We start from the raw sequence: 56,583 nt of genomic DNA on the forward strand, positions 1-56,583 counted from the left end.
GAACTATGCCATCGCCACGGAAAAGACCGGTCTTCCCGGACTGCAGGCGTTTCTGGAAACGCTGGACGCGGCCACGCCGGAGATCAAGCGCGAGCTCGACCAGAGCCGGGATGAAGTGCGCATCATGACCGTGCATGCGGCCAAGGGGCTTGAAGCTGCGGTGGTATTCCTGGTTGATTCCGGCAGTTCCGCTTCATCGGGCGGGCGCACGCCCAATCTTCTGTCCTTCCCCATGAAGGAAGAGGAGGGGTGGCAGGGCAAGGGCTTCCTTTTCGTGCCGTCCAAATCCTATGCAACCGCCTTTACCGGTTCCATCGTCGACAGCCTGAAAGTGCGGTCGGAAGAGGAATATCGCCGCCTGCTCTATGTCGGCATGACCCGTGCGGAGGATCGCCTGATCGTGTGCGGCTACCGCGGCGCCCGCCAGTCGCCGGATACGTGGCACGGTCTTGTCGATGCGGCGCTCGCGGATGTGAGCGAACCGTTCGATCATCCGGTTGAGGGCATCGTGGCGAAACGTTACCGCGAGACTGCACGGAGCACTGGTCCGGTGCAGGAGCCGGAACTGATGCCGGCGGCATCGGTGATGCCTTTCCCGTCCCGGTATCGCGCGCCCATGGCAAGGGAGGCCGGGCTGCCGCGCCCGCTCGCGCCGTCCGGCGTGTCTCTTCTGATCGAGCCCGAGACGGAAGAGCCGCTGGTCACCGGCTCGCCGGTTCTCAGCGCGGAGGGCACCGATCCCTCCTTCGCGATCCGGCGCGGTACGGTCATCCATGCGCTGCTGCAGACATTGCCCAATCTGCCCGCCGATCAACGCCGCGCTGCCGCCGGCCGGTATCTCTCCCGCGCTGCCTTTGACTGGACGCCGGAAGAAATTGAAAGCGCCCTGCAATCGGCATTTGCCGTGATGGACGATCAGCGTTTCGCGCCGGTCTTCGCGCCCGGTTCCCTTGCGGAAATCGCTGTCATGGGCACGTTGCATCTGCGCGGCAAGGATCATGCCGTATCCGGTGTCATTGACCGGCTTGCGGTGAGCGAAAATCGCGTGCTAATCGTCGATTACAAGACCAACCGCCCGGCGCCACGCAGCGTGAAAGAGGTGCCCGACGCCTATGTGGCACAGCTGGCACTCTACCGGCAGCTGCTGGAGCCGCTTTATCCGGGAAAGAGCGTGGAAGCTGCTTTGCTGTTCACCGAGGGTCCCCATCTCATCGATATTCCGGTGAATGAGATGCAGGCCGCCCTTGCCCGTCTCACCGCATCGTGAGATGACCGAGCTTGACGCAGGTGGGTAGACTCACCACATGATGGGCAACATTCAATAACCGATAAGGAAAAGCCGATGGCTACCGTCAAGATCGACACCAGCAATTTCCAGTCCGATGTACTTCAGGCAGGTCAGCCTGTTGTTGTTGATTTCTGGGCCGAGTGGTGCGGCCCCTGCAAGATGATCGCTCCTGCCCTTGAAGAAATCGCTTCGGAAATGGCAGGCAAGGTGACGATTGCCAAAGTCAACATCGACGAGAATCCGGAACTTGCAGCCCAGTTCGGCGTGCGTTCCATTCCGACCTTGCTGATGTTCAAGGATGGCGAACTGGCTGCCAATCTGGTTGGCGCTGCTCCCAAGAGCAAGCTCAGCGACTGGATCCGCAATTCAGCCGCATAAGCCGAACGTCCTATCCATCCATCAAACCCGGCATTCGTGCCGGGTTTTTTATTGCGGCGGGGTGCCGTTTTCGGCCAGAACGTCGCCGGCGAGATACAGCGAGCCGCCGATGAGTATGCGGGGCGCCGGTTCGGATTTGTCCCAGCTGTCCCGCAATATTTTCAGCGCATTCTCGACGGAATGCACGGGCTCGGCGGAAAGGCCGGCATCGCCGGCGGCAATCGCCAGCTGTTCATGCGGAATGCCGGAATCGCTGGAGCGGATCGGCACCGTATAGACATGCCGCGCCATACCGGTGAAGGCTTCGAAATAGCCTATGGGGTCTTTCGTGTTGATCATTCCGGTGATGAGGAAAAGTGGGCGCGGGCTGCGGTCTTCCAGCGACGCGATCGCCTCGGCGATCACCAGGCCCGCTCCGGGGTTGTGCCCGCCATCGAGCCATATTTCCGAACCGGGCACTGCCAGCTCGACCAGCTTGCCCTTGATCAGGCGCTGCATGCGGGCGGGCCATTCGACCGTCGTCATGGCGGTTTCGATGGCATAATCCGGCAGCGTAAAGCCCGCCGTCTTCACCGCCTGAATGGCGGCAGCCGCATTGGACAATTGATGTCGCCCGAGCAAGGCCGGCAAGGGCAGGTCGAGCAGGCCCGTATTATCCTGATAGATCATCCGGCCGCGCTCTTCAAAGGCAAGGAAATCCTGGCCATAGACGGCAAACGGGCAATCCCGCCGCTCGGCCGTCTCGATCAGCACCAGGCGTGCCGCTTCTTCTTCCTGCGCACCGATGACAACCGGACAGCCCGGCTTGATGATCCCGGCCTTCTCCGCTGCAATCAGCTCGACCCGGTCGCCGAGATAGGGCTGGTGATCGAGTGAGATCGGCATGATGACGCTGACCGCAGGCTCCGCAATGACATTGGTCGCGTCGAAACGGCCGCCAAGCCCGACCTCCAGGATCACGGCATCGGCCGGGTGTTCGGCAAACAGCACGAAGGTGACGGCGGTCAGTATCTCGAAAACGGTGATGGCCTGACCGGCATTGGCTTCCTCGACCCGGGTGAGGGCGTCGGCAAAGGTTTCATCGTCGACCAGCTTGCCGCCGCCCGGCGCACCGAGCCTGTAACGCTCATACCAGTGAACGAGATGCGGCGAGGTATGCACGTGCACCGTATAACCGGCAGCTTCCAAAAGCGCCCTGGAGAAAGCAACGCAGGATCCCTTGCCATTGGTGCCCGCCACATGGATGACGGGCGGCATTTTCAGGTGCGGATTGCCCAAGGCATGGAGAAGACGCGTGATGCGCCCCAGCGACAGGTCGAAACCCTTTGGGTGAAGCCCGAGCAAACGCTCGATGATCGCCTCAGCCTTCGACGACACAGACAAAGCCAAGGGCAAAGGCCTCCAGAACCATCAATTGAATCAAGCTTCGGCTTCAATCGTTGCCGGCAGCGCCGCACCATTGGGCTTGGCAACGGGAACCTCGGTGGCCTTTTCGCCCATGAGCATCTTCAACAGACGCGCGATGGTGGCTTTGAGTTCGGTACGCGGCACGACCATGTCGACCATGCCATGGGCCTTCAGGTATTCGGCGGTCTGGAAGCCTTCCGGCAGCTTTTCGCGGATGGTCTGCTCGATGACACGTTGTCCGGCAAAGCCAATCAGCGCGCCCGGCTCGGCAATGTGGATATCGCCCAGCATGGCGTAGGAGGCGGTGACGCCGCCCGTGGTCGGGTTGGTGAGGACGACGATATAGGGCAGGCCCGCTTCCTTCAGCATTTCCACGGCAACCGTGGTGCGCGGCAGCTGCATCAGCGAAAGAATGCCTTCCTGCATGCGGGCGCCGCCGGACGCGGCAAACAGCACCAGCGGCCGCTTCTCGGCGATTGCCGTTTCAAACGCCTTGATGATGGCTTCGCCCGCCGCCATGCCCAGCGATCCGCCGATGAAGCTGAAATCCTGAACTGTTGCCACGATCGGCAGGCCTTCGATCGTGCCCAGTGCGTTGATGATCGTGTCTTCGACACCGGACTTGGCGCGATGTTCCTTGAGGCGGTCGATATAGCGCTTTTCATCGCGGAACTTCAGCGGATCGGTGACCACTTTCGGCTGTTCCAGCAATTCGTAGGCGCCATCGTCGAAAAAGTAGCGCAGGCGGTCCTTGGCACGAATGCGCATGTGGTGGCCGGACGACGGCACGACCCACTGGTTCTTTTCCAGATCCGTATGGAAGACCATTTCACCGGAAACCGGATCCTTGATCCAGAGGTTTTCGGGCATTTCGCGGCGACCAAGCATCGAATTGATCTTCGGCCGGACGTAATTTGTGATCCAGTTCATGATCGGTCCTGTTCCTTCGTCGGTATTGTGATTTAGGGCTTCTATTCCGCCGCTGCAAGGCGCACGGCGCGCACACCGGTGGAAAGTCCCTGCACCATCGTGGCGACGGCTTCAGCCGGATCGGCGACAAGCGAGCCGTCCGGGCGGATTGTATTGGCAACGGCATTGACGATCGCGGTGCCGACGACAACGCCATCGGCTGCGGTGCCGATGACCTTGGCCTGCTCGGCGGTCTTGACGCCGAACCCGACCACAACCGGCAGGTCCGTGTGTTCTTTGATGCGCTTGACTGCGTCCGCAACCTTGCTCGTATCGGGCAGGGCAGAACCGGTGATACCGTTCATCGAGACGTAGTAGACAAAGCCGGACGTGTTCTGCAGTACCTTGGGAAGGCGCTTCTCATCCGTCGTCGGCGTGGCCAGCCGGATGAAGTTGATCCCGGCCTTGATGGCGGGAATGCACAGTTCAGCATCCATTTCCGGCGGCAGGTCGACGATGATCAGGCCATCGATACCCGAGGCTACGGCGTCCTTGAGAAAGCGGTCGACGCCGTAGATATAGATCGGATTGTAGTATCCCATCAGAACGATCGGCGTGGTGTTGTCGCTCTCGCGGAAGCTCGCGGCAAGCGCGAGTGTCTTTGTCAGCGACATGCCCTTTTTCAGGGCACGCAGGCCAGCCGCCTGAATTGCCGGGCCATCGGCCATGGGATCGGAAAAGGGAACGCCGAGCTCGATGATATCAGAACCGGAACCGGGCAGCGCCTTCATGATCTTCAGCGAGGTCTCATAATCGGGATCGCCGCCCATGAAATAGGTCACCAGCGCCGGACGCCCCTCAGCCTTCAACGCGGCAAATTTTCTGTCGATGCGGGTCGCCATGCTTAAATCTCCATACCCATGAGTTTGCCGACCGTATGCACATCCTTGTCGCCGCGACCTGACAGATTGACGATCATGATCTTGTCCTGCGCCATTTCAGGCGCGATTTTCACGGCCTGGGCAATGGCATGGGCCGATTCGAGCGCGGGAATGATGCCTTCGACGCGCGTCGTCAGCTGGAATGCATCGAGCGCCTCGTCATCGAGGATCGGCACGTAGGAAACCCGGCCGGTATCGCGCAGCCAGGAATGCTCCGGTCCGACGCCCGGATAATCGAGACCGGCGGAAACCGAATGGCCATCGAGAATCTGGCCGTCCTTGTTCTGCAGGAGATAAGTGCGGTTGCCATGCAGCACGCCTGGGCTGCCGGCACTCATGGAGGCGCAATGCTCCTCGCCATCAAGGCCGCGCCCGCCGGCTTCAACGCCGATGATCTCGACGCTCTTGTCGTCAAGGAAGGGATGGAACAGGCCGATGGCGTTGGAACCGCCGCCGACGGCCGCAATGATCGTATCGGGCAGGCGGCCTTCACGCTCGAGAATCTGCGCACGCGCTTCCTCGCCGATCACCGACTGGAAATCGCGCACCAGCTCCGGATAGGGATGCGGGCCTGCAGCGGTACCGATGAGATAATAGGTGTCATCGACATTCGAGACCCAGTCGCGCAGCGCCTCGTTCATCGCATCCTTCAAGGTGCCATGACCGGAGGCGACGGGCTTCACTTCAGCCCCCAGCAGCTTCATACGGAAAACATTGGGCGCCTGCCGTTCAACGTCGGTTGCGCCCATATAGACGACGCAGGGCAGGCCGAACCGTGCCGAGACCGTTGCCGACGCAACGCCGTGCTGGCCGGCACCGGTTTCCGCGATGATGCGGGTCTTGCCCATGCGCTTGGCCAGCAGAATCTGCCCAAGGCAGTTGTTGATCTTGTGGCTGCCGGTATGGTTGAGGTCTTCGCGCTTGAAGTAGATTTTCGCGCCGCCATCAAGACCTCTGTCTTTCGCCAGCTGGCGGACATGCCTGGTCAAACCTTCGGCATAATACAGCTTTGACGGGCGCCCGGCATAGTTGGTGGACAATTCGCGCAGCTCGGCTTTGAAGGCCGGATCATTCTTGGCGTCGTCATAGGCCTGCTGCAATTCAAGGATCAGCGGCATCAGGGTCTCGGCAACGAAACGCCCGCCGAAAATGCCGAACATGCCCTCTTCGTCGGGGCCTGTCTTGAATGAATTGGGTTCTACCGCCTTGTCCACCGTTCCGCTCCGTTTGTTCAGGCCACGCCAGCGCTTTTGGCAGCGCGCGCAACCCGGAAAAATTCTCTGATCAGGCTAACATCTTTTACACCCGGCGCTGACTCGACGCCGGATGAAATATCGATGCCGCGCGCATTCGTCGCTTCCAGCGCCTCGGCAATGTTGCCGACATTGAGGCCTCCGGAAAGCATGTAATCGATGGAAGCGTCAAGGCCGCCGAGGATCTGCCAGTCGAAAGACACGCCATTTCCTCCTGGAAGGTCAGATCCCTTGGGGGGCTTGGCATCGAAGAGAAAGCCGTCTGCAATGCCGATATAGGGGGCAATCGCGTCAAGATCGCGGCGTTCGCGCAGCGCCAGGGCCTTGATGACGGGCAAGCCGTAGCGCTGTTTCACGGCGCTGATGCGGGCTGGACTTTCGTCGCCGTGCAGCTGCAGCATATCAGGTTGCATTCCGGCAACGATCGCATCCAGCGTTGCGTCATCCGCATTCACGCTGACCGCAACGGCCTTGGCGCGGCCTTTTACGGCGGCACGCAGGCGCCCCGCAGTCTGCGGATCGATATTGCGCGGGCTTTTGGGGAAAAAGATGAAGCCGATATGCGACGCGCCTTCATCCAGCGCTGCCGCCACGGCTTCGTCGGTCTTTAATCCGCATATTTTGATATCAAGGCTCATAACCGGTGCCAGTGCCATGAAAACGCGCAAGAGTCGAGGATTTTGCGCGGTTTATCCTTCGATACTAGAGGTGGTGGTCATAGCCTGCTTTGACAAGGAAATCGAACGCATCTGCGACATCCGGCGGAACCGGTTGCGCAATCTGAAAGCCTTTGGCCGGATAGTCGATCATGCGTTTGATGTCGCCGACCATTTCATGGATCAGCTTGGGAAGCGGATAGGCCGTCAGCGGTTGATCCTCAAAGCCGTGCAGCGGTGCCGTTACCATGGCGGTTACCTCCGGCCACTGCGCGCGCACCGTCGCGAAGGCGCGGCGCTGCGTCTGCGGTTTGGTGACGATGATGATGCGCTTGACGGCATCACCAGCCATGTCCCGCGCAAAGCGGATGTTCTCGCCGATATTGGTCGCGTTCGGTTCAATCAGAATTGCATCGGCGGGAACACCGACACCAATGGCGCGCGCGGCAAACGCTTCCGCCTCGGTCGTTGTGTAGAGATGGTTGGTCCAGTTGCCGGCCTTGCCGGTGAACAGGATTTTGGCGGCCAGCCCCTGATGCCACAGATCGGCACAGCGGCCGGCCACGCGCAGATCATAACTGCCGAGGCCGACAATCAGGCCGGCCGGACCCAGCGGATCATAAACGAGATGGAAATTCCACAGGATTCGGGCGGCCGCTTCTATGGCGGGCGTGATAGGTTCCGGCATCAGCTGAAATCGATGGCCTGCAAGGCGCTGCCATTGCGTTTCAACCAGGCCTTGCAGCGTTCCGTATCCGGGCAGAGCTCTCCGCAGAGTTTCCAGAATTTGGGCCCGTGGTTCATCTCTTTCAGATGGGCAACCTCATGCGCCACGAGATAGTCGATGATCGGCGGAGGCGCCATCATGATGCGCCAGGAAAAGGAAAGGGTGCCGTCCGAGGTGCAGGACCCCCAGCGGCTTTTGGTATCCTTGAGGCGGATGATCTTGGCCCGCCGCCCGACCGTTGCGGTATGCCGCGCCACCAGCATGTCCAGATCGTGCCGTGCCTCACGCTTGAGGAAGTCGCCGACCCGGCGCGCCAGATGTGGCCGGTCGCCATGGACGATCAGGCGCGGGCCCTCCGCGCCGTTTTCCTGCTGCACGGTTCCGCGCTTGCCCGGCTCGTGCACGATGAGATGCGGGACGCCGCGGATCGGGATTTTGACCCCCGGCCGCACTTTGGGCTGGTCCGGCATCCTGGCAATGCGGGTCTCGATCCAGCCCTCGTGGCGCGCCAGGAATTTATCGACTTCGCGCGCCGGCATGCCCGGCGGCACGGTGATCCGCAATCCCTTGCCGCCCGCATCGATGCGCAGGGTAAGACGTGTCGCACGCGGGTTTTCCATCACGCGCAACGGCAGGACGCGGCCCGCAACCTCGTAGTTCCGCTCGGCTTTCAGCGTCGCGGATTTTTTCGGCGGGCTTCGGAACAGCGATAGGATCATGGCCGGGACTTTAATTGATTCGGGTGAAAGCCGTGAGACAAAACAGAGGCGGCGCCGGATCGCTCCGGCGCCGCTTTGCTGGGGACGTGCGGACAGGACTGGAGGGAACTGTCCGCGGAATGGCGTTATTCCTCTCCGGCGTCGTTGGCGCCCGGCGACGGCTTCTTTGTCGCGGCATTGCGTTCAGCCATGAAGCGGTCAAACTCTTCCCGGTCCTTGGCCCGGCGCAGTTCATGCGCATAGTCCTCGAACGCGGCGCGCATCTCTTCGAGCTTGCGGCGTTCTTCGGCCAAGCGCTCGAGTTCCTTTTCGCGCCATTCGTCAAAGGCGACATTGCCTGTGCCGAACGAACCGCGTCCGAAAGACGGACCCTTGCCGCGGCGGAATGCGCCGCAGAAGCCATCGGTGGCGCGGCTGACGTCGCGCTTGAAACCATCCAGCCGGTTACCCCAAAGGATGTAAGCGAGCATGGCGAAACCAAGCGGCCAGAACAGCATGAAACCAATAACCATCAGGGCGATGGTGGCAGGGGTCCAGCCTGGCCGGATCAAAGCAGCATTGTTCATAAAAGCTCTTCCTTCTCACGAAAGCCCGACCCGCACATGACCCCAAAAACCGGAATGGTTTTTGGATAAGGATCATGTGCCAATCCAAAAGTTATACTGCGTCCTTTGTGCGCCCTGCAGGGCGCACGGCGCAGTATTGGTCGATTGTTTACGACATGGGAGGCGGATTGCGGCTTTTCAAGAAATGCCGGGCTCGAATGCGGTAAGGGTTTGGAATCAGATATGTTTCTTTGCGTGATCGAAGGCAACGACAAGCAGGCCCGCCACCAGCGCCCAGAAGGCAGCGCCGATTCCGGCAATGGAAATGCCCGATGCCGTCACGGCAAAGGTGACGACGGCGGCAAGCCGCTCCGTCTCGTTTTTCAGCGCGATCGTCAGCGCATTGGCAAAGGCGCCGATCAGGGCAAGGCCGGCGACGAGCGCGATCAGGGGGGCCGGCAGCACGGCAAACAGGGCCACCAGCGAAGCGCCGAAAATGGCCAGTATCAGATAGGACAGCGCATAGAACGGGCCGGTCAGCCAGCGCTGTGCCGGGTCCGGATGAGCATCCGGCCCGGTGCAGATGGCCGCTGAAATGGCGGCCATGTTGCTCGTATGTGCACCGAAGGGGGCCGTCAGCAGCGAAAGGAGCCCTGTTACCTGCAAAGCCGCCGCCGTCGGCGGCTCGTATCCGGCGGCGCGAAGCACGGCAAAGCCGGGCAGGTTCTGCGACGCCATGGTGACGAGATAAAGCGGCAGCGCGATGCCGATGATCGCCCGTGTGTCGAAGACCGGCATGATGAGGGTGAGCGTCGAGAGGCCGATATCCGGCACGCTGGCAACACGGCCGCTGAGGAAGGCGAAGAGAATGCCGCCGGACAGCACGGCGAGGACCGCCATGGCCGGATTGAACAGGCGGATGACGAAGAAGAGAAGCACCAATGGCAGGACGAAGAGCGGATCGACGGGAATTGTGCGGGCCGCACCGGTCAGGAAAGCGAACAGGACGCCCGCCAGCATGCCGGAGGCAATCGATGCCGGGATTTTGGAAACCAGGCCGGAAACCGGTTTGACCAGTCCCGTGATGATGATGGCGATGGCCGTGACAATGAAGGCGCCGACACCCTGCTGCATGGTAAAGCCGGTGCTGGCCCCGATCAGCGCCAGACCCGGTGTCGACCATGCGGTGATGATCGGCATCTTGTAACGCCAGCTGAGAAAGCCGGTGGAAATGAACATGGCGAGACAGAGCGCCGTGACCCAGCTTGCCGTCTGCGCCTGGGTTGCGCCAAGGGCCTGTGCCGCCGCGATGATCAGCGCGAGCGTGCCGCCAAATCCGACAATGGCGGCAACGACGGCAGAAGCAATCACGGAGGAGCGCATGGGATGAAACCTGTTGGGGGGAATTTACAGAATGGACGTGTGGCTTTTCGAGCGGTCCACCATCGAGGCCACGGTGCGGGTGAGAAGCTCCAGATCCTGCGGGCGTGACAGGCGATGGTCACCGTCGCGCACCAGCGTAATCGTCACGTCGTCAACCGGCAAGTGATCAACCAGCCGCAGGGCGTGGGTATAGGGAACATCTTTGTCTTCCATCCCCTGCAGGATGTGCACGGGGCAGCCGGTCCGTATCACCCCCTTCAGCACCTGATTGGCCCGGCCGTCGTCCAGAAGGGCCTTGGTGTAGATATAGGGCTCCGGGGCATATTCGGATGGTTCTTCCATATAGCCCCGCTCGGCAAGCTGGCGGCGCTGGTCCAGCGTCAATTGGGGTTCGACCAGTTCGCACGTGAAATCCGGTGCCGGTGCGATCAGGACCAGCCCGGCAACACAGCTGTGTTCACCGGCCTTTTGCAGCTCTTCGATCATGCGCAGGGCGATCCAGCCGCCCATGGATGAACCGACAAGGATTTGCGGTCCCGACGAAAATTTTTTGAAGACCGCAAGGCTCTGCTCGAGCCAGAGCGAAATCGTGCCGTCGCGAAACGCTCCACCCGACTCGCCATGGCCGGAGTAATCGTGGCGCAGGAATGCGTGGCCGTTGGTTTCGGCCCATTGATCCAGCCATTCCGCCTTGCTGCCGAGCATGTCCGAACGATAGCCGCCGAGCCAGACAATGCCGGGCTCAGCCCCTTCGCGGCGGCGCAGGGCGATTGCAATGTCATTGTGGGTGAGGAATACCGGCGGGTGAGCCGTCATATGTCAGTCTCCAGGATGTGCCGCTTGCTTTTGCCATGCAAAATTCGATGATGAAACCCATTCAACTGGCAGCCATGTTGTATAGAATGCGAATATTCCTATATCTGAACCAGATGATTTATCCGTGAAAAGATGTTATTGAGCTAACCGCCGCAGACAAAGCATTGCAGGCGGGGCCCGACGGTGCTATTTGCGGGACCGAAATAATTCAAGGAGACTACTGCCATTCGCCGACCCTTTAGAGCACAGGTGGTCCAGAAAGATGGACCGCGTTCCAACCGCGATATCCGGGTACCCCAGGTACAGCTCATTGATGCCGAAGGTGAAAACCACGGTATCGTTACGATTCAGGCCGCGCTGGCCATGGCCGATGAGGCTGGACTCGATCTCGTCGAGATCGTGCCGAATGCCGAGCCGCCGGTGTGCAAGATTGTTGACCTTGGGAAACTGAAGTACCAGGGACAGAAGAAGGCTGCCGAGGCGCGCAAGAAGCAGAAGACGGTCGAAATCAAAGAAATCAAGATGCGGCCGAACATCGACACACATGATTATGATGTGAAGATGAAGGCGATCAAGCGATTCTTCGACGAAGGCGACAAGGTCAAGGTGACCTTGCGTTTCCGTGGCCGCGAAATGGCGCACCAGGAACTCGGAATGCGGCTGCTCGACCGGGTCAAGGAAGATACGGTCGATATTTCCAAGGTAGAGGCCGAGCCAAGATTGGAAGGCCGCCAGATGATGATGGTTCTGGCGCCACGTTAAAGCTGAACGAGAGTTTAAGACAAAGGCCGCCTTCGGGCGGCTTTTGTCTTGATCGAACTGGATAAGGGCTGACATGGCGCTCACATCTCCGAAGGACATGGCCCGGTTTCAGCGGCGCCGGCGAATTGTGCTGGCAGTCATCATTTTTCTGATTCTCGGCGCCTTGTTGACGGTTCGCTCTGCCTGGGCCGACAATTGGACCCACGAATACATCGAGGACTTCGGCATTGGCGTGATTGTTCTGGCAATCCTGGGCCGCATGTGGTGCACGCTCTACATTGGCGGGCGCAAGAGCTCCGAAATCGTCCGCCTCGGTCCCTATTCGATGAGCCGCAACCCGCTTTATGTGTTCAGCACCGTGGGGGCTTTCGGTATTGGCATGATGACGGGCAGCCTGACCGTCGCCCTGATATTGGCTGTGCTTTGCTATATCGCCTTCCACTTTGTCATCGTCGCCGAGGAAGGTTATCTGGAAACCGTTTTTGGCGAGACCTACCTTGCCTATAAGCGCGAAGTGCCACGCTTCTTTCCCAATCTCCGGCTTTACCGGGAGTCAGACGTTTTAAGCGTAAAATCTTCAATGCTGTACAAGACACTGGCGGACGGGCTGGTCTTTTTCATTTCCTACCCCCTGCTCGAGTTCGCTGAATATCTGCAATCGGCCAATATTCTGCCCGTCCTCTTTCGGTTTTACTGATTTTTTGCAGATCCGGAGACGATTCAGCAGTTGCGCTTTTTCCGGCTTCTCGGTATAAGGCCGCGTTCAAACCGCCCGGCAGGGCATGCCGTGGCGGTTTTGCATGCTTTCAGACTTTGGTCGGTCTGAAGTGAAATCAGAAGGGTTCAGGCTCCATCGGAGCGGCGGGAACCCTAGAAATAGGAGTAGCAAAATGCCCAAAATGAAGACCAAATCGGCCGCCAAGAAACGGTTCAAAATCACTGGGACTGGCAAGATTAAAGCCGCCGCCGCTGGCAAACGCCATGGCATGATCAAACGTTCGAACAAATTCATTCGTGACGCACGTGGCACAATGGTTCTCGCCGATGCCGATGCGAAAATCGTGAAGAAGTTCTTGCCCAACGGCCTTTAAGCCGACAGCGACGTTTTAAGGAGATCATATCATGGCACGTGTCAAACGGGGCGTTACGTCCCACGCCAAGCATAAAAAAGTTCTGAAGCAGGCTGAGGGTTTCCGCGGCCGCCGCAAGAACACCATCAAGACTGCAAAGGCTGCCGTCGATCGTTCGAAGCAGTACGCCTACCGCGACCGCAAGAACAAGAAGCGCACGTTCCGCGCGCTCTGGACTCAGCGTATCAATGCTGCCGTGCGTGAGCATGGCCTGACATACAGCCGTTTCATCGACGGTCTGAGCAAGTCCGGTATCGAGGTTGACCGCAAGGTTCTGTCGGATCTGGCGATCCACGAGCCGGCAGCATTCGGTGCACTCGTGGCTTCCGCCAAGAAGGCACTGGAATACCTGAAGAACACCACACCGAATGCTTTTGAAGGCGCTGTTCACTAAGTCAGCCGCCGTTCCCAAAGCATATTCGGAAATAAGACTTGGGAAACCCGCGCTGGCTCGGCTGGCGCGGGTTTTTCAATTTTCTGCATTGAATTGATCGCATAATCGCTCAAGACGCGAAACAGGTGAGAAGCATGGACGATCTGGTACAACTGGAAAGCGCGCTGGTCGCGCAGATTGAGGCAGCGAATGACGAAGCGGCCATCGAGGCTGTCCGTGTTGCTGCGCTTGGCAAGAAGGGCTCGATTTCGGAAAAGCTGAAATCGCTGGGCTCGATGTCGCCGGAAGAACGGCAGACGCAAGGACCGGCCATCAACGGTTTGAAGAACCGCGTCACCGATGCGCTCGCCAGCCGCAAAAGCACGCTCAAGGATGCGGCGATTGCCGAGCGCCTCGAAAAGGAAAAGCTGGATGTTACTCTGCCCGTGCGCACCGCACCGGCCGAGCGCGGACGCATCCATCCGATCAGCCAGGTCGTTGATGAGATCACGGCGATCTTCGCCGATATGGGTTTTTCAATTGCCGAAGGCCCGGATGTCGAGACCGACTACTACAATTTCACGGCGTTGAATTTTCCCGAAGGCCATCCGGCGCGGGAGATGCACGACACGTTTTTCTTCAACCCGGATGAGAATGGCGAGCGCAAGCTTCTGCGCACCCATACGAGCCCGGTGCAGATCCGCACCATGGAAAAGCAGAAGCCGCCGATCCGCATCGTCATCCCCGGCAAGACCTACCGCATGGATTCCGATGCGACCCACTCGCCGATGTTCCATCAGGTGGAGGGGCTGGTCATCGACAAGACGGCCAATGTCGCCAACATGAAGTGGGTGCTGGAAGAGTTCTGCAAGGCGTTCTTCGAGGTTCCGTCCCTGCAGATGCGTTTCCGCCCGTCCTTCTTCCCGTTCACCGAGCCGTCGCTGGAAGTCGATATCCAGTGCGACCGGTCAGGCAATGAGGTTAAGTTCGGCCAGGGCACGGACTGGATGGAAATCCTTGGCTGCGGCATGGTTCATCCGAATGTCCTGCGCCATGGCGGGCTTGATCCGGACGAGTATCAGGGCTTTGCCTGGGGCATGGGCATCGATCGCATCGCCATGCTCAAATATGGCATGCCGGACCTGCGCGACTTCTTCGACGCCGATGTGCGCTGGTTACAGCATTACGGCTTCCGCCCGCTCGACATGCCGACCCTGTTCGGCGGCCTGAGCGCATGATCAGGCACGGCTTTTCACCTGACATGGAACTTTTATGCGAGCGGTTTTGCCTTGTCGAAACCCTCAAACGCTGAAATCGAGAAACGAGTGAAATCATGAAATTCACCCTCTCCTGGCTCAAAGATCATCTTGAAACCGAGGCTTCGCTCGGCGAGATCGTCGATACCTTGACCATGATCGGTCTTGAAGTGGAATCGCTGGACGACAAGGCGGCGTTGAAACCCTTTGTCATCGCCAGGGTGCTCACCGCTGCGCGTCATCCGGATGCGGACAAGTTGCAGGTGCTGACCGTGGATACCGGCGACGGCAAGCCGTTGCAGGTCGTTTGCGGTGCGCCCAATGCCCGCGCCGGCCTGATCGGTGCATTCGCAGCGCCGGGTGCCTACGTTCCTGGTATCGACGTTACCCTTTCGGTCGGCAAGATTCGCGGCGTCGAAAGCCATGGCATGATGTGCTCAGAGCGCGAGCTGCAGATGTCGGACGAGCACAACGGCATTATCGATCTGCCGGCCGACGCCCCTGTCGGCACCAGTTTTGCGACCTATGCCGGGCTGGATGATCCGGTCATCGAAATCAACCTGACACCGAACCGTCCCGACTGCACCAGCATTTACGGTGTTGCCCGGGATCTGGCCGCAGCCGGTCTGGGCACGCTGAAAAGCAATGCCGTCGAGCCGGTGAAAGGCGCGGGCAGCCCGTCCGTCAGCGTATCGCTGGATTTCGGCGACCGCGCACCGATGTGCGAAGGTTTCGCCCTGCGCACGGTCAAGGGCGTGAAGAATGGACCGAGCCCGAAATGGTTGCAGCAGCGGCTGATGGCCATCGGCCTGCGTCCGATCAATGCGCTGGTCGATATCACCAACTACATGACGTTCGATCGCGGCCGTCCGCTGCATGTGTTCGACGCCGACAAGGTGAAGGGCAATCTCACCGTGCGCTGGGCGCGGGAAGGCGAGACGATCCTGGGTCTCAACGGCAAGGAATACACGCTGAACCCGGAAATCGGCGTGATCGCCGATGCGGAAGGCGTCGAGTCGCTTGCCGGTGTCCTCGGCGGCGAACATTCCGGCTGCGATGAGAGCACGACGAATGTCGTGGTTGAGTCGGCCCTGTGGGATGCCATGACCATTGCCCGCACCGGCCGCAATCTCGGTGTTATCACCGATGCGCGCTACCGGTTCGAGCGCGGCGTCGATCCAGAATTCATGGTGCCGGGCCTCGAACTTGCCACGCATATGATCCTTGACCTGTGCGGCGGTACGCCTTCGCAAACCCAGGTCGTCGGCTATAAGGGCCACACACCGAAGTCGGTGACCTTCCCGGCAGCGGAGGTCAAGCGCCTCACCGGTATCGATGTGCCAGTCGAGACGAGCCTCGACATTCTCAGCCGTCTCGGCTTCCAGCCGCAAGGCACGGGCGAGGTGGTGGATGTTCTGGTTCCGTCCTGGCGTCCGGATGTGGACGGCAAGGCCGATCTGGTGGAGGAAGTCATGCGTATCCATGGCGTTAACCGCATCGATCCGCAGCCGCTGCAAAGCCACGCGGCGGTCAACGGCAAGATCCTGACCACCCTGCAGATCCGCACCCGCAATGCCAGGCGCGCACTCGCCTCGCGCGGAATGATGGAAGCGGTCACCTGGTCGTTCATTTCGGAAGAACAGGCAAAGCTTTTCGGCGGCGGCCAGCCATCGCTGAAACTCGCCAACCCCATTGCCGCCGATATGTCGGATATGCGCCCTTCGCTCTTGCCAAGTCTGCTGGCTGCTGCCCAGCGCAATGCCGATCGCGGCTTCAATGATCTTGCCCTGTTCGAGGTCTCCGGAACCTATGAGGGCAATACGCCGGAAACCCAGCGCCGCGTTGCTGCCGGCGTGCGCCGCGGCACGGCCAAGCTGGACGGTTCCGGCCGCCACTGGGCGGGAAACGCCGCGCCGGTCGGCGTGTTCGACGCCAAGGCCGATGCCCTTGCGGTGCTTGAAGCGTGCGGTGCGCCCGTCGACAAGCTGCAGATCGAGAGTGGCGGTCCAGCCTGGTATCATCCCGGCCGCTCCGGCACGATCAAGCTCGGCCCGAAGGTCATTCTCGGCACATTCGGCGAGTTTCACCCGAAGACGCTGGAAACGCTTGATGTATCGGGCGCTCTCTGCGGCTTCGAAGTCTACATCGATGCGATCCCCGAGCCGAAGCAGAAGGCGACCCGTACCAAACCGCCGCTGACGCTGTCGGATTTCCAGACGGTCCGCCGCGATTTTGCATTCGTCGTCGACAGGTCGGTGGATGCGGCCTCGATCGTGCGCGCGGCGCTCGCCGGCGACAAGAAGCTGATCACGGGTGTGCAGGTGTTCGATCTGTTCGAAGGCCCTTCGCTGGGTGCCGGCAAGAAATCCGTTGCCATCGAAGTTGCGATCCAGCCGCAGGAGCGTACGCTCAATGACGAAGATCTCGATGCGCTGACCAAGCGGATTGTCGAAAGCGTTGGCAAGCAGACCGGCGCTGTGCTGCGCGGGTAGGATTAAAGACTGCAGAGCCACGCACAATGGTCATGCGACCAAAAACCCACCAACAAAAAAGGGGCGCAATGCGCCCCTTTTCATTTGGTCCGGAACCGGAACCTATTTCTGGATGACTTTCCAGTTCTTGTAAAAGATCGAATTGCTGCCCTTGAGGATCAGGCCCATGAACGAGACGATGGCGGCATAGAGGCCGGGCAGATGGGACGGGCGGAGAATATCAACAAACAGGCAATAACGCGTCTGGTCGGTCTGGTTGACGGACTGGTGCATCAGCGTGTCGTCGAAAATGAACAGCTTGTCGTCCTTCCAGTAGCTCGTCGTGTCGCCGCACCAGATATAGGCCGTGCGGTCGTTCATGTCGTTGATGTTGTAGAGGACGCGGATGGTGGCGCGGATCGGGCCAAAATGTTTTGACGTCGAGTTCTTCTTGTTGAACACCGACACGCCGATGGTCTTCACGAAATTGTACTTCTCGTAGAAGGACGGCACGCTGACGAAGCTGGGCTGGTCTTTGCCATACCATTTGAAGAAGAACATGCTGCGGGCCTGCTGCTCGGCGCGGGACTGCAGTTTGCCGACCAGGTCTTCCTTCTGCGTCGCGGTGATGAGGCGCTTGACTTCCGCCTGATAGTCGGACGGCAGGTCTTCCAGCTTGTAGACGCCCTTGTTGACATAGGGCAGCGACAGGATGTCGAGAACGATGTTCAGCGGCGACAGGATCCAGGTGAACAGGCCGTTGCCCCAGAAATACTGTTCGACCATCTGCAGATCGATGTTCTTGTTGCGCGACAGGTCATAGATTCCGCAGATCAGGTAGAAGATCACGAGATAGGGAACGAAATAGGCAAGAATTGCCAGGAGAACCAAACCGACAGCCCAGCGTCTGATCGACTTTTTTGTTGCTTTTTCCATTGTATTCCAGCTTCAGAAGGCCTGACCATCGATGAACGAACAGGGGTGGTTTGGCGTGTTAGAACAAATAAATTGCATGCACATTGCAGGGCTGCCCTGGCGGTCTTCGGCCCCGGCAACGGCGTGAAATAGGCCTCACACCGTACCATCTGTCAAGCTGGCATCATCCATGGCGGATTTATAATGTGATTTTTCTATTCAACAAATATTGGCAATCTGTCCGGAAGGCAACAGTCGCGCCTGCTGCTCTATAAAGGCGAAACAGGCAGTGCGGGGCGCTGATTGCGCAGCGCCCCGTCGCCGGTATCAGCCGTTGACGAGCGCCAGTGCGGCATCCGTGTAGCGGTTGCCCGCCACCCGTGTGGGTGAAAGCGCATCGCCGATGGTTTTCAGGTCCGCGGAGGAGAGGGAGACATCGGCCGCCGCCGCATTTTCCTCCAGGTGCCTGATCTTGCGCGCACCGGGAATCGGCACGATGAAATCACCCTGATGCAGGACCCAGGCGAGAGCCAGCTGGGCCGCTGTAATGCCTTTGTCTGCCGCCATCCTCTTCAAGGTGGCGATCAGAGCCGCATTGGCATCCATATTGTCAGCTTGGAAACGTGGCAGGGTCTTGCGCCAGTCATCTGCACCCAGCTCGTCCGGTTTGCTGATCGTGCCGGTGAGGAGGCCGCGGCCGAGCGGGCTGTAGGGGACAAAGCCGATGCCAAGTTCGCGGCAGACGGCAAAGACCTCGTCTTCCGGCTCGCGGCTCCACAGCGAATATTCGCTCTGCACGGCGGTAATCGGATGTACCTTGTGGGCGCGGCGGATCGTGGCGGCACTGGCTTCGGACAGGCCAAGCGCCTTCACCTTGCCCTGCTGCACCAGCTCCGCCATGGCGCCAACCGTGTCCTCGATGGGAACATTCGGGTCAACCCGGTGCTGGTAGAACAGGTCGATCTGCTCGATGCCGAGCCGTCCGAGCGACGCTTCCGCAACGGCCTTCACATGTTCCGGATGGCTGTTGACGCCGATCATCCGCGATGGGCCCACGCCTTCGTCGGAAATCCTGAAGCCGAATTTTGTGGCAATGACAACCTTGTCGCGCCGGTCTTTGAGGGCCTTGCCGACGAGAATCTCATTGTCGAACGGGCCATAGACCTCCGCCGTATCGAAAAAGGTCACGCCGATATCCACGGCACGATGCAGCGTGCGGATCGCATCTGCCTCGTCCTGTCCGCCATAGGCAAAGGTCATGCCCATGCAGCCGAGACCCACGGCCGATACATCGAGTTCCCCGAGTTTGCGCTTTTCCATCACTGATCTCCTTTTGCTGTGATGGCGGCAAGGTAGAGTGCCGATCAGTGTTCGATAATTCCCATATTTTTTCACAGGTTGTTCTATATAATAGATCAATGGATCGATCATACCTGCCTCAACTCTCCGTTTTTGCCACCGTTGCGGCCTGTGGCGGCTTTCGGGATGCCGCCAGGGAACTGGGCATTGCGCCGTCAGCCGTCAGCCACGCCATTTCAACCCTGGAACAGAGCCTCGGCGTGCGCCTTCTCGCGCGCACCACGCGCAGCGTCGCGGTGACGGAGGAAGGCGCGGTGCTGCTCAAGCGGCTGCGTCCGGCGCTGGCGGAAATCGATCTGGCGCTCGATGCGGCCAAGGAAGCCAACAACCGCATTGCCGGAACCCTGCGGCTGAGCGTTCCACCCTTTGCCGCGCACTGGCTGCTGGCCCCGCGCATCGCCGCATTCGCCGCGGCCTATCCCGGGGTGACGCTTGAACTGCGTGTCGAAGAGCCGTTCAATGACATCGTTGCGGCTGGTGTTGATGCGGGTATGCGGCTCGGCGAGAGCCTGGAGCCGGACATGATTGCGGTGCGCATGAGCGATCAGATCCGGGCGAACATCGTTGCGGCACCGGATTATTTCGACAGATACCCGATACCGCTGCACCCGCATGATCTTGCCGGCCATCTGTGTATCCGCCGCCGTTTTGCCAGCGGCCGGGTCTATCGCTGGGAGTTCGAGAAGGACGGCGAGGAAATCGTCATGGATATGGACGGCCCGCTGATTCTCGGTGACGACCGGCTGGTTATCCAGGCCGCGCTGGACGGCGCTGGCGTGGCCTTCCTCTTGGAGCAGATGGCGCAGGAAGCCATTGCCGATGGGCGTTTGCTGCGTGTGCTCGATGATTGGTGTGCCCCGTTTCCCGGGGTCTATCTCTATTACCCGAGCCGCCGCCAGATGCGCCCGGCCCTGCGTGCCTTCATCGATTTTTTCAAAGTCTGAACCCGCGGCTTCTTCCCATTCAGCGCCGTCTTGTCTAGGTTGCACGCCGACAAAAAGGAGAAGTCATCATGTTCCGTTGGGGTGTTCTGTCGACAGCGAAAATCGGGGTCACGGCGGTCATCCCCGCCATATGCGATGCGGAGAACTCCATCCTGTCGGGCATCGCCAGCCGCGACCTCTTGAAAGCGCGGGCGGTGGCCGGACGATTCGGCGCGCCGCATGCCTTCGGCTCCTATGAGGCCATGCTGGCCTCGGCCGATATTGACGGCGTCTACATACCGCTTCCCACCTCCCAGCATGTGGAGTGGTCGTTGAAAGCCGCCGAAGCGGGCAAGCATGTGCTGTGCGAAAAGCCGATCTCGCTGCATGCCGGCGAAATAGCGGCCCTGCAGCGCGCCCGCGACACCCATGGCGTTCTGATCGCCGAGGCGTTCATGGTGACCTATCACCCGCAATGGCTGAAAGTGCGCGATCTGATCGCCGGCGGCGCCATCGGCCGGCTGCGCCACGTGCAGGGTGCCTTCACCTATTTCAACCGGGATGCAGGCAATATGCGCAACCAACTGTCGCTCGGCGGCGGCGCCCTGCCGGATATCGGTGTCTATCCAACGGTTGTCACCCGTTTCGTTACCGGTAAGGAGCCGGTCCGGGTTTCGGCCAATGTCGAGCGCGATGCGGATTTCGGCACCGACTGCTACGCCAGCGTGCGCGCTGATTTCAACGGTTTCGAACTGTCCTTCTATGTCGCCACCCAGCTGGCCGCGCGCCAGTCGATGGTTTTTCACGGCGATGAAGGGTTTATCGAGGTGCATGGGCCGTTCAACACCGGCAAGTATGACCATGCCCGCGTCACGCTGCATGACAAGACCCACACGGGTGCCACGGAATGGAGTTTCGGCGACGTGAACCATTATCGCCTGCAGATCGAAGCCTTTGCCCGCGCGGCGAAGGGCGAGGATGCAGCGGTGTTTTCCCTGGAAAGCTCGGTGCTCAACCAGAAGCTGATCGACGCGGTCTATCGCGCCGGGGACACCGGCAATTGGGAAGCAGTTTCCTAGGGTCCAGACCGTCGTTCACCAATACACGCCGCCGCGTGCCACATGCACGTGCGGATCGCCATCCGGGGTGTTGAGACTTCTCGGGCAGGCTTCGCATTCGGCCTCCGGGCCGGATACCACCGGCTTGCCGGACTGGGTGTTGAGCAGCGACAGGATTTCCAGATTGCTGGAATTCCAGCGCCCGTGCTGGCGGCCGATCTGCGGAACCGGTGAAGGACGGGTGCGGATCCGGTCCTGCGGCTTCACCATGAGCGTCGCGAGGATGTCGTCGGGCAGTGCTTCGCCGCGGGCCACCACACCCGATGCGTCTTTCAGGGCTTTCAGCCGCGCCACGCGGGTTTCCGTCAGCGGATGCGTGCGCAGGATCGACGGATCGGGAATGCGTCCGCCCGGCAGGATCAGATTTTCCCACAGCCTGCCCTGGGCTTTTTCCAGTTTTGTCAGGGCCTGGGCCAGTCCCTCCGGGTCGCCCGTCAGCAGGGATGCGCCAAGATCGGCATCGAACTCGCGGGTGCGCGACAGCGCCATCTGCAGAAGGCCGCCAATGGTCGGCGCAACCAGCAGCAACAGGACCCCCAGCCACGGCACCTGCGCGTGGGCGCCGCTGGCGAGGAATGTGATGTTGAAGAGCAGGGACACCATGCCGATAGTCGACATCAGCGAGGTAAAGCGCGACACCGTGTCGGCCAGCGCCATCACCTTCAGGTCCTCATTGCGGATATGGCTGATTTCATGCGCCAGCACGCCGGTGAGTTCGCGCGCCGTCAGCACCCGAATCAGCTGGTCTGTCACCGCGACCACGGAATTGTCTTTCCGGCCGACGGCGAAGGCATTCATCATGCGGGAGGGGATGACGTGAAGCTCGGGTGGCCGCGGCAGACCGGCCCGGCGGGATAATTCCTCGACGATGGCCAGCCCTTGCGGAAATTCAGCGCGGGTGACAGCCCTTGCCTTATACATTTTGAGCACCATCTGAGGACTAATGCGCCGGATGGCGACAAGGCTTATTGCGCCGAAAACAAAGGCGTAGATAATGCCGACGGGCCCCGCCAGCGTAAAAGCGCAGACGACGAGCAATGCCAGGCTTCCGGCAAGAAGCAGCCATGTATGCAGCGTATTGATCAGCTGGCTGCGCCGGTGTTCGGGAAGGTTTAAGTGGAGTGCATCATCGGTCATAGGCGATATATGGCGCTAAAAAGCCGGTTTGCCGAGTCTTTTAAGGCAATTAGGCGTGTAAATGCCGCAGCTTCTGACTTGCATGGTAATTTCAGCCTTCTTATATAGCCCACAACACGCAAGTTCGGCTCGCTGTGGTCGTCTTGTATTGTTTAACCCCCCTAGGGGCTGCTGAATGGAATGCTCGGCAGAGGTCCCGGCAGCCTGCTGAATGGAGAGAAGTATAATGGCTAAAGTTATCGGTATCGATTTGGGTACGACCAACTCCTGCGTCTCCGTCATGGACGGAAAGAACGCGAAGGTCATCGAAAATGCGGAAGGTGCGCGCACGACGCCTTCGATCATCGCTTTCACGGATAGCGATGAGCGCCTTGCTGGCCAGCCGGCCAAGCGCCAGGCTGTCACCAATCCGGAAGGCACGGTCTTTGCGGTCAAGCGTCTGATCGGACGCCGTTTTGACGACCCGACCGTTGAAAAGGACAAGAAGCTTGTGCCCTATCACATTGTCAAAGGCGACAATGGCGACGCTTGGGTGGAAGTTCACAACCAGAAATATTCGCCTTCGCAGATTTCCGCGATGATCCTGCAGAAGATGAAGGAAACGGCGGAAGCCTATCTCGGTGAAAAGGTCGAGAAGGCCGTCATCACCGTTCCTGCCTACTTCAACGATGCCCAGCGCCAGGCCACCAAGGATGCCGGCAAGATTGCTGGCCTCGAAGTCCTGCGCATCATCAACGAGCCGACCGCAGCTGCCCTGGCCTATGGCCTCGACAAGAAGGAAGGCAAGACCATTGCTGTCTACGATCTGGGCGGCGGTACGTTCGACGTTTCCGTCCTGGAAATCGGCGACGGCGTTTTCGAAGTGAAGTCGACCAATGGCGATACGTTCCTTGGCGGTGAAGACTTCGACATGCGCCTGGTCGAGTATTTTGCGGCCGAGTTCAAGAAGGAACAGGGCATCGACCTGAAGAACGACAAGCTTGCCCTGCAGCGCCTCAAGGAAGCTGCGGAAAAGGCCAAGATCGAACTGTCGTCGGCCCAGCAGACCGAAATCAACCTGCCGTTCATCACGGCCGATGCTTCCGGTCCGAAGCACCTGACGATGAAGCTGTCGCGCGCCAAGTTCGAAAGCCTGGTTGACGATCTGGTCCAGCGCACCGTTGAGCCCTGCAAGGCAGCGCTCAAGGATGCGGGCCTCAAGGCCGGCGAAATCGACGAAGTGGTTCTGGTCGGCGGCATGACCCGCATGCCGAAGATCCAGGAAGTCGTGAAGGCCTTCTTCGGCAAGGAACCCCACAAGGGCGTGAACCCCGATGAAGTTGTCGCCATGGGCGCAGCCATTCAGGCCGGCGTTCTGCAGGGCGACGTCAAGGACGTTCTCTTGCTCGACGTGACGCCGCTGTCGCTCGGCATCGAAACGCTCGGCGGCGTATTCACCCGTCTGATCGACCGCAACACGACGATCCCGACGAAGAAGTCGCAGACCTTCTCCACGGCCGAGGACAACCAGTCCGCCGTGACGATCCGCGTCTTCCAGGGTGAGCGCGAAATGGCTGCCGACAACAAGGCGCTTGGCCAGTTCGACCTCGTGGGCATTCCGCCCGCACCGCGCGGCGTTCCGCAGATCGAAGTCGGTTTCGACATCGATGCCAACGGTATCGTCAATGTGTCGGCCAAGGACAAGGGCACGGGCAAGGAGCACCAGATCCGCATCCAGGCATCTGGCGGTCTTTCCGATGCCGACATCGAAAAGATGGTCAAGGACGCCGAAGCCAATGCCGAGGCCGACAAGAAGCGCCGCGAGGCGGTCGAGTCGAAGAACCAGGCGGAAGCCCTGATCCATTCGACGGAAAAGTCGCTGAAGGATTACGGCGACAAGGTTTCGGCCGAGGACAAGCAGGCAATCGAAACGGCTCTGGCCGAATTGAAGACTGCGACCGAAGGCGACGACGCCGAAGCCATCAAGGCGAAGACGCAGACCCTTGCCGAAGTTTCGATGAAGCTCGGTCAGGCCATGTACGAAGCCGCGCAGGCCGCTGAAGGTGAAGGCGACAAGACCGAAGCCACGGCCAAGGGCCATGAGGATGTCGTCGACGCTGATTTCGAAGAAATCGACGAAAACGGCAAGAAGAAGTCTGCATAATCCGCAGCACACACTATGATGAAAAGCCCGGCCCAGTGCCGGGCTTTTTGTTGGTGCTTGAGCGCAATGTCTTGCCTTCATCAGAAAAAATCGCGCCAACTTATCCACGTTCTCCCATCCTCGCTTATCCTTCTCGTGTCCTTTCCGGCGGGAATGCTTCCGGAAACTTTCGAAAGTCGGGAAAGGATCGGCGCTTCGGCCTCGCGGGGAGGAAAACCTGTGCGGCCGGGGAGGTTTCACCTCTCTGCCACAGCTTCATGGGGGCCCGAAAGGTCCGGTGAAGCGGCAGAACAGGGTGAAAACACAAATCGCCGGGGCGGGTGGTCCTTGGATCGCAAGCATCGCATACCGGACTACCCCAAGACCCGCGTTCCAAGGACCGCCCGTCATTCTCTTCTTTCAATGGCCAGACGCAAATGCGGGCGTGGCAACGGGAGAAACTGGGCACAGCAGTCTTTCAGCAGGCGGTGGATTGGAGCATTTTGGTTTTCACAGGTGTATAAAACCGTGGAAGGATTGCCACACAAACGCAATAATGCGCAAATATGCGCCACGTGGAACGAATCAATCCAAGTAGACTATGGCATTCGGGGCGCTGAACACCTAAATACCGGTCTAAAACGAGCTTCTGCGTGGGGCTCTCTGATTGCATGGAACGAGTGTTTGGATGAAGGCTGACTATTACGAAACCCTCGGCGTAGCCAGAGGCGCTGATGAGAAAGAGCTGAAAAGCGCTTTCCGCAAACTGGCGATGCAATATCACCCCGACAAGAATCCGGGCGATGAGAAAGCCGAGCACAAATTCAAGGAAATCGGCGAAGCCTATGAAACCTTGAAAGACCCCAACAAACGCGCGGCCTATGACCGGTTCGGTCACGCGGCGTTTGAAAATGGCGGCATGGGCGGAGGCGGCGGTTTTGGCGGCGCCGGTGGTTTTGCCGATATTTTCGAGGACATTTTTGGCGAGATGATGGGCGGCGGGCGCCAGCGCCGCTCCGGCGGACGCGAGCGCGGTGCCGATCTGCGCTACAACATGGAAATCACGCTGGAAGAGGCCTATGCGGGCAAGACGGCCCAGATTCGCGTGCCGACATCCATCACCTGCGATGAATGTTCCGGCAGCGGCGCCAAGCCGGGCACATCGCCCGTCACCTGCAACACCTGCGGCGGTTCCGGCCGTGTCCGGGCGGCGCAAGGATTCTTTTCCATCGAGCGGACCTGCCCGACCTGCCATGGCCGCGGCCAGACCATCAAGGATCCCTGCACGAAGTGCTCGGGCCAGGGACGAATCACCGAGGAGCGTTCGCTCTCGGTCAACATTCCCGCCGGCATCGAAGACGGCACCCGCATCCGTCTGACCGGTGAGGGCGAAGCCGGTGTTCGTGGAGGCCCCTCGGGCGACCTCTATATTTTCCTGTCCCTGAAACCGCATGAGTTCTTCCAGCGCGACGGGTCGGATCTTTACTGCAAGGTGCCGATTTCCATGACCACGGCGGCGCTGGGCGGCCAGTTTGAGGTGGCCACGCTTGACGGCACGCAGACGCGGGTCAAAATCCCCGAAGGCACGCAGAATGCCAAGCAGTTCCGCCTCAAGGGCAAGGGCATGCCGGTTTTGCGCCAGCCGGCTATGGGCGATCTCTATATCCAGATCGCCATCGAGACGCCGCAGAATCTCAACAAGCGTCAGCGCGAATTGCTGGAAGAATTCGAGCGCGTGTCGTCCCAGGACAACAGCCCGCAATCATCAGGCTTTTTTGCCCGCATGAAGGAATTTTTCGAGGGACTCAGCGAGTAAATTTGTTACGGATTTAAGACAACGGGCCTTGCTTCCGCCACGAGTTGCGTCATAAATTTGTCTACCTGCGACGGGAGGATGGGAATGACACGACCACTGGGAAAAAAACTCGCTGAAAAATTCGGCGAGGAGATCCGGTTTTTCAAAGGCTGGATGCATGGACCGAAGGCCGTGGGCTCGATTCTGCCGACCAGCTCCATCACCGCGCGCCGCATGGCCAGCGTCGTCAATCCGCATTCCGGCTTGCCGGTGCTGGAGCTTGGACCCGGCACCGGCGTGATCACGCGGGCGATTCTCAATCGCGGCGTTGCACCGGACAATCTCTTCTGCGTCGAGTATTCCTCGGATTTCGCCGCACATCTGCGTGCGGATTTCCCCGGCGTGAACATTATCGAGGGTGATGCGTTCAACCTCGACAAGACGCTCGGCGGCCATAAGGACCAGATGTTTGATTCGGTCGTCTCTGCGGTGCCGCTGTTGAATTTTCCGGTCGGGGACCGGGTGAAGATCATCGAGGACCTGCTGCGCCGCGTGCCGCATGGCCGCCCGATCGTCCAGATCACCTATGGTCCGATGTCGCCGGTTCCTGCCGGCCGCGGCAATTACAAGATCGAACATCTCGATTTCATCATCCGCAATGTCCCGCCTGCCCGCCTGTGGATTTACCGCCGCGCCTGATTTGCCTTTCATTGTCTGACCCATAGAGGGAACCCCATGCTGCCGAAGATCCTCGTTTTCGCAGGTTCGAACCGTACCGGTGCTTTCAGCGGCCAGGTCGCCGATGTCGCCACCCGGACATTGGCCGCGCTTGGTGCCGAGGTGACGCGGATAGCCCTCATCGACTACCCGCTGCCGATCATGGATCAGGATCTGGAGAAGGAAAAAGGCATACCGGAGAATGCCATGAAGCTCGGGCGGCTGTTTGCCGCCCATGACGGTATTCTGATTGCATCGCCCGAGTACAATTCCTCGATCCCGCCGCTCTTGAAGAACACCATCGACTGGGTCAGCCGGATTTCGCGCGATGGCGAAAAGCCGCTGCGGCCCTATGCGGGCAAGATCGTGGCCCTCTGTTCATCCTCCGACGGCAATTTTGCCGGCATCCGCGGGCTCTATCACCTGCGTTCCGTATTGATGAATGTCGGAACCCAGATCATCAGCGAACAATGTTCCGTGGCCCATGCCCATGAGGCCTTCGCCGATGATGGCTCGTTTCACGACGAACGGACGACGCGAGCCATGGAACGGGTCTGCCAGGCGCTGATTGACCACACGCGGCTGGCAAAATCGCGCTGACAGGGCGGTTTTACCCGTCCTTTTGCCGTTGTGATCTTTCCTATCGGGCGCTGGTGTGCCATGGGATGGCGATCAACGGAAAAGGTGGTTTGTCATGATGGAAGCGGCTTTGCGCGATCGCCTCATCGTAGGCCTCGATGTGCCTGACCTGAAAGCGGCGGGCGATATCGTCGGTACGCTCGGGGATACGGTATCCTTCTACAAAATCGGTTATCAGCTGGCCTTTGCCGGCGGCCTTGGATTTGCCTCGGAACTCGTCCAGTCCGGCAAAAAAGTCTTCCTGGACATGAAGCTGCTCGATATCGACAATACGGTTGCCAAGGGCGTCGAGAATATCGTCAAGATGGGCGTTTCCATGCTGACGCTGCATGCCTATCCCAAGGCCATGAAGGCCGCCGTGGCGGCTGCGCGGGGTTCGGACCTGTGCCTGCTCGGCGTCACGGTCCTCACCTCCATGGACCAGCAGGACATGATTGATGCCGGTTACGAGCACGATCCGCACACGCTGGTGTTGATCCGCGCCGAACAGGCCCTGCATGCGGGCATGGGCGGGATCGTCTGTTCGGCAGCGGAGGCCGCCGCCGTGCGCAAAATCGTCGGGCCGGACCTTGCCGTCGTCACGCCGGGTATCCGGCCGAAGGGGGCCGACCTGGGTGACCAGAAGCGTGTGATGACGCCTGCCGATGCGCTGCGCGCCGGTGCAAGCCATCTTGTGGTCGCCCGGCCGATCGTTGCCGCCGCCGACCCCAGGGCTGCGGCAGAAGCGATCCTTGCCGAAATGGCGGGTGTCTGATCAAATCCGCCGCGGTCCGGGTGAGTCACCGGACCGGGCATGACGTGGAGGACATATGGCCAAGGGATATTGGATAGCGCGCATCGATGTTCGCGATGCGGAGGGCTACAAGGGTTACATTGCGACGGCAAAGCCGGCCTTCGAACGGTTCGGTGCACATTTTCTGGCGCGCGGCGGCGCATTTCATGAACTGGAAGGCACGGCGCGCGGCCGCAACGTGGTGATCGAGTTTCCGTCGGTGCAGCATGCCCTCGATTGCTACAATTCGGAGGAATACCAGGCCGCCAAACTTATCCGGCAGCAATATGCCGATGGCGAAATGGTCATCGTCGAAGGCGCGTGACCCTTTACCTGTGCAGTGCGCAATTTATGTTGCGCCTGCACGGGAAATTGTGAACATCTTTCTTTTCGCTAATCCGTTTGTTGCATTGCAATATCGATCAAACCGGCTAGGGTCATTCTCCCATCAAGAACATTTTCATCTTTGATGATCATGTTTGTGAGATCGCCGTTGTGTTGATATGATCGGACAGTGGAATGTTTTACCAGCTTTATGAACTCAACCATGCCGCCCTCCAGCCTTACCGGGCTCTGGCGGATGCCACCAAGCTGTTCTACGACAATCCGCTCAATCCGTTTTCGCAGACGATCATCGGCCGCTCCATCACCGCGGGCTGCGAGCTGTTTGAACGGACCACGCGCACCTACGGCAAGCCGGCCTTCAATCTTCCAACGACTGTCGTGGACGGCGAGGACGTGGAAATCCGCGAAAAGATCGTCTGGTCAAAGCCGTTCTGCAACGTGATCCATTTCAAGCGCGCGCTGTCGTCAAAGCGTGCTGCGGACCCGAAGATTCTGGTGGTTGCGCCCATGTCCGGCCACTATGCCACGCTGCTGCGCGGCACCGTTGAGGCCCTGCTGCCCCACGCGGAGGTCTACATCACCGACTGGGTCGACGCGCGCACCGTGCCGCTGACCGCCGGCCGTTTCGATCTGGATGATTATATCGATTATGTCATCGACATGTTCCACGCGCTGGGCGAAGACACCCATGTGGTCGCTGTCTGCCAGCCGTCGGTGCCGGTTCTCGCCGCCGTGTCGGTCATGGAGGCCAATGGCGACCGGTTTGCGCCGTCCAGCATGACGCTGATGGGCGGACCGATCGACACACGCAAGAACCCCACCGCGGTCAATATCCTGGCCGAGGAGAAGGGCATCGACTGGTTCCGTGACAATGTGATCATGTCGGTGCCATGGCCGCATGCGGGCTTCATGCGCGACGTTTATCCCGGCTTCCTGCAGCTTTCCGGTTTCATGAGCATGAATCTTGACCGCCACATCACGGCGCACAAGGAATTCTTCATGCACCTCGTCAAGGAGGACGGTGATTCCGCCGACAAGCACCGCGACTTCTACGATGAGTATCTGGCCGTCATGGATCTGACCGCGGAATTCTACCTGCAGACGGTCGATACGGTTTTTGTCCGGCACGCCCTGCCCAAGGGTGAGATGACTCACCGGGGTAAGCTGGTTGATCCCGCGTCGATCCGCACCGTCGCCCTGCTGACGGTCGAGGGCGAGAACGATGACATTTCCGGTGTCGGGCAGACCAAGGCCGCCCAGACGCTGTGTGTGAACATCCCCGACGCCATGCGCATGCATCATCTGCAGGCCAAGGTCGGTCATTACGGCGTGTTCAACGGATCGCGTTTCCGTGCTGAAATTGCACCACGCATCGTCCAATTCGTTAATGACCATGCGCAGGCCTCTCGCAAGAGCAACGTCACGCCACTCGGTAAACGCGCGCGCGGTTGAACAGGTCATCCGATTGCCGAATAGCCATGCCGGAAGACTGAATCTTCCGGCAATTTTCTTTTGAGATTCAATAAAATCCAATGAATTCAAATCATTGCTGACTGAACCGCGCACGCCCGGCAGGTGGTCTGCAGGGGCAGTATCGTCCTGTGGTTGCGAGCCGCCACAGGGTACAACCTTCAAATTTTCGTCAAAATCTAGGAAGTTCAAATTTTAACCATATATTAACAATGGCGGGATCGTGGCGCCATTGTGATTGACTCATATCCCTCCCGGCCATTAACGTTTTGTTAACGAAGGCTGGTTGGGTTCGGAGTAAAGCATGTTCGGAGCGGTAAAGATTTTGAGGTCGATGGGGGTTGCGGCGGCACTTTTCGCTGGCGCACTCATCGCAAATTCCGCCTCCGCAGCCGAAGCTTTCATGCAGACGGGCGGCCTGACGTCCCAGCCGATCGGCCATTATGAGTTCTGCAAGCGCCTGCCGGATGAATGCTCGATCCGCAGCCGCAATGTTGCGCCGGCCAAGATGACGCGTGATTTCTGGGAACTGATCGTCAACGTCAACAGCCACGTGAATCAGACGGTCAAGCCATTGACCGACATGGAAATTTACGGCGTCGAGGAATATTGGGGCTATCCCGACAAGGTTGGCAATGTCGGCGATTGCGAAGACTATGTCCTGGAAAAGCGCCGTGAACTGATGCAGGCGGGCATTTCCCCGGCCGATCTGCTGATCACCGTTGTGCGCAAGCCCGATGGCGAAGGCCATGCGGTCCTGACGGTGCGCACCGATACCGGCGATTTCATCCTCGACAACCTTGCCGACAGCGTCAAGAACTGGTCCGAAACCGAGTACACCTACCTGAAGCGCCAGGCCACCAACAACACCGGCCGCTGGGTCAGCATCGAAGCTCCGAGCAATATTCTGGTCGGTTCGGTTCACTAGAGTTCTGACCCGAAAGCCTTTCAAGCCGCTTCATTGGCCGCGTCCTGTGCCATCCGGTAGGAAATAGCCTCGGCCACGTGAATCCGCCCGACGGCCTCGCTCCCTTCAAGGTCGGCCAATGTCCGTGCGACCTTGAGAATCCGGTGATAGCCGCGGGCGGAAAAGCGCATCTGTTCGGCTGCCTGGTGCAGCAGCATCAGCCCCGGTTTGTCGGGCCGGGAAATTTCTTCGATCAATGCCACGGGGCAATGGGCGTTCACCGTTACGGCGGGGGCTCCCATTTGTTCATAGCGGTGCCTTTGCAGGTCCCGGGCGCGGGCAACGCGCAGCGCAACCGCTGCGCTGCTCTCGGCAACGGGGCGATGGATGAGATCGGCGGCGCTGACGGCGGGAACGTCGACGCGAAGATCGATGCGGTCCAGCAGCGGACCCGAAATGCGGGCCTGGTAGTCCTGGCGGCAGCGCGGCCCCCGGGCGCAGCGGTGTCCCGGTTCTCCGGCCATGCCGCAGCGGCAGGGGTTCATGGCGGCAATGAGCTGGATTTGCGCCGGATAGGAAATACGGTGATTGGCGCGGGCGATCACGCATTGCGCGGTTTCCAGCGGCTGGCGCAGGGAGTCGAGCACCTGGGGCGCGAATTCGGGAAATTCATCCAGAAACAGCACGCCGCGATGGGCGAGGGAGACTTCACCGGGACGGGCGCGTATACCGCCGCCGACCATCGCCGCCATGGAGGCGGAATGGTGTGGCGCCCGGAACGGCCGCCGGTCGGTGAGCCTGCCGCCCGCCAATTCGCCCGCGACTGATGCAATCATCGACACCTCGAGCAGTTCGTGCGGCAGCAGTGGCGGCAGGATGGACGGGAGCCGTTGCGCGAGCATGGACTTTCCCGCGCCGGGCGGCCCGATCATCAGGAGGTTATGGCCGCCCGCGGCGGCAATCTCCAGCGCGCGGCGGGCGCCTTCTTGCCCCCTGATATCGCCGAGGTCGGGTAAATCCGTCGCATGGGCCTGCAGGCACGGTTCGGGGCGCGACAGCACCTGATGGCCACGAAAATGATTGGCAAGGCTGATCAGGCTGCGCGGCGCCAGAATATCGATCTGCGCGCCCGCCCAGGCCGCCTCGGGTCCGCAGGGCGCCGGGCAGATCAAGCCGCGCTCCTGCCGGTTGGCGGAGATCGCAGCGGGAAGAACCCCGGCCACATGGGTGATCGTGCCGTCGAGCGACAGTTCCCCGAGAGCGACATAGGCCTCCAGCACATCGGCGGGAATGGCGCCGAGACCCGCCATCAGGCCCATGGCGATCGGCAGGTCATAATGGCTGCCTTCCTTGGGCAGATCAGCCGGTGCGAGATTGACGGTGACCTTCTTGGGCGGCAGGGACAGGCCGGAGGCATGCAGCGCCGCCTGGACGCGCTCGCGGCTTTCCGCCACGGCCTTGTCGGGCAGGCCGACAATATGGATTCCCATCTTACCGGGAGAGATCATCACCTGCACATCGACAGGCTGGGCTTCAATGCCCTGAAATGCGACGGTGCGCACGCGGGTGACCATCAATCGTTCCCTAAAATACCGCATCTAAAAAATGAACAGTGCCAATAACGGCACCTCATCATAATTTGTGCGGCATGACAAGAACGTTAGGAGAACGGCCGCTCCGCGCCGGTGATGGTGACGGCGCGATGCGGTTCAGCCGGGGACGATCAGCCCCACTTCATCTCGCCCTTGGCAACCTTGGCGCCCAGTTCAAGTGATGAGGCATCGAGCAGGTCGGGGTAATGCATCTTCATGGCGGTGATCAGCTCGCCGCTGGTCTTGGCTTTCCCGGCTTCCGTATTGAACGTCTCGAGATAGTTCCGGGTGAACTTTACGGCTTCGAGCCCCTGCGGTGCACCGGCGGCCTGATGCGACGGCACGACGATCCGGGGATTGCGCGCCGCCATTTCGTCAAGCGCGGCAATCCAGTTCTTCCGGTCTTCCACGGCCGGTTCATCGGCGACCCAGACATGAACGCCTGATGAGACCAGCACACCGCCGAAAACCGCTTCAAGTCCGGGCACCCAGAGATAGCGGCGATCCTTCATATCCTTGATGGTGACGATCTCGATCCTGTTTCCCTCCAGGTCGAGCGACGACAGGCCGGAGGCTTCCGGAATGACGACATCAGCCAGGAGCTTTGGCCCGTTCTCCTTGAGCTGCGGCCCCCAGACGTCGAGCTTGCCCTGCACATTGCCGTTGATGGCGTCCACAGTGGCGTGCGCGGCAAGGACTTTTGCCTTGGGGAAGGCATCGACGATGGGACGCAGGCCAAAATAGTAATCGGGGTCGCTGCAGCTGATATATATCGTCGTCAGGGCCTTGCCGGTCGCCTTGATCGCATCGGCAACCGCGCGCCCATCGGAGAGCGTAAACCCGCCATCGAGCAGGATCGCTTCCTTCGCGCCGGTCAGGAGCACAGGTGTGCGGCGAAAGCCGTTCTCATCCGCCTGGAAATAGGTCCATGTCAGTGTGGAAGCGGCCTTGGCCGCAATGGCGCCCAGCGGCTGCAGGGCGGCCACGGCACCGGCGGCCAGAAGGGATTTCATCGTATCGCGTCGTGTCAGAAGGGTTCGCACGTCTCGGTCCTCGCTCGGTTTCTCACTGTGGGGCGGATAGTGGCATGGACGGGTTTCTTGAAAAATCCCGATCAAAATGACAGACTATATGATTATTTCATACAATAAGGCGCGCCATGCCCGCAGTCAGCTTCAACCGGTTCATCTATTTCGTCACCGTGGTGGACATGGGATCGTTCACCGCTGCCGCCGACCGGCTGGGTGTCGCCAAGGCCGTTGTCAGCCACCAGCTATCCAGGCTGGAGGAGGAACTGGGCACCGCGCTCCTGATCCGCACGACACGGCGGCTGCGAACGACGGAGGCGGGACGGCGGTTCTACGAGCGCTGCATCATCGTCCTGCGCGAGGCTGAAAACGCAATCGAGGAGGTGTCGTCCGAGACCGGAACGCCTGTCGGGACGTTGATGCTGACTGCGCCGCTGGATTATGGCGCAAAGGTTGTGGCGCCGGCTCTGGCGCTTTATCTGCAGCGCCATCCGCAGATGCAGGCCAATCTCACCTTCACCGATGTCAAATTTGATCTGGTCGACAATGAGCTTGATCTGTCGATCCGTGTCGGCTGGCTGGAGGATTCCAGCGCGCAGGCCCGGCGGATCGGCACGTTCGAGCAGCATCTCGTCTGTTCGCCCGCCTATGCCGGGCAAATCGGCCGCATCGCGCATCCCGGTGCGCTTGAAGCGGCGAAATGGATCGCCAACGGGGCGCTGAAGGAACCGTTGCGCTGGCCGTTTGCAAAAGACGACGAAAAGGTGGTTGTGACGGGCAAGTCCGTTGTCAGCGCCAATGGCACCGAGGCAAGCTATGTCTGCGTGCTCGCCGGTATCGGGCTCGCCGTGATGCCGGACTACCAGGTGGCGCAGGATATTGCAGCCGGCCGGCTCGTGCGTCTGCTGCCCGGCTGGTCATTGCCGGCGGGCGGTATCCACGCGGTCTATCCGCCGGCCAAATACAGGCCGGCGCGTGTGCGCGCCTTTGTCGATATCCTGGAGGAGATGGAACGGGAACGGCGCAGTTAGCGCCGTTTGGCCTCGACGGCGTCCCAGAACAGGGCGGCGATATCGGCGCCGCCGAAGCGCTTGACTTCGCGTATGCCCGTCGGCGAGGTCACGTTGATTTCCGTCATGTAGTCGCCGATGACATCGATGCCGACAAGAATGAAGCCGCGCTCGCGCAGGGAAGGGCCGATGCGCGCGCAGATCTCGCGCTCGCGCGGCGTCAGTTCGGTCTTCTCGGCCCGGCCGCCCACATGCATGTTGGAGCGCGCATCACTTTCCGACGGCACGCGGTTGATGGCTCCAACCGGCTCGCCGTCGATCAGGACGATGCGCTTGTCGCCGGCCCGCACATCCTTGAGATAGCGCTGCGCAATGATCGGCTCGCGGAACATCTGGCCGAACATTTCCAGCAGCGATGTCAGGTTGCGGTCGCCATCGGCAAGATGGAACACGCCCGCACCGCCATTGCCATAGAGCGGCTTGAGGATGATATCGCCGAACTCCTTGCGGAACGCCATGATCTCCTGCGGATCCTTGGTGATCAGCGTATCGGGCATGAGGTCGGGGAATTCTGTGACGAAGATTTTTTCCGGGCTGTTGCGCACCCAGGCCGGATCGTTGACGACAAGCGTCTTCGGATGAATGCGTTCGAGCAGATGCGTCGTCGTGATGTAGTTCATGTCAAACGGCGGGTCCTGCCGGAGCAGCACCACATCCATCTCGGACAGGTCGCGGGAAACCGGTTCACCCAGGGTGAAATGGTCGCCCTCCACATCGCGGACCTGCAGCTCTTCCACCCGCGCGCGAACGATGCCATCACGCATGCTGAGCCGGTCCGGCGTGTAGTGATAGAGCCTGTGGCCGCGGGCTTGCGCCTCAAGGCACAGGGCAAAGCTCGTATCGCCTGCGATGCGGATCGAATTGATATGGTCCATCTGGACCGCGACTTTCAATGCCATGGAACGTCCCCCGACAGGATTAGGAGTGCTGACATGGCGATGTCACGTTCAATGGTCAAGGTCAATCCTGCACCGCGGTCAAGATATTGTAGAGGGCAAGATATCGTGGAGAGACTGCACCCCTGCCTTCCGGCGGGGATGCAGGAAGGCATATATCAGAGCTTGGCCATGCAGATATTGGTATGGCCCGCGCCAACGAAACCGAGGCGGTTTGCGGCGCCCTTGGAAAGATCGAGCACCCGGCCCTTGATGAACGGGCCGCGGTCGTTGATGCGCACGACGATCGACTTGCCATTGCGCTGGTTGGTGACCTTCACCTTGGAGCCGAAAGGCAGGGTGCGGTGTGCGGCGGTAAGAGCGGAGGGATTCATGCGTTCGCCAGAGGCTGTCTTGGAATGAAGAGCGTACCAGGAAGCACCGCCACAGGCGGAACCGGCATTTGCCGAAACGATACCAAACATCAGAAGAAGCATGGTTGCAGTAAGTACCTTACGGATACTTGCAATGGAGACCATATTGAAATTCGCACTTTAATGGCCCGCGGCAGGAACTGCCAGACTGAAGACGCACGCATAAGGATGATCCTGGGCAAGTAGATCATCACGTGAGTGAGTGATCCCTTCTATTTTGGGTAAATGTGTCCTCGAGGTGGCCCGAAAGGGAAATATCCGTGAGCAAATTCCGAAAGATCAGCCAAGTCATTCAAAAAATTTGTCTTATTATGACTCAAAACGTGATTGAAGATGCTTCTGTTCATGGAACTATTGCCGCCGTTCCCTTCGAAATATGGCGGTAATGTGATCAATACTGAACGAAAGCCTAAACGAAGACTCTGAAATCCCCGGTTTCGGGCCAAAAGTGTTAAGCGGAATTAACGATTGAAAATGCAAAACCCCGGCACAGGGCTGCCGGGGTTTGTCTGGATATCAGCGATCGGCTGGAATTCAGGCGAGGGCTTTGGCATCCAGCGCATGGATGATGCCGCGCAGTTCGGCGAGGCCGCGCAGGCGGCCGATGGCGGGATAACCCGGCGTGACCTCTTTCGTCAGGTCGTCCAGCATGCGGTGGCCGTGGTCGGAGCGGAAGATGATGCTGCCGGACCGGTCGCGTTTGCGGTCTTCGGCCAGCAGTTCCTTCAGCACGGCGACCATGTCCACGTCGCCTTCCAGATGCGCTGCCTCATGGAAGCTGCGGCCATCGCCTTCCCGGGTCGTGGCGCGCAGGTGCGAGAAGTGGATGCGCGCGGCAAAGCGGCGGGCGATTTCCGGCAGATCATTGTCGGCGCGAACGCCAAGGCTTCCCGTGCAGAAGCACATGCCGTTGGCGGGGGACGGAACGGCGTCGAACAGGGCGGCGTAGTCGGCCTCGGTCGAGGCAATGCGCGGCAGGCCGAAAAGCGGACGGGGCGGATCGTCCGGGTGCAGTGTCAGCTTGACGCCGAGATCGTCGGCGACGGGGGTGACGGCTTCGAGGAATTCGATCAGATGCTGGCGCAGTCTGCCGGCGTCGATCCCGGCATAGGCTTCGAGCTTGTCGCGGAAGGCGGGGATGGTCAGCGGCTCGGTTGTCGAGCCTGGCAATGCGCTGGCGATATTGCGGGTGAGGTCGGCGATTTCCTGCCCGCTCATCGCGGCGTAGAGGGCTGCGGCGATAGCGCGGTCCTCCTGCGAATGGGCCGCCTGCGCATTCGTGCGCTGCAGAATGTGCAGATCGAACACGGCAAGGGCGTTATGGTCGAAGCGCATCGCAGTCGAACCGGTCGGCGTGACATAGTCGAGGTCGGTGCGGCACCAGTCGACGACGGGCATGAAATTGTAGCAGATGACACGGATGTCGTTGGCTGCCAGTGCTTCCATACTGGCGATCCAGGCGGCGATTTCGTGCTTCGCCGCGCCGCCAAGGCGTTTCACCGCATCGGGGATCGGGATGCTTTCGACCACCGACCAGGTCAGGGGAACACGCCCGGCGGGGGTGGTTTCGATGAGCGATTTGCGTTCATGCACTTCTTTTTCGGTCCAGGCCTGGCCGATCGGTACCTCGTGCAGCGCCGATACGATATCGGTTGCTCCGGCCTGGCGCACATTGTCCAGCGTGACACCGGCTTTTGGCCCAAACCATCTCCATGCCTGACGCATTCAGTCCTCCGTCATTTCGTGTAATCGCCGGGTTCAGACAAATGAGCCCGGGTGGCTTTTTCTCAGTTCATCAATATCGGGAATGACGGCATTCAGATGCTGCTTCATTGCCGCGCAGGCGGCCGGTACGTCATGAATTTCGATGGCATTGCGGATGACCCTGTGCTCGGCAAGCACGTTCTCCATGCGGCCGAGCGCCGGCAATGTCATGCGGCGGGCACGGTCGATCTGTACTTTCACCGGCTTCAGATAGTGCCAGATGCCGGGATGGCCTGCGATACCGGCAATCGCCTCGTGAAAGGCCTCGTCGGCTTCGTGGAAGGCACTCATGTTCTGCCGGTCGGCGAAAAACTGCTGGCGCGCCAGAATCTCGTCCAGCCACTCCACGTCCTTGGCGGTGGCAACCGCCGCCGCCCGCTCGACGGTGGCGCCTTCCAGTGCCTGCCGGATGACCACGGCCTCAGGGATCAGCGCAACCGGGATGCGGGCAACAAAGGTGCCTGACTGCGGAAAGACATCGACCAGCCCGTCTTCCACCAGCCGGATCAGCGCTTCGCGAACTGGGGTGCGGCTGACGCCGAAGCGTTCCGTCAGGACTTTTTCATTGAGGGCGGTGCCGGGGGTCATCTGCATGGAGACAATGGCGGCATGCAATTCGCGGTAGATCGCCGTGGCCGTCGTCATGCGTCCGGCAGGGGCGCCGCGTGTGCCGGATTTGGCGAAACGCGCCGCATTGTCTCGTGCTGAGGCGATGGGTTCAGCCGGTGTCGCCACGGCCAAACTTTTTTCTCCCCGGTTCTGTGCTGCCATTCCAGCGCTCCATTTCCTGTGTCGCAGATGAATCCACCGTCATGCATGGTAGAATTCCGCGCGAAATCATAGTGCCAAAGCCGCGTGGGAAACGATTTCAGGGCACATCGATCCAGTTGACATACTAATATATTATTATTTACTCTTCGCCAAGATCGCAAAAGCCGAATGTTCACAAGACACCCGTGGCGGCTGGCGATGCGAAAAGACGCCTCGACAGGGGCAATTTTACGGCTGCGGCTCCGTTCCACCCACCCATGGTGTATCGGCCGGTGCCGAAGATGACAGCAAGGACCGATCATGCCTCTCCACCCAGATCGACTTTTCCCCATCGAAGCCGATGCGCGCTCCATCGCGCGGCGGCTCTTTTGCGAAGTCGAGCGCCTGCCCATCATCTCGCCGCATGGTCATACGGACCCGCTGTGGTACGCGCATGACGAGGCCTTTCCCGATCCGGCCAGCCTCTTCGTCAAGCCCGATCATTATATTTTCCGCATGCTGTATTCTCAAGGCGTCAAGCTCGAGGATCTGGGCGTGCCGCGCCACGATGGCGGGCCTGTCGAAACCGACGGGCGCACGATCTGGCGGCTGTTTGCCAAATATTGGCATCTGTTTCGCGGCACGCCATCGCGCCTGTGGTTCGAGCACGCCATGGAAACGGTGTTCGGCATCACCGAGCGGTTGAACGAAGGCAATGCCGACGAGAGCTATGATCGTATTGCCGGCAAGCTCGACGAGCCTGCAATGCGCCCGCGTGCGCTCTACAAGCAGTTCGGCATCGAAGTGATCTCGACGACCGATGCGGCGACAGATGACCTTGCGGCACACGATATCATCCGAAAGTCAGGCTGGGACGGGCGCGTCATTCCCGCCTACCGGCCCGATGCGGTGATTGACGCATCGCGGGCGGATTTCCGCGCCAATGTGGAAAGGCTCATTGCCCTTGCCGGAACATCGCTGAACTACAAGGGCTATCTTGAGGCGCACCGCAACCGGCGCGCCTATTTCAAGGCACGGGGCGCCACCTCAAGCGATCACGGCCATCCCAGCGCACGCACGGCCAACCTGTCCGTCACCGATGCCGCGGCGCTGTTCGAGCGGGTTCTGCGGCCCGATGTTTCCTATGCCGATGCCGATCTCTTCCGCGCGCAGATGCTGACCGAAATGGCGCGCATGAGCATTGACGACGGGCTGGTCATGCAGCTGCATCCGGGCTCCTTCCGCAACCACAACGCGACCGTTTTCGCTGGTTTCGGTCCCGACAAGGGGGCGGATATTCCGCGCTCGACCGGTTATGTCGAAGAGCTGAAGCCGCTGCTCGATGCTTTCGGCAACAATCCGCACCTGACCCTCATTCTCTTCACGCTGGATGAGACTAGCTACAGCCGCGAACTGGCGCCGCTTGCCGGACACTATCCCGCCCTGCGGCTTGGACCGGCCTGGTGGTTCCACGACAGCCCGGAAGGCATGCGCCGGTTCCGCGAACTGACCACCGAGACAGCCGGTTTCTACAACACCGTCGGGTTCAACGATGACACGCGGGCCTATCTTTCCATCCCCGCCCGCCACGACATGGCCCGCCGGGTGGATTGCGCTTATCTCGCGCGGCTTGTCGCCGACCACCGGCTGGACGAGGATGAGGCGCATGCGATTGCCCACGATCTGAGTTACCGGCTGGCCAAACAAGCCTACCGTCTTTGAAACAGAACAGACGAGATTGCCCGATGGCGCACGCCGACCAGACCTATCTTTCCCCCGCCAGCCTGCCGCGTCTTGCCGCCGGTGTTGCCACGCCGGCCTATGACCGCGGTGCGGTTGAGACCGGCATCGTGCATTTGGGCATCGGGGCCTTTCACCGCGCCCACCAGGCGGTTTATACGGACAGCGTGCTTGCATCGGGGGATACCAGGTGGGGCATTCTGGGTGCATCGCTGCGCAGCGCCGATACGCGCGACGCGTTGCAGCCGCAGGGCGGGCTCTATACGGTGGCCGTGCGCGATGCCGGTGGCAGCAGCTATCGGGTCATCGGCAGCATCGGCGATGTACTGGTCGCGCCGGAAGACCCGCAGGCCCTGCTGGATGCCATGACGGCTCCGGCTGTCCGGATCGTTTCGCTGACAGTCACGGAAAAGGGCTATTGCTATTCCCCTGCTTCCGCCTCGCTCGATGAAAATCATCCGGATATTGTCCATGACTTGGCCCATCCCGCGGCACCGCGCTCGGCCATCGGCTTCATCGTCGAGGCACTGGCCCGGCGGCACGCCAATGGCACCGCGCCGTTCACGCTTCTGTCCTGCGACAACCTTCCGGCCAACGGGCAGACCCTGAAGCGGGTGGTCACGCGCTTCGCCGCCTTGCGGGATGCGGAACTCTCTGCGTTCATCCGGGAGAACGTCGCCTTTCCCTCGACGATGGTCGACCGGATCGTGCCCGCCACAACCGATGCGGACCGCGACGCTGTCGCCCGGGATACCGGGCTTGCCGACCGCTGGCCGATCATGACGGAACCGTTCAGCCAATGGGTGGTGGAGGATCATTTTCCATCCGGGCGCCCGGCCTGGGAAAAGGCCGGTGTGACCTTCGTTGGGGATGTCGACGCGTTCGAGCTGATGAAGCTGCGCCTGCTCAATGGCAGTCATTCGACGCTGGCCTATCTCGGTTATCTCGCCGGCCATGAAACCGTGTCCGACGCCATGGCGGGAGAAGGTTTTGCCGCGCTGATCGAACGGATGATGGACGAGGAGATCACCCCGGCCCTGCCGGGGCTGCCCGGCTTCGACCTTGACGCCTATAAAAGGCAGCTGCGCGAGCGCTTCCGCAATCCGGCCTTGCGCCACCGGACATGGCAGATCGCCATGGACGGGTCGCAGAAACTGCCGCAGCGGCTGCTCAACACCATCCGTGTGCGGCTCAAGGAGAATGCGCCCTTTGACCGGCTGGCGCTGGGTGTCGCCGGCTGGATGCGCTATGCGACGGGTACCGACGAGCAGGGCAATCCGATCGATGTGCGCGATCCGCTGGCCGATGAATTCAAGGCCCGCACCGCCGGCAAGACATCGGCACCGGCTCTTTTGCAGGCCTATCTCGGCATGGAGCAGATTTTCGGCAGCGATCTGCCGGAAAGCGCTGCGTTTCGCGATACCGTTGGCAAGGCTTTGGTAAAATTGATGGGTGAAGGCGCGGCCCGGACGGTGGCCGGGTTTTGAAGCGGGGCGAAAGCGCTTGCTATCTGAAACTGATAGATTAATATATCAAGTAGTAAAAATGAGCGGCCCAAGGATGGCCGCCGATCGCTAAACCGGGAATAATTGGGAGGAAGACAATGATCCGCATCACGCGCAGGCAAGCCATTGGCGGCTTGGCCGCTCTGGCAACGCTACCGGCAACACGTCTCTTTGCACAGGGGAAGCTAGCATTGCCGACATCCCCCATTACGCTCAATGTCGCCGATGTCGCCGGCAATCTCGCCTTGACACAGAAGGCCATTGAGAACTATGCGGCTGCCAAGCCCAATCTCGTTTCCAAGATCACCTTCACCAAGGCGCCTGCGCCGGAACTTCCGGGGAAGCTGAAGGCGCAGCAGGCGGCCAACCGGCTTGATATCGACCTGGTCCTGACCGGAACCGATGCCCTGTCCGCGGGCCTGGAGCAGGACCTGTGGGTCAAGCTGCTGCCGGATCATTCCGCGTCGCTGCCCGATCTGAAAGCCATCTACCAGGAGCCGGCGCACCGGATGCTGGCGCTGGGCAAGGATCACGGCGTTGTCGTGACCTATTATCCCTCCGGGCCGCTGCTTGAATATATGCCGGACCGCGTGAAGAAGGTTCCAACGACCGTCGAGGAGCTTCTGGCCTGGGCCAAGGAAAATCCCAACAAGTTCCTCTATGCCCGCCCGGCCAATTCGGGTCCGGGACGGACCTTCCTCATGGGGCTGCCTTATCTGCTTGGCGACAGCGATCCGCACGATCCAGTCAAGGGCTGGGACAAGACCTGGGCGTATCTGAAGGAACTGCACAAATATATCGAGTATTACCCGACCGGCACCGGCGCGCTGATGAAGGAACTCGGCGAAGGCACACGCGACATGACCGTCTCCACCACCGGCTGGGACATCAATCCGCGGGTGCTCGGCGTGGTGCCGAAGGAAGCCGCCGTCGCGCCGCTGAAGGGTTTCCATTGGGTTGCCGATGCGCATTACATGTGCGTGCCGAAGGGCATTGCCGAGGAAAAACTCGCCGTGCTGCTCGACCTCATGAGCTTCCTGCTCACGCCGGAACAGCAGGCCTATACCTATGATCAGGGCTATTTCTATCCCGGCCCCGCGGTCAAGGACGTGCCGCTCTCCATGGCGCCGAAGGAAAGCCAGGATGCCCTGGCCGAATTCGGCCGCAAGGAATATGCCGACTGGATCGCCAACAACCCGATCGAGGTTCCGCTCGATCCGGCCGCCATGGTTGTCGCCTTCCGCCGCTGGGACGAAGAAGTCGCCGGCAAGAAATCCTGATCGATGCATGCAATAGCGCCATCCGGGGCAACCCGGATGGCGCGCAATTATGAGGTATCCCATGCTGCTGGCGTCATCGCCATTCCAGGAAATCCGTCTTGACCGCATGAGCCGCGCCTTTGGTGCGCACAATGCGTTGAAGGACGTGTCGCTTTCCATCCGCAAGGGCGAGTTCATCGCCTTGCTCGGCCCCTCCGGCTGCGGCAAATCCACTGCGCTCAACTGTATTGCCGGCCTGCTCGCCACGACAGGCGGCGGTATTTTCATCGATGACAAGCGCATCGATACGCTCAAGCCCGAGGATCGCGGTTTTGGCATGGTGTTCCAGAATTATGCGCTGTTTCCGCATATGACGGTGCGCCAGAACATCGGCTTCGGCCTGAAGATGCGCAATGTCGCCAAGGCTGAAACCGACAAGCGGGTCGAGGAAGCGCTCAATCTGGTGCGTCTGCAGGGCCAGGGGCATAAATTGCCGGGCCAGCTCTCCGGCGGCCAGCAGCAGCGCGTGGCCATCGCCCGCGCCATCGTCATCGAGCCGCCGCTGGTGCTGATGGATGAGCCTCTCTCCAATCTCGACGCCAAGCTGCGGCTGGAGATGCGCGCCGAAATCCGCCGCATCCACAACCAGCTCGGGGCGACCACGATCTATGTCACCCACGATCAGGACGAGGCGCTGTCGCTGGCCGACCGTATCGTTGTCCTGCGCGATGGCGAAATCCGGCAGGTGGGTGCGCCGAGCGATCTCTATGAGCGTCCGGATCATCTCGATGTCGCCGAGTTCATGGGCTACCGCAACCGGCTGACCGGAAAGGTCGTCTCCGTCGACGGCGCGCGCGTCAGCGTTTCCGTCGGCAATGCCACGCTCAGCGGCACCGCGCGCGACAGTCTGAAAACCGGCGATGCGGCCGTCATTGCCGCGCGCGCCGACGATGTGGAGGCAGGCCAGCGCTCGGAACATACGGTGGAAGCCGTGGTCGAGACCATTGAATATCGCGGCCGCGAATTCGTCGGCACGGCTCGCACCGCCGAAGGGCTGGAACTGGTGTTCCACGCGCCGCAGACAGCGGCGCTCGGCAGTTCCATCTGGCTCGCAATCGATCCGGCGCGCGCGCTGGCCTTCGCGGCGTGAGGCCCGGCATGGCTGTCTCCTCTCCCCCAGTCTATGACCGGTTGTCGCTGCGTCAGCGTCTCGCCCTGCGCGGCATCGACGGCGTGACGATCCTTGTTCTCCCGGCGGTGCTGTTCCTGCTGGCCGTGTTTGTCTATCCCTTCATTTACGGGCTGATCCTGTCCTTCACGCCGAAGGAAGGCGGGATCTTTGCCAACTACCAGAAGTTCTTCTCCGATCCCTTCCTCTACGACACGATCCTGACCACGCTCTGGCTTGCGGTTCCCGTGACGGTCATCAGCATTGCCCTGGCGCTGCCCATTGCCTTCCGCGTGCGCCTGATGACCCGTCAGCGGCTGCTGACAACCATTCTGGTGCTTCCGGTGACGCTTGGCACCGTGCTTGTCGCCGAAGGGCTTCTCAACTATCTGGGGCCGCAGGGCTGGTTCAGCCGGACGCTGATGCTGCTGGGAATGATCGACCGGCCCTTGAAGCTCACCAACAATTACTGGGGTGTGTTTTCCTCGCTGATCATCACCGGCTTTCCCTTCACCTTCCTGTTGACCCTGTCCTATGTCACCGGCATCGATCCGGCGCTGGAACAGGCGGCGGCGACGCACGGCGCAAAGAGCTGGCAGCGCTTCCGTTTTGTCCTGCTGCCGCTGCTCATACCGGGATTGGCCATCGCCTTCTGCCTGTCCTTCGTGCAGGCCTTCGCGGTGTTCCCCTCGGCGGTGCTGCTCGGCGCTCCGGCGGGGCCGACGCGCGTTATCTCCATCGCTGCCTATCAGGCGGCCTTCGAGCAGTATGATTATTCCATGGCATCGGCCATCGCCATGATCATGGCGGCGGTACAGCTGGCCATCGTCGTGGCGATCCTCGCCATTCGCAATCTCTTCTATCGCGGCTCGACCGCCGGCGGAAAGGGCTGACCATGATCCGCGATACAACCATTGGCGCAAAACTCTGGATCACCGCCGTCTGGGTGGTGGTCGGCTTCTTCATCGTCAACCTCCTGGCGATGATCGCAACCGTGATCATCTCCTCCTTCGGAACCCGCTGGCTCGGCACATGGCTGCCGGCGGGCTGGACGACGAAATGGTATTTTACCGCCTGGGCGGAATTCCAGCTCAGCGATGTCCTGATCGTCACGTTCCAGATCGTCTTCACGGTGGTTGCCCTGTCCGGCCTGCTCGGCGTCACGGCGGCCTATGCGCTGGCGCGGCGCGATTTTCCCGGCAAGAAACTCATCATGCTTCTGTTCCTCCTGCCGCTGCTGGTGCCGCCGATCACCTTCGGCATCCCGCTGGCAACGGTTCTCTACCAGGCGGGGGTCGGCGGTACGTTCTGGGGTGTGGTTCTCGCCAATCTGGTGCCGACGGTTCCCTTCGTCATCCTGGTGATGATTCCGTTCATCGAGCAGATCGATCCCAAGGTGGAGGCGGCAGCCCGCGTCTTCGGCGCCGGCACGTTCCGTCTGTTCCTGCACGTGCTCATGCCGATGCTGCTGCCGGGCATTCTCGCCTCGCTCCTGCTGGTCCTCGTGCGCACCGTGGCGATGTTCGAGCTGACCTTCCTCACGGCGGGCCCGACCAGCCAGACGCTGGTGGTCGCGCTGTACTACTCGGTCTTCGCATCCGGAGTGCGCGCCGTGCAGTCCATCGATGCCATGGCGGTCGTCTATATGGTGACGACGCTGGTCTGGCTGCTCATCGCGCTGCGCTTCGTCAATCCGACGCAGATCGTCGCCCGGGCCAAGCAGCAGCAATCGGCCGCCTGATCCCGATCATGCGCTGGATATGAAAACGGGAGCCATCGGCTCCCGTTTTTGCTGATATCGCAGCCCGGAGACTACATGGTGGCGCCGATCTGCCAGGGCACGAATTCCGCGTCGCCATAACCGAGCAGTTCGGATTTGCTGCGCTCGCCCGAGGCCACCCGCAGCACCTGCTCGAAGATTTCGCGGCCCTTGTCTTCGATCGACACGCCATCGAGCACATCGCCGCAATTGATATCCATGTCCTCGATCATCTGGGTATACATGGGGGTGTTGGTGGCAAGCTTGATCGACGGCGTCGGCTTGCAGCCATAGGCCGAACCGCGTCCGGTGGTGAAGCAGAGGATATTGGCGCCGCCCGCCACCTGTCCCGTGGCCGAGACGGGATCGTAGCCAGGTGTGTCCATGAACACGAGGCCGCGCGCCGTCACCGGTTCGGCGTAGCCATAGACCGCTTCCAGCGGCGTGGTGCCCGACTTGGCGACCGCGCCCAGCGATTTTTCCAGGATGGTGGTCAGTCCGCCCGCCTTGTTGCCCGGGGAGGGATTGTTGTTCATCTCCATCCGGTTGCGGGCGGTGTAATCCTCCCACCAGGCAATGATGGATTGCAGCCGCGTCACCGCTTCCGGGTTGGAGGCGCGTTCGATCAAAAGATGCTCGGCTCCGTAAATCTCCGGCGTTTCCGACAGGATGGCGGTGCCGCCCTGCTTGACCAGAAGGTCGACCGCCGCGCCCAGCGCCGGATTGGCGGTGATGCCGGAATAGCCGTCGGATCCGCCGCACTGCAGCGCCAGCATCAGTTCCGATGCCGGAATGGTCACGCGCTTCACATTGGCTGCCGTCGGCAGCATGTCGCGCACGGCGGCAATGCCGGCTTCCATGGTCTTGCGCGTGCCACCCACTTCCTGAATGGTCAGGCTGCGGAACGTATCGCTTTCAACGATGTTGTAGGCTTCCTTCCAGCGGCCGATCTGAAACCCTTCACAGCCAAGGCCGACCATCAGCACCGCGGCGATGTTCGGATTGGTGGCATAGCCCCACTGGGTACGCTTGAGCACCTCGTAGCCTTCACCCTTGACATCGAGCGCGCAGCCGCCGCCATGCACGAGCGGAATGATGCCGTCGATCATCGGGTAATCGTCGAGCAGTCCGGAGCGCTGCACCGCTTCGGCGATGAAGCGGGCAACCGATGCCGAACAATTAACCGAGGTCAGCACGCCGATATAGTTGCGGGTGCCCGCGCGGCCATTGGCCCGGCGGAACCCCTGGAACGTCGCCTGCTGCTCAACCGGCAGGATGGCGCCCGCATGGGTTTCGTGGCTGCTGTCCGGCTGGCGGGCAAAGCTGCTGAAATCGAGGTTGTGTTCGTGCACCCATTCGCCCGGGGCGATGGGTTTGGACGCCGAGCCGATGATCTGGCCGAATTTGCGCACAGGTTCCCCCAGCGCAATGGGCTTTGATGCAAGTTTATGGCCGCGCGGCACGCGGTCCCTGACGGTCACGTCCTCCACATGCTGTCCGGCCTGAAAGGCATCCACCGCCACCACCACATTGTCGGAGGTGTGCAGGCGCAGATGGCGTGGGGATGTGAGCGTGTCCATAAAAGTCTCCTGAGTAGACTGATATATTAATTCGCCGGACAAGAGGTTGCAATGTGTCAAGGTGACCACGCAGCGCCTGATTTTCAGAAGCCGACACCGCCGATCCCGGTCACGCCGCGCAGATAGAGGGCAAGCATGATCAAGGCGAGCGTGACGCCGATGCCGGTCCAGTCGATCTGCTTCGTGCGGATGCTGTTGATGATGCTGTAGATCAGGAACAGGACCAGAATGAGCAGTGCGAGAATGATGATAAGCCGGATCATGCATTGATACTCCGCTGAAGCCTTCGCGGTTGGAGTATCGCATGCCGGAGGCCCGGCGGAAACAGCTTTGCACGCAATGGCGCGTGCGCCTGCAGGCGCCACGATGGCGTCATGCAGGCTGCTGTTGGGTCGTGCAGTGGATGCCGCCACCGCCGGCGGCGATCGCATCGATGTTAAGCTGCACGATCTCGCGCCCCGGCAGGACATCCCGCAGCGCGTCACGGCAGAAATTGTCAGCCTTCTTGTCCCCGAATTCAGGGGCGATGACGGCGCCGTTGCACAGGTAGAAATTGATGTAGCCGGCTGCGAATTCCTTGTTCTCGAACTGCGGCCGCACGCTGCCGGGGCCGGGAATGACAACCACCTGCAATTTCTGCCCGGCGCTGTCGGTCGCTTCCTTGAGCAGTTCAAGATGCCGTTTGGTCACGGCGTGATCATAAGAGGTCGGATCCGTGTCAAGACCGGCAACCACGACACCGGGGCTGACGAAGCGGGCGTAAAAATCCGTATGGCCGTCGGTGATGTCCTTGCCCTTGATACCCGGCAGCCAGATGATCTTCTTCAGCCCGAGAAGACGCCCCAGCTCCTCTTCGCACTGTTCCCTGCTCACGCCGGGATTGCGGTTTTTGTTCAGGACGCAACTCTCGGTGATGATTGCCGTGCCCTTGCCATCGACTTCAATGCCGCCGCCTTCCAGCACCAGTTTGGTGCGCAGTGTCTCCACCTTCGTCTTGCCGGTGACAAATTCCGCAACTTCCGCGTCGCCGCTGTGGTCCTGCTTGCTGCCCCAGCCGTTGAAGTTGAAGTCAACGCCGGCCAGCTGACCGGCGCCGTTCTTGACGAAGACCGGCCCGGTATCGCGCATCCACAGATCATCGATCTCGTGCACGAACAATGTCGCCGCATCGCCGCACAGGCGCTCGGCCGTGTCGCGGTCTTCCGCCCGCACGAGCATATTGACCGGTTCATGCGCGGAGATGGCCTTGGCGATCGCGGCAAGATTGGTCTGCGCGCCGCGCTGGAGCTTCTTGCCCCATACGTCTTCGCTCGGGCCAAACGCCATCCATGTCGCCGTGTGCGGATCGCCCTCGTCGGGCATATGCCACGTGTCATCGGCTGCAAATGCCATGGTTGCGCCTCTGCCGATCATTCCGGTGAATCCGATAGCGACGGCCGCTTTCAATATGCTGCGACGGACTGCCATGTTTATCCCCTTCGGTTCCATTCACACTGTCAAACCGCGTCTATCGGGGCCATGTGTGGCCTTTTGGTGATGCAAATGAGGGCAGATGCCAAAGCATCCTGAACGCGGGTGAATGATAGACAAGAAAAAACCCCGGGGAAACCGGGGCTTTTCTGATCATCCATGGACGTTGGTATACGTCGGACGAATGGGAAATGGTGCCCAGAAGAGGACTCGAACCTCCACGCCTTGCGGCACACGGACCTGAACCGTGCGCGTCTACCAATTCCGCCATCTGGGCAGCGGGGTCTCATGTAAGGGGCGGGCGGAACTCTGTCAATCCATTTGTCGGGTATTTATCGACCTATTCTCATTCCGGTGTCTCAGTTGCGGCAAAGACCCGCAAATAAGGCTGAAAAGACCAGCACAAACAACAAACCCGCGCCGGTGTCCCGGCGCGGGTTCATGCGAATCACAGGCAAACGCCGCCGGATCAGGCGGTCAGGATTTCCTTGGATGCGACTGTCGAATCAGCGTTGAGCGTGTAGATAATCGGCACGCCCGTCGCCAGCTCCTGCGCAATGATCTCTTCGCTGGTCAGGCCTTCCAGCGCCATGATGAGGGCGCGCAGCGAATTGCCGTGCGCCGCCACCAGAACCGTCTCGCCGCGCAGCACGTGTGGCTGCACGTCATGCAGGTAATAGGGCCAGACGCGGGCGCCCGTGTCGCGCAGGCTTTCGCCGCCGGGCGGCGGCACATCGTAGGAGCGGCGCCAGATATGCACCTGGTCCTCGCCCCATTTGGCGCGCGCATCGTCCTTGTTGAGGCCGGAGAGGTCGCCATAGTCGCGTTCGTTCAGCGCCTGGTTGCGGATCGTCTCAAGCCCCGGCTGGCCAACCTCGTCAAGGATGTGCTGCAGGGTCACCTGGGCGCGTGACAGCACCGATGTGTAGGCGATATCGAAATGCAGGCCCTTCGCCTTCAGCCGCTGGCCCGCGGCCTTGGCTTCGCTGTGGCCAAGCTCGGTCAGGCCCGGATCGCGCCAGCCGGTAAACAGATTCTTCAAATTCCATTCGCTCTGGCCATGACGGACAAGGACGAGGGTTCCGGACATTGCAATACTCCTGTTGAACGGGAAAAGTCAGGTGTTGAGGCCAAGCACGTCGAGCATGGAATAGAGGCCCGGCTTGCGGCCCTTGCCCCAGAGCGCTGCCTTGACGGCGCCACGGGCAAAAATCGTGCGGTCTTCCGCATGGTGCGACAGGGTGATCCGCTCGCCCGGTCCGGCCAGGATGACCGAATGATCGCCGACGACGGAACCGCCGCGCAGCGAGGCAAAGCCGATCGTGCCGTCTTCACGCGGGCCGGTATGCCCGTCACGCACGCGCACGCTGTGGTCGGCCAGCGACACATTGCGGCCTGCGACGGCTGCTTCGCCCAAAAGCAATGCCGTGCCGGACGGGGCATCGACCTTGTGCTTGTGGTGCATTTCCAGAATCTCGATGTCGAAATCATCCGCACCCAGCGCCTTGGCAGCCTGCTTGACCAGCACGCCGAGGAGATTGACGCCAAGGCTCATATTGCCCGATTTGATCACGGCCGCATGCCGCGCCGCCGCACGGATCTTGGCATCATCATCAGGCGAACAGCCGGTTGTGCCGATCACGTGGACGATACGCGCCTGGGCGGCGAGTTCGGCAAAGGCGACCGTCGCGGCCGGAGCGGTGAAATCAAGCACGCCCTCAACCCCGACAAAGACCGACAGCGCGTCGTCGGTGACCGGGATGCCGAGATGGCCGACGCCGGCAAGTTCGCCCGCATCGAGGCCGATATGCGGTGAGCCGGGGCGCTCGATCGCGCCGGCAAGCACAGCCCCGTCAATGGCCTGAATCGCGCGGATCAGCGTCTGGCCCATGCGGCCGCCGGCGCCGACAACTGCAAGCTTCATTTCCGGTGTTCCGCTCATTCGGCCGTTCCTGTCACTGGTGTTGGCTGCATGTCACTGTTGTCGTCGATGATGGTCGACTCTTCCTTGCCCTGCAACTGATAGAAGCGCGCATAGATGCCGTTCGGCACATCGAGCAAGGTTTCGTGCACGCCTTCCTCGACGATGCGCCCGGCTTCCATGACGACGATATGGTCGGCATTGACGATGGTCGACAGGCGATGGGCGATGACGATGGTGGTGCGGCCCTGCATCACGTGTTCCAGCGCCTGCTGCACGCGTTTTTCCGATTCATTGTCGAGGGCCGAGGTGGCCTCGTCGAGCAGGAGAATGGACGCATTGCGGACAAGGGCGCGGGCGATGGACAGGCGCTGGCGCTGGCCACCGGAAAGGGTCGCGCCGTTCTCGCCAACCTCGGTACCGTAGCTCTGCGGCTGCAGGCGGATGAACTCGTCGGCATTGGCCAGCTTTGCCGCCTCGATCACCTCTTCATCGGTGGCATCGGGACGGCCATAGCGGATGTTGTCGGCAATGGTGCCTTCGAACAGATAGGGCTGCTGCGAGACATAGGCGATGGACTGGCGCAGGGATTTCTTGCTGACATAGGCAATGTCCTGCCCGTCGATGAGAATGCGGCCGCTGTCGATGTCATAGAAGCGCTGGATGAGGCCGATCAGGGTCGATTTGCCCGCACCGGAAGCGCCGATGATGGCCGTGGTCTTGCCGGCTTCTGCGGTAAAGCTGATGCCGTGCAGCACCGGCACATCATTGCCATAGCTGAAGCGCACATTGTCGAACTGCACTTCGCCCGTCGGGACGGTAATGGGCACCGCGCCAATGCTGTCCGCCTGACGCGGTTCCACATCAAGAATCTCGAAGACCATCCGCGCATTGACCAGCGACTTTTCCAGACCGACCTGAACGCGTGCCAGACGACGGATGGGATCATAAGCAAGAAGCATGGCGGTCATGAAGCTGAACATGGCGCCAGGCGGCTGCTGGTCGTAAACCGCGCGATAACCCGTATAGGCAATCATCGACGCTATCGCGACGCCAGCGATCAGCTCAGTGAATGGTGTTATACGTTCCGAAACGCGAGCGATCTTGTTGGCGCGTTCCTCTACACGTTTTATCAGGTCACTGATCTTGGTTCGAAGCTGATCTTCCATGGTAAAAGCCTTGACGATGGCAATACCCTGTGTGGATTCCTGCATTGCTCCGAGCAGATGCGAATTCAACGTAACAGATTCACGATGAATGCTACGCAGGCGCTTTGACAGATAACGCACCGCCAGGATTACTGGTGGGCCGATCAGCAGGGCCAGAAGCGACAGAAACGGATCAAGATAAATCATGCCCGCTATCAACGACAGAAGCGTGGGAATATCCTTGCCGATTGTGGTAACGACAACATCGAGAAGTTCGCGCACACCAGCCACGTTCTGGTTGATCCGCGCCGCAAGCTGGGCCGAACGGGTATCCGTATAGAAATCGAGGCCAAGTTTCATAAGGTGGTCAAAGATTTTCTGCTGATACCGTGCAACGATATTGTTGCCAATCTTGGCCATGGTGACGGATTGGATATAAGTAGCGACACCGCGAATGATGAAGGCAAAAAGAACACTCAGACTGATCGTTGTGATGAGATCAGCGCGGCGGTCATAATAAATTCCGTTGATGACTTCCTTGAAGATGATGGCAACAAATGCCGTCGTCCCTGCAACAGCCAGCATGGCGGGAATGGCAATGGCGTAGGATGACCGATGCTCGCGTGCGTTTTCATTCCAAACCCTGCGGATAACCCGCATGGCTTCGTTCGGATCGATTTTCTTCTTCTTGGTCTGATCATTCATGACGGACGGCAACTCGTTCGTATCAAGCGTTCAGGCAACGGTTTCGAGTGATCGCGCCCTTCTTCAAGCTGACCCTATAACCTTATTGATCCGCCTTGCCTATCGGTTTTGGCCATCGTCGTGAACGGGACAGGACAGGTGTTGCCCTGGCGTCTCCACGAAAAGTCTAATCCTTGCGCCAGCGGCGGCCTTCGGTTGCCACGCCGAAGCGGGTGGGCGTGCGCGAGAAGGCGGACAGCCCGCTGAGCGCTGCAAGCGGATGCGTGATGATGTAGACCGGCGTCTCGGTCAGGATCTGGCGATGCGGTGCCTTGTCTTCGAAAGCTTCGCGGAAAGACGGGTGTTTCAGCGGTTCCACGATTTTCTGGACGATGCCGCCGGCGAGATAGACACCGCCGCGTGCCATGAAGGTCAGTGCGAAATCCCCGGCAAGACGGCCGAGATAGGTGACGAACAGCGACAGGGTTTCCTTTGCCTCGGCGGATTCGCCGGAAAGGCCTGCCGCGGTGATGTCGGCAGGGCTCTGCAACGTGGCCGGCGTCCCGGCAACCTTGCAGATCGCGCGGTAAATGTTCTGCAGGCCGCGGCCGCACAAAAGCTGTTCGCCTGAGATGCGCCCCTCGATGTGTTCGATGTGCGGGAAGAGCTCGAGATCGCGCGCCGTGCGCGGGCCGATGTCCACATGGCCGCCTTCACCCGGTACGGGAACCCAGCTGTTGCGCGAGCGCACCATGCCGGCAACGCCAAGGCCGGTGCCGGGTCCGAGGACAGCGCGGCTGCCATGCGGGTCCCCGGCGCCGCCGCCCAGTTTTTCCAGGTGTTTGGGCTCCAGCGACACGACGGCCAGCGCCTGCGCTTCGAAATCGTTGAGCACGGTGATGTCGGAAAGGCCGAGGGTTTCCATCATCTGGCGCGGCTTGACCACCCAGGCGCAGTTGGTCAGGTCGATCTCGTCGCCTTCCACCGGCCCGGCAATGGCCAGGACCGCCGAGCGCGGCTGGATCGACGTATGATCGAGGATGGCGTTCTGGATCGCCTCGTCAATGGTTTCAAAGTCCGCCGTCTGGATGATGGGGAACTCTTTCGGTTCCGCATAGGCATCGACAAGAATGGCGAAACGCGCATTGGTGCCACCGATATCTCCAACCAGGATTGGAAATTTCATGATGCAATCGGTGTCTGCAGAAGTAACCATAAATTCCGTCCCCAATCTCAATCGTGCTGCGCCATGCTTAACCGTCAATCGGCGCGCAGCAAACCCTTCTTTTGCACGAGAACCTCGGCGGTTGCCCGGTTCAAGGCCATCGGAATGTCATAGACGATGCCGAGCCGCATCAGCGCCTTCACGTCCACGTCGTGCGGCATGGGCGACAGCGGGTCGACAAAGAAAATCAGGCCGTCGATCAGGCCTTCGGCAATGAGCGCACCGATCTGCTGGTCGCCGCCGAGCGGGCCGCTCTTGACCCGCGTGATCTGCAAGGACGGGCAGGCCTCCATGATCAGTCCGCCGGTGGTTCCGGTGGCGACGATGGAGCAGGGCGCGAGCAGGCTTTCATAGGCGCGCGCGAAAGCCACCATGTCATCCTTTTTCTGGTCATGGGCGATCAGCGCGAGGCGAAAAGGCTGCTGCATCAAGAGGTGCTCTGGTCCTGACCTTAAATCGATTGAAACCCTATACTCAATTCGCGCCCGCCTGAAAAGACTGCAGACAAAAAAGACCTGAACCGGTGCCGCCCCGCCACTGCCGGGCGGTGTGTCCGGATGTCTATTTGGTCTTTGTCCGCTGTTTGGGCAGGGGGACGGCCGGCGGCTGATCCGGCACGACAGCCGGGACATCGCTGCCCGCCGCCGCCTTTGCTCCAAGACCGTAGGTAACCTGATCGGCCGATTGCGGTCCCGGCGCATCCAGGATCTGTGCGCAGGCCTTCGGCAGGTCCGACAGCATCATGATCTTGGGCTTGACCGGCTTCTCCGGCTCGGGCGCCTTGCGCCATGGCTCGTCGGTGAACCACCAGGCCAGGGACTTGTCGCAACCGTCGGATGTCCCGATGGGCTCCTGCGGCTTGCAGTTGGGCGAGCCGGGCTGACATTTGATCCGGACATGGAAGTGATAGAAATGCCCCCAATAGGGGCGGATCTTGGCCATCCAGCTGCGGTCCCCCTGTACGGTCTCGCAGAGTTTTTTCTTGATGCCCGGATGGACGAAGATGCGCTCCACCTCGTCATAGCTCGCGGCCCGCTTCAAAAGCGCCGCATGAGCTGGCGTCCATCTGTTCGGGTCGACATAGAGCGTATCGCCCTTCAGCATGGACCTGGCTTCCACCTTTTCGCGCTGGTCATTGGTGAAGCGGTAATTGGGCATGGGGGTAAGCCAGATATCCGCGTCGAGACCGACCTGGTGCGACGCGTGGCCTGTCAGCATCGGGCCGCCGCGCGGCTGCGAGATGTCGCCGACCAGCAGACCCGGCCAGCCATCCTTGGCGGCGGCGTCCCGCGACAGCCGTTCCAGCAGGGCAATCATCCGCGGATGTCCCCAATTGCGGTTGCGCGACAGGCGCATGACCTGCCATGTCGGGCCGTTGACCGGCAGCGCCACGCCGCCGGCAAGGCAGCCCTTGGCGTAAAATCCTGCCGATTGCGGCGCGCCGAGCGTCGGCAGCTTGACCGCACCGAAGAGCTGCTTGGCCGGACCGTCCTCGGCAAAAACGTTTGTCACTGCGGAAAAAGACAGGAGTGCCGTTAGTGCAAGACGCATCAGGGTTCTTGATTTCATGACCGCTGTCCACCAAACGAGAGGCTATTCCCGCAAATTTGCGGCGGGAATCCGGGCTTTATGATGGCCAGATTCGCGCGAAAGTCGCAATATGCCAATGAGGTGCGTGCCTCGACCTGATTCGAATGGAGGCCCATGTCATGAAAGCAGTCGTCTTCGAGCAATTCGGCCAAGCCCCATCGATCCGCACGGTGGCCGATCCGGTTCCGGCTCCGACGGGTGTTGTCATCAAGGTCGAAGCGACGGGACTGTGCCGCAGCGACTGGCATGGCTGGATGGGGCATGACCCCGATATCCAGCTGCCGCACGTGCCCGGCCACGAGCTTGCCGGAACGGTTCAGGCTCTCGGCGGCCACGTTACCCAGTGGAAGATCGGCGACCGGGTCACCGTGCCGTTTGTTGGCGGCTGCGGCCATTGTTTCGAGTGCAACTCCGGCAATCATCAGGTGTGCGAACACCAGTTCCAGCCTGGCTTCACCGCCTGGGGTTCCTTTGCCGAATATGTCGCGGTGGATTTTGCCGATACCAATCTGGTCGGTCTGCCCGATACGCTGGATTTCGCCACGGCGGCAAGCCTTGGCTGCCGGTTCGTGACCTCGTTCCGGGCGGTGGTCGATCAGGCCAGGGTGAAGCCCGGCGAATGGGTTGTTGTCCACGGTTGCGGCGGTGTCGGCCTGTCGGCGATCATGATCGCGACCGCCATGGGCGCCAATGTGATCGCGGTCGACCTGACCGAGGAAAAACTTGCCTTTGCGCGGGAGCTTGGCGCGGTTGCCACGGTGAACGGATCGCAGCAGCAGGATATCGTT

The 56,583-nt window shown here is 60.6% G+C and carries 54 protein-coding genes and 1 tRNA gene (2 of these 55 cut by a window edge); 26 read left to right on the forward strand and 29 right to left on the reverse strand.

Going from position 1 to position 56,583, the window contains the following annotated elements; all coding sequences use genetic code 11:
• On the forward strand, window positions 1-1,267 hold the final stretch of the coding sequence (gene addA, locus ACTJJ7_RS09235) for a double-strand break repair helicase AddA (RefSeq protein ID WP_440966696.1). 2,237 nt of this gene lie to the left of the window's left edge; the window shows 1,267 of its 3,504 coding nt (coding positions 2,238-3,504); its start codon lies off the left edge, out of view; it ends in the stop codon at window positions 1,265-1,267.
• A 75-nt stretch (window positions 1,268-1,342) separates the two neighbouring features.
• A complete protein-coding gene (trxA, locus tag ACTJJ7_RS09240; protein ID WP_105734109.1) occupies window positions 1,343-1,666 on the forward strand; it encodes a thioredoxin in 324 nt (107 codons plus the stop codon).
• A gap of 48 nt (window positions 1,667-1,714) precedes the next feature.
• Here the strand turns inward: trxA and ACTJJ7_RS09245 are convergent, their stop codons facing one another.
• From ACTJJ7_RS09245 to ACTJJ7_RS09290, 10 genes are all read right to left on the reverse strand, one after another.
• Window positions 1,715-3,043, reverse strand: coding sequence for a bifunctional folylpolyglutamate synthase/dihydrofolate synthase (locus ACTJJ7_RS09245; protein ID WP_105734108.1), 1,329 nt, complete (start codon window positions 3,041-3,043; stop codon window positions 1,715-1,717).
• A 42-nt stretch (window positions 3,044-3,085) separates the two neighbouring features.
• Window positions 3,086-4,003, reverse strand: a complete 918-nt coding sequence (gene accD, locus ACTJJ7_RS09250; RefSeq protein ID WP_105734107.1) for an acetyl-CoA carboxylase, carboxyltransferase subunit beta — start codon at window positions 4,001-4,003, stop codon at window positions 3,086-3,088.
• A gap of 41 nt (window positions 4,004-4,044) precedes the next feature.
• Entirely contained in the window at window positions 4,045-4,884 is an 840-nt protein-coding gene (trpA, locus tag ACTJJ7_RS09255; protein WP_105734106.1) for a tryptophan synthase subunit alpha, read from the reverse strand.
• 2 nt (window positions 4,885-4,886) lie between these two features.
• Window positions 4,887-6,137, reverse strand: coding sequence for a tryptophan synthase subunit beta (trpB, locus tag ACTJJ7_RS09260; protein ID WP_105734105.1), 1,251 nt, complete (start codon window positions 6,135-6,137; stop codon window positions 4,887-4,889).
• A gap of 17 nt (window positions 6,138-6,154) precedes the next feature.
• Complete coding sequence (locus tag ACTJJ7_RS09265) at window positions 6,155-6,814, reverse strand: phosphoribosylanthranilate isomerase (RefSeq protein WP_440966699.1); 660 nt, start codon at window positions 6,812-6,814, stop codon at window positions 6,155-6,157.
• A gap of 64 nt (window positions 6,815-6,878) precedes the next feature.
• Window positions 6,879-7,508, reverse strand: a complete 630-nt coding sequence (locus ACTJJ7_RS09270) for a YdcF family protein (protein WP_440966848.1) — start codon at window positions 7,506-7,508, stop codon at window positions 6,879-6,881.
• Window positions 7,509-7,519: 11 nt separating this feature from the next.
• Window positions 7,520-8,278: a M48 family metallopeptidase gene (locus tag ACTJJ7_RS09275; protein WP_105734104.1), complete on the reverse strand. Its 759-nt coding sequence runs from the start codon at window positions 8,276-8,278 to the stop codon at window positions 7,520-7,522.
• Window positions 8,279-8,403: 125 nt separating this feature from the next.
• Window positions 8,404-8,844, reverse strand: a complete 441-nt coding sequence (locus tag ACTJJ7_RS09280) for a DUF2852 domain-containing protein (RefSeq protein ID WP_440966701.1) — start codon at window positions 8,842-8,844, stop codon at window positions 8,404-8,406.
• A gap of 216 nt (window positions 8,845-9,060) precedes the next feature.
• The gene (locus ACTJJ7_RS09285; protein WP_130271390.1) at window positions 9,061-10,206 is read right to left on the reverse strand and encodes a benzoate/H(+) symporter BenE family transporter; all 1,146 of its coding nucleotides are present in this window, start codon (window positions 10,204-10,206) and stop codon (window positions 9,061-9,063) included.
• Between the two features lie 24 nt (window positions 10,207-10,230).
• A complete protein-coding gene (locus ACTJJ7_RS09290) occupies window positions 10,231-11,022 on the reverse strand; it encodes an alpha/beta hydrolase (RefSeq protein ID WP_440966703.1) in 792 nt (263 codons plus the stop codon).
• A 225-nt stretch (window positions 11,023-11,247) separates the two neighbouring features.
• On the opposite strand from ACTJJ7_RS09290, the gene infC reads away from it, so the two are divergent.
• The 6 genes from infC to pheT all read left to right on the forward strand — a co-directional run bounded on the left by infC (window position 11,248) and on the right by pheT (window position 17,035).
• Window positions 11,248-11,784: a translation initiation factor IF-3 gene (gene infC / locus ACTJJ7_RS09295; protein ID WP_105734100.1), complete on the forward strand. Its 537-nt coding sequence runs from the start codon at window positions 11,248-11,250 to the stop codon at window positions 11,782-11,784.
• A 73-nt stretch (window positions 11,785-11,857) separates the two neighbouring features.
• Entirely contained in the window at window positions 11,858-12,481 is a 624-nt protein-coding gene (locus tag ACTJJ7_RS09300) for a methyltransferase family protein (RefSeq protein WP_105734099.1), read from the forward strand.
• A 193-nt stretch (window positions 12,482-12,674) separates the two neighbouring features.
• Window positions 12,675-12,875: a 50S ribosomal protein L35 gene (gene rpmI, locus ACTJJ7_RS09305; RefSeq protein ID WP_008127399.1), complete on the forward strand. Its 201-nt coding sequence runs from the start codon at window positions 12,675-12,677 to the stop codon at window positions 12,873-12,875.
• Window positions 12,876-12,906: 31 nt separating this feature from the next.
• Window positions 12,907-13,308 (forward strand): 50S ribosomal protein L20, encoded by a 402-nt coding sequence (gene rplT, locus ACTJJ7_RS09310; RefSeq protein ID WP_091879294.1) that lies wholly within the window; start codon window positions 12,907-12,909, stop codon window positions 13,306-13,308.
• A 134-nt stretch (window positions 13,309-13,442) separates the two neighbouring features.
• A complete protein-coding gene (gene pheS / locus ACTJJ7_RS09315) occupies window positions 13,443-14,525 on the forward strand; it encodes a phenylalanine--tRNA ligase subunit alpha (RefSeq protein WP_105734098.1) in 1,083 nt (360 codons plus the stop codon).
• Between the two features lie 95 nt (window positions 14,526-14,620).
• Window positions 14,621-17,035, forward strand: a complete 2,415-nt coding sequence (pheT, locus tag ACTJJ7_RS09320; RefSeq protein WP_440966706.1) for a phenylalanine--tRNA ligase subunit beta — start codon at window positions 14,621-14,623, stop codon at window positions 17,033-17,035.
• A 102-nt stretch (window positions 17,036-17,137) separates the two neighbouring features.
• Here the strand turns inward: pheT and ACTJJ7_RS09325 are convergent, their stop codons facing one another.
• Both ACTJJ7_RS09325 and ACTJJ7_RS09330 read right to left on the reverse strand, forming a co-directional pair.
• Window positions 17,138-17,950 (reverse strand): aspartyl/asparaginyl beta-hydroxylase domain-containing protein, encoded by an 813-nt coding sequence (locus ACTJJ7_RS09325; protein ID WP_105734096.1) that lies wholly within the window; start codon window positions 17,948-17,950, stop codon window positions 17,138-17,140.
• A gap of 306 nt (window positions 17,951-18,256) precedes the next feature.
• Window positions 18,257-19,249 carry an aldo/keto reductase gene (locus ACTJJ7_RS09330; RefSeq protein WP_440966708.1) on the reverse strand — a complete coding sequence of 331 codons (993 nt, stop codon included), beginning with the start codon at window positions 19,247-19,249 and terminating at the stop codon, window positions 18,257-18,259.
• Between the two features lie 98 nt (window positions 19,250-19,347).
• Between ACTJJ7_RS09330 and ACTJJ7_RS09335 the strand changes: the two genes are divergently transcribed.
• Together ACTJJ7_RS09335 and ACTJJ7_RS09340 are read left to right on the forward strand one after the other, a co-directional pair.
• Entirely contained in the window at window positions 19,348-20,232 is an 885-nt protein-coding gene (locus tag ACTJJ7_RS09335) for a LysR family transcriptional regulator (protein ID WP_440966710.1), read from the forward strand.
• Window positions 20,233-20,300: 68 nt separating this feature from the next.
• Window positions 20,301-21,290 carry a Gfo/Idh/MocA family protein gene (locus tag ACTJJ7_RS09340; RefSeq protein WP_105734093.1) on the forward strand — a complete coding sequence of 330 codons (990 nt, stop codon included), beginning with the start codon at window positions 20,301-20,303 and terminating at the stop codon, window positions 21,288-21,290.
• 15 nt (window positions 21,291-21,305) lie between these two features.
• Here ACTJJ7_RS09340 and ACTJJ7_RS09345 read toward each other — a convergent pair whose 3' ends face one another.
• Window positions 21,306-22,466 (reverse strand): zinc metalloprotease HtpX, encoded by a 1,161-nt coding sequence (locus tag ACTJJ7_RS09345; RefSeq protein ID WP_130271400.1) that lies wholly within the window; start codon window positions 22,464-22,466, stop codon window positions 21,306-21,308.
• A gap of 226 nt (window positions 22,467-22,692) precedes the next feature.
• Here ACTJJ7_RS09345 and dnaK point away from each other — a divergent pair, with 226 nt between their 5' ends.
• From dnaK to ACTJJ7_RS09385, 8 genes are all read left to right on the forward strand, one after another.
• Complete coding sequence (gene dnaK / locus ACTJJ7_RS09350; RefSeq protein WP_105734091.1) at window positions 22,693-24,609, forward strand: molecular chaperone DnaK; 1,917 nt, start codon at window positions 22,693-22,695, stop codon at window positions 24,607-24,609.
• Window positions 24,610-25,276: 667 nt separating this feature from the next.
• A complete protein-coding gene (gene dnaJ, locus ACTJJ7_RS09355) occupies window positions 25,277-26,404 on the forward strand; it encodes a molecular chaperone DnaJ (protein ID WP_440966713.1) in 1,128 nt (375 codons plus the stop codon).
• A gap of 84 nt (window positions 26,405-26,488) precedes the next feature.
• Complete coding sequence (pmtA, locus tag ACTJJ7_RS09360) at window positions 26,489-27,082, forward strand: phospholipid N-methyltransferase PmtA (protein ID WP_105734089.1); 594 nt, start codon at window positions 26,489-26,491, stop codon at window positions 27,080-27,082.
• A 36-nt stretch (window positions 27,083-27,118) separates the two neighbouring features.
• Window positions 27,119-27,700, forward strand: coding sequence for an NADPH-dependent FMN reductase (locus ACTJJ7_RS09365; protein ID WP_130271406.1), 582 nt, complete (start codon window positions 27,119-27,121; stop codon window positions 27,698-27,700).
• 97 nt (window positions 27,701-27,797) lie between these two features.
• On the forward strand, window positions 27,798-28,493 hold the full coding sequence (gene pyrF, locus ACTJJ7_RS09370; RefSeq protein ID WP_130271595.1) for an orotidine-5'-phosphate decarboxylase: 696 nt from the start codon (window positions 27,798-27,800) through the stop codon (window positions 28,491-28,493).
• A gap of 55 nt (window positions 28,494-28,548) precedes the next feature.
• Window positions 28,549-28,836, forward strand: a complete 288-nt coding sequence (locus ACTJJ7_RS09375; RefSeq protein WP_130271408.1) for a DUF1330 domain-containing protein — start codon at window positions 28,549-28,551, stop codon at window positions 28,834-28,836.
• A gap of 194 nt (window positions 28,837-29,030) precedes the next feature.
• Window positions 29,031-30,308, forward strand: a complete 1,278-nt coding sequence (locus ACTJJ7_RS09380; RefSeq protein WP_105734086.1) for a polyhydroxyalkanoate depolymerase — start codon at window positions 29,031-29,033, stop codon at window positions 30,306-30,308.
• Between the two features lie 322 nt (window positions 30,309-30,630).
• The gene (locus tag ACTJJ7_RS09385; RefSeq protein WP_130271410.1) at window positions 30,631-31,254 is read left to right on the forward strand and encodes a transglutaminase-like cysteine peptidase; all 624 of its coding nucleotides are present in this window, start codon (window positions 30,631-30,633) and stop codon (window positions 31,252-31,254) included.
• A 20-nt stretch (window positions 31,255-31,274) separates the two neighbouring features.
• Here the strand turns inward: ACTJJ7_RS09385 and ACTJJ7_RS09390 are convergent, their stop codons facing one another.
• Window positions 31,275-32,807: a YifB family Mg chelatase-like AAA ATPase gene (locus ACTJJ7_RS09390; RefSeq protein WP_105734084.1), complete on the reverse strand. Its 1,533-nt coding sequence runs from the start codon at window positions 32,805-32,807 to the stop codon at window positions 31,275-31,277.
• Window positions 32,808-32,956: 149 nt separating this feature from the next.
• Window positions 32,957-33,838 (reverse strand): MBL fold metallo-hydrolase, encoded by an 882-nt coding sequence (locus ACTJJ7_RS09395; protein WP_440966850.1) that lies wholly within the window; start codon window positions 33,836-33,838, stop codon window positions 32,957-32,959.
• A gap of 146 nt (window positions 33,839-33,984) precedes the next feature.
• Between ACTJJ7_RS09395 and ACTJJ7_RS09400 the strand changes: the two genes are divergently transcribed.
• On the forward strand, window positions 33,985-34,884 hold the full coding sequence (locus ACTJJ7_RS09400; protein WP_440966716.1) for a LysR family transcriptional regulator: 900 nt from the start codon (window positions 33,985-33,987) through the stop codon (window positions 34,882-34,884).
• Here ACTJJ7_RS09400 and gshB read toward each other — a convergent pair.
• From gshB to ACTJJ7_RS09420, 4 genes are all read right to left on the reverse strand, one after another.
• Window positions 34,881-35,822, reverse strand: coding sequence for a glutathione synthase (gene gshB / locus ACTJJ7_RS09405; RefSeq protein WP_440966718.1), 942 nt, complete (start codon window positions 35,820-35,822; stop codon window positions 34,881-34,883). The two genes, ACTJJ7_RS09400 and gshB, sit on opposite strands and share 4 nt — an antisense overlap.
• A 155-nt stretch (window positions 35,823-35,977) precedes the next feature.
• The gene (locus ACTJJ7_RS09410; RefSeq protein ID WP_199537995.1) at window positions 35,978-36,295 is read right to left on the reverse strand and encodes a septal ring lytic transglycosylase RlpA family protein; all 318 of its coding nucleotides are present in this window, start codon (window positions 36,293-36,295) and stop codon (window positions 35,978-35,980) included.
• 471 nt (window positions 36,296-36,766) lie between these two features.
• A complete protein-coding gene (gene uxuA, locus ACTJJ7_RS09415; protein ID WP_440966720.1) occupies window positions 36,767-37,957 on the reverse strand; it encodes a mannonate dehydratase in 1,191 nt (396 codons plus the stop codon).
• A gap of 33 nt (window positions 37,958-37,990) precedes the next feature.
• On the reverse strand, window positions 37,991-38,767 hold the full coding sequence (locus ACTJJ7_RS09420; RefSeq protein WP_105734078.1) for a GntR family transcriptional regulator: 777 nt from the start codon (window positions 38,765-38,767) through the stop codon (window positions 37,991-37,993).
• 300 nt (window positions 38,768-39,067) lie between these two features.
• Here ACTJJ7_RS09420 and uxaC point away from each other — a divergent pair, with 300 nt between their 5' ends.
• The 6 genes from uxaC (at window position 39,068) to ACTJJ7_RS09450 (ending at window position 46,159) form a co-directional block, all read left to right on the forward strand.
• Window positions 39,068-40,468 (forward strand): glucuronate isomerase, encoded by a 1,401-nt coding sequence (gene uxaC / locus ACTJJ7_RS09425; protein WP_440966722.1) that lies wholly within the window; start codon window positions 39,068-39,070, stop codon window positions 40,466-40,468.
• Window positions 40,469-40,491: 23 nt separating this feature from the next.
• Window positions 40,492-41,973, forward strand: a complete 1,482-nt coding sequence (locus ACTJJ7_RS09430) for a mannitol dehydrogenase family protein (protein WP_440966723.1) — start codon at window positions 40,492-40,494, stop codon at window positions 41,971-41,973.
• 119 nt (window positions 41,974-42,092) lie between these two features.
• A complete protein-coding gene (locus ACTJJ7_RS09435; RefSeq protein ID WP_440966852.1) occupies window positions 42,093-43,271 on the forward strand; it encodes an ABC transporter substrate-binding protein in 1,179 nt (392 codons plus the stop codon).
• A gap of 61 nt (window positions 43,272-43,332) precedes the next feature.
• A complete protein-coding gene (locus ACTJJ7_RS09440) occupies window positions 43,333-44,400 on the forward strand; it encodes an ABC transporter ATP-binding protein (RefSeq protein ID WP_130271424.1) in 1,068 nt (355 codons plus the stop codon).
• Window positions 44,401-44,408: 8 nt separating this feature from the next.
• The gene (locus tag ACTJJ7_RS09445) at window positions 44,409-45,311 is read left to right on the forward strand and encodes an ABC transporter permease (protein WP_105734074.1); all 903 of its coding nucleotides are present in this window, start codon (window positions 44,409-44,411) and stop codon (window positions 45,309-45,311) included.
• Window positions 45,312-45,313: 2 nt separating this feature from the next.
• Window positions 45,314-46,159, forward strand: coding sequence for an ABC transporter permease (locus ACTJJ7_RS09450; protein WP_105734073.1), 846 nt, complete (start codon window positions 45,314-45,316; stop codon window positions 46,157-46,159).
• A gap of 71 nt (window positions 46,160-46,230) precedes the next feature.
• Here ACTJJ7_RS09450 and ACTJJ7_RS09455 read toward each other — a convergent pair whose 3' ends face one another.
• The 10 genes from ACTJJ7_RS09455 to mepA all read right to left on the reverse strand — a co-directional run bounded on the left by ACTJJ7_RS09455 (window position 46,231) and on the right by mepA (window position 55,756).
• Window positions 46,231-47,757, reverse strand: coding sequence for a UxaA family hydrolase (locus ACTJJ7_RS09455; protein WP_130271426.1), 1,527 nt, complete (start codon window positions 47,755-47,757; stop codon window positions 46,231-46,233).
• Window positions 47,758-47,840: 83 nt separating this feature from the next.
• Window positions 47,841-48,020 carry a hypothetical protein gene (locus ACTJJ7_RS09460; protein WP_130271428.1) on the reverse strand — a complete coding sequence of 60 codons (180 nt, stop codon included), beginning with the start codon at window positions 48,018-48,020 and terminating at the stop codon, window positions 47,841-47,843.
• 109 nt (window positions 48,021-48,129) lie between these two features.
• Window positions 48,130-49,224 carry an agmatine deiminase family protein gene (locus ACTJJ7_RS09465; RefSeq protein WP_440966726.1) on the reverse strand — a complete coding sequence of 365 codons (1,095 nt, stop codon included), beginning with the start codon at window positions 49,222-49,224 and terminating at the stop codon, window positions 48,130-48,132.
• 195 nt (window positions 49,225-49,419) lie between these two features.
• Window positions 49,420-49,504, reverse strand: a tRNA-Leu gene (locus ACTJJ7_RS09470).
• A gap of 192 nt (window positions 49,505-49,696) precedes the next feature.
• Window positions 49,697-50,317, reverse strand: a complete 621-nt coding sequence (locus ACTJJ7_RS09475; protein ID WP_105734069.1) for a 2,3-bisphosphoglycerate-dependent phosphoglycerate mutase — start codon at window positions 50,315-50,317, stop codon at window positions 49,697-49,699.
• A gap of 27 nt (window positions 50,318-50,344) precedes the next feature.
• Window positions 50,345-51,169 (reverse strand): 4-hydroxy-tetrahydrodipicolinate reductase, encoded by an 825-nt coding sequence (gene dapB / locus ACTJJ7_RS09480; protein ID WP_105734068.1) that lies wholly within the window; start codon window positions 51,167-51,169, stop codon window positions 50,345-50,347.
• Window positions 51,166-53,001 carry an ABC transporter ATP-binding protein gene (locus ACTJJ7_RS09485; protein WP_105734067.1) on the reverse strand — a complete coding sequence of 612 codons (1,836 nt, stop codon included), beginning with the start codon at window positions 52,999-53,001 and terminating at the stop codon, window positions 51,166-51,168. Before ACTJJ7_RS09485 ends, dapB begins: the two co-directional genes overlap by 4 nt.
• Before the next feature lie 166 nt (window positions 53,002-53,167).
• Window positions 53,168-54,196, reverse strand: coding sequence for a glucokinase (locus ACTJJ7_RS09490; RefSeq protein ID WP_105734066.1), 1,029 nt, complete (start codon window positions 54,194-54,196; stop codon window positions 53,168-53,170).
• 44 nt (window positions 54,197-54,240) lie between these two features.
• Window positions 54,241-54,633 carry a methylglyoxal synthase gene (locus ACTJJ7_RS09495; RefSeq protein WP_105734065.1) on the reverse strand — a complete coding sequence of 131 codons (393 nt, stop codon included), beginning with the start codon at window positions 54,631-54,633 and terminating at the stop codon, window positions 54,241-54,243.
• 133 nt (window positions 54,634-54,766) lie between these two features.
• Window positions 54,767-55,756 (reverse strand): penicillin-insensitive murein endopeptidase, encoded by a 990-nt coding sequence (mepA, locus tag ACTJJ7_RS09500; RefSeq protein WP_440966854.1) that lies wholly within the window; start codon window positions 55,754-55,756, stop codon window positions 54,767-54,769.
• 158 nt (window positions 55,757-55,914) lie between these two features.
• Between mepA and ACTJJ7_RS09505 the strand changes: the two genes are divergently transcribed.
• Window positions 55,915-56,583 carry the 5' portion of a zinc-dependent alcohol dehydrogenase family protein gene (locus ACTJJ7_RS09505; protein ID WP_440966728.1) on the forward strand. The gene runs 372 nt beyond the window's last position, so 669 of the gene's 1,041 nt are visible here — the first part of the coding sequence; it begins with the start codon at window positions 55,915-55,917; its stop codon lies off the right edge, out of view.

The sequence above is a fragment of the Phyllobacterium sp. 22229 genome (assembly GCF_052056495.1).
GTDB classification, from domain to species: domain Bacteria; phylum Pseudomonadota; class Alphaproteobacteria; order Rhizobiales; family Rhizobiaceae; genus Phyllobacterium; species Phyllobacterium myrsinacearum.

Excerpts from the sequence above, each read along its gene's own strand:
- trxA (WP_105734109.1), top strand. The coding sequence starts at position 1,343 with ATGGCTACCGTCAAGATCGACACCAGCAATTTCCAGTCCGATGTACTT.
- accD (WP_105734107.1), bottom strand. The coding sequence starts at position 4,003 with ATGAACTGGATCACAAATTACGTCCGGCCGAAGATCAATTCGATGCTT.
- trpA (WP_105734106.1), bottom strand. The coding sequence starts at position 4,884 with ATGGCGACCCGCATCGACAGAAAATTTGCCGCGTTGAAGGCTGAGGGG.
- ACTJJ7_RS09265 (WP_440966699.1), bottom strand. The coding sequence starts at position 6,814 with ATGAGCCTTGATATCAAAATATGCGGATTAAAGACCGACGAAGCCGTG.
- ACTJJ7_RS09275 (WP_105734104.1), bottom strand. The coding sequence starts at position 8,278 with ATGATCCTATCGCTGTTCCGAAGCCCGCCGAAAAAATCCGCGACGCTG.
- ACTJJ7_RS09280 (WP_440966701.1), bottom strand. The coding sequence starts at position 8,844 with ATGAACAATGCTGCTTTGATCCGGCCAGGCTGGACCCCTGCCACCATC.
- ACTJJ7_RS09285 (WP_130271390.1), bottom strand. The coding sequence starts at position 10,206 with ATGCGCTCCTCCGTGATTGCTTCTGCCGTCGTTGCCGCCATTGTCGGA.
- ACTJJ7_RS09290 (WP_440966703.1), bottom strand. The coding sequence starts at position 11,022 with ATGACGGCTCACCCGCCGGTATTCCTCACCCACAATGACATTGCAATC.
- ACTJJ7_RS09300 (WP_105734099.1), top strand. The coding sequence starts at position 11,858 with ATGGCGCTCACATCTCCGAAGGACATGGCCCGGTTTCAGCGGCGCCGG.
- rpmI (WP_008127399.1), top strand. The coding sequence starts at position 12,675 with ATGCCCAAAATGAAGACCAAATCGGCCGCCAAGAAACGGTTCAAAATC.
- rplT (WP_091879294.1), top strand. The coding sequence starts at position 12,907 with ATGGCACGTGTCAAACGGGGCGTTACGTCCCACGCCAAGCATAAAAAA.
- pheS (WP_105734098.1), top strand. The coding sequence starts at position 13,443 with ATGGACGATCTGGTACAACTGGAAAGCGCGCTGGTCGCGCAGATTGAG.
- pheT (WP_440966706.1), top strand. The coding sequence starts at position 14,621 with ATGAAATTCACCCTCTCCTGGCTCAAAGATCATCTTGAAACCGAGGCT.
- ACTJJ7_RS09325 (WP_105734096.1), bottom strand. The coding sequence starts at position 17,950 with ATGGAAAAAGCAACAAAAAAGTCGATCAGACGCTGGGCTGTCGGTTTG.
- ACTJJ7_RS09330 (WP_440966708.1), bottom strand. The coding sequence starts at position 19,249 with ATGGAAAAGCGCAAACTCGGGGAACTCGATGTATCGGCCGTGGGTCTC.
- ACTJJ7_RS09335 (WP_440966710.1), top strand. The coding sequence starts at position 19,348 with ATGGATCGATCATACCTGCCTCAACTCTCCGTTTTTGCCACCGTTGCG.
- ACTJJ7_RS09340 (WP_105734093.1), top strand. The coding sequence starts at position 20,301 with ATGTTCCGTTGGGGTGTTCTGTCGACAGCGAAAATCGGGGTCACGGCG.
- ACTJJ7_RS09345 (WP_130271400.1), bottom strand. The coding sequence starts at position 22,466 with ATGACCGATGATGCACTCCACTTAAACCTTCCCGAACACCGGCGCAGC.
- dnaK (WP_105734091.1), top strand. The coding sequence starts at position 22,693 with ATGGCTAAAGTTATCGGTATCGATTTGGGTACGACCAACTCCTGCGTC.
- dnaJ (WP_440966713.1), top strand. The coding sequence starts at position 25,277 with ATGAAGGCTGACTATTACGAAACCCTCGGCGTAGCCAGAGGCGCTGAT.
- pmtA (WP_105734089.1), top strand. The coding sequence starts at position 26,489 with ATGACACGACCACTGGGAAAAAAACTCGCTGAAAAATTCGGCGAGGAG.
- ACTJJ7_RS09365 (WP_130271406.1), top strand. The coding sequence starts at position 27,119 with ATGCTGCCGAAGATCCTCGTTTTCGCAGGTTCGAACCGTACCGGTGCT.
- pyrF (WP_130271595.1), top strand. The coding sequence starts at position 27,798 with ATGGAAGCGGCTTTGCGCGATCGCCTCATCGTAGGCCTCGATGTGCCT.
- ACTJJ7_RS09375 (WP_130271408.1), top strand. The coding sequence starts at position 28,549 with ATGGCCAAGGGATATTGGATAGCGCGCATCGATGTTCGCGATGCGGAG.
- ACTJJ7_RS09380 (WP_105734086.1), top strand. The coding sequence starts at position 29,031 with ATGTTTTACCAGCTTTATGAACTCAACCATGCCGCCCTCCAGCCTTAC.
- ACTJJ7_RS09385 (WP_130271410.1), top strand. The coding sequence starts at position 30,631 with ATGTTCGGAGCGGTAAAGATTTTGAGGTCGATGGGGGTTGCGGCGGCA.
- ACTJJ7_RS09390 (WP_105734084.1), bottom strand. The coding sequence starts at position 32,807 with ATGGTCACCCGCGTGCGCACCGTCGCATTTCAGGGCATTGAAGCCCAG.
- ACTJJ7_RS09395 (WP_440966850.1), bottom strand. The coding sequence starts at position 33,838 with ATGAAATCCCTTCTGGCCGCCGGTGCCGTGGCCGCCCTGCAGCCGCTG.
- ACTJJ7_RS09400 (WP_440966716.1), top strand. The coding sequence starts at position 33,985 with ATGCCCGCAGTCAGCTTCAACCGGTTCATCTATTTCGTCACCGTGGTG.
- gshB (WP_440966718.1), bottom strand. The coding sequence starts at position 35,822 with ATGGCATTGAAAGTCGCGGTCCAGATGGACCATATCAATTCGATCCGC.
- ACTJJ7_RS09410 (WP_199537995.1), bottom strand. The coding sequence starts at position 36,295 with ATGCTTCTTCTGATGTTTGGTATCGTTTCGGCAAATGCCGGTTCCGCC.
- uxuA (WP_440966720.1), bottom strand. The coding sequence starts at position 37,957 with ATGCGTCAGGCATGGAGATGGTTTGGGCCAAAAGCCGGTGTCACGCTG.
- ACTJJ7_RS09420 (WP_105734078.1), bottom strand. The coding sequence starts at position 38,767 with ATGGCAGCACAGAACCGGGGAGAAAAAAGTTTGGCCGTGGCGACACCG.
- uxaC (WP_440966722.1), top strand. The coding sequence starts at position 39,068 with ATGCCTCTCCACCCAGATCGACTTTTCCCCATCGAAGCCGATGCGCGC.
- ACTJJ7_RS09430 (WP_440966723.1), top strand. The coding sequence starts at position 40,492 with ATGGCGCACGCCGACCAGACCTATCTTTCCCCCGCCAGCCTGCCGCGT.
- ACTJJ7_RS09440 (WP_130271424.1), top strand. The coding sequence starts at position 43,333 with ATGCTGCTGGCGTCATCGCCATTCCAGGAAATCCGTCTTGACCGCATG.
- ACTJJ7_RS09445 (WP_105734074.1), top strand. The coding sequence starts at position 44,409 with ATGGCTGTCTCCTCTCCCCCAGTCTATGACCGGTTGTCGCTGCGTCAG.
- ACTJJ7_RS09450 (WP_105734073.1), top strand. The coding sequence starts at position 45,314 with ATGATCCGCGATACAACCATTGGCGCAAAACTCTGGATCACCGCCGTC.
- ACTJJ7_RS09455 (WP_130271426.1), bottom strand. The coding sequence starts at position 47,757 with ATGGACACGCTCACATCCCCACGCCATCTGCGCCTGCACACCTCCGAC.
- ACTJJ7_RS09460 (WP_130271428.1), bottom strand. The coding sequence starts at position 48,020 with ATGATCCGGCTTATCATCATTCTCGCACTGCTCATTCTGGTCCTGTTC.
- ACTJJ7_RS09465 (WP_440966726.1), bottom strand. The coding sequence starts at position 49,224 with ATGGCAGTCCGTCGCAGCATATTGAAAGCGGCCGTCGCTATCGGATTC.
- ACTJJ7_RS09475 (WP_105734069.1), bottom strand. The coding sequence starts at position 50,317 with ATGTCCGGAACCCTCGTCCTTGTCCGTCATGGCCAGAGCGAATGGAAT.
- dapB (WP_105734068.1), bottom strand. The coding sequence starts at position 51,169 with ATGAGCGGAACACCGGAAATGAAGCTTGCAGTTGTCGGCGCCGGCGGC.
- ACTJJ7_RS09485 (WP_105734067.1), bottom strand. The coding sequence starts at position 53,001 with ATGAATGATCAGACCAAGAAGAAGAAAATCGATCCGAACGAAGCCATG.
- ACTJJ7_RS09490 (WP_105734066.1), bottom strand. The coding sequence starts at position 54,196 with ATGGTTACTTCTGCAGACACCGATTGCATCATGAAATTTCCAATCCTG.
- ACTJJ7_RS09495 (WP_105734065.1), bottom strand. The coding sequence starts at position 54,633 with ATGCAGCAGCCTTTTCGCCTCGCGCTGATCGCCCATGACCAGAAAAAG.
- mepA (WP_440966854.1), bottom strand. The coding sequence starts at position 55,756 with ATGCGTCTTGCACTAACGGCACTCCTGTCTTTTTCCGCAGTGACAAAC.